A 57076-nucleotide genomic window follows, 5' to 3' on the forward strand; every position below is an offset into this window, starting at 1 on the left:
TCCGCCCTGGTTGCCGTTGTGGCCGCCGTCGTGGCCACGCCCGTCCTGGCGGTGGTCTTCGACGGCCTGGGCAGCCTGGGCAGCACGGCGCCCCCGCGCGGGCTTGCCGGCATGGTGGCCACCACCCTGCTCCTGATGGGCGGCGTGGCTGCGGGATCGCTGCTGGTGGGCGGCGGCCTGGCCTGGCTGGTGACCGCCTACCGTTTCCCGCTGCGGAATGTCTTTGTCTGGCTGCTGGTCCTGCCGCTGGCCGTGCCCGCCTACATCCTGGGCTTCGTGTTCCTCTCCGTCTTCGACGTGTCCGGGCCGGTGCAGTCGGCCCTGCGCGGTTTCCTGGGCGCGGACATCTGGGTGCCCGAAGTCCGCTCCCTTCCGGGCGCGGTGCTGGTGATGTCCCTGTCCCTCTACCCCTACGTCTACCTGCTGGCCCGCACGGCGCTCCTCGAGCACTCCCCCGGCACCTATGATGCGGCCCGCACCCTCGGCGCCGGACAGGGCCGGACCCTGCGCAAGGTCCTGCTCCCGCTGGCCCGGCCGTCGCTGGCCGCCGGCATGTCCCTGGTGATGATGGAGACGCTGACGGACTTCGCCACAGTGCAGTACTTCAACGTCCAGACCGTCTCCGTGGGCGTCTACCTGGTCTGGAAGGGCACCTTCAACTTCCATGCCGCCACGCAGCTGGCGGTCCTGGTCCTGCTGTTCGCCGTCGCGGTCCTGGCGGCCGAGCGGGCGCTGCGCGGCCGGGCGCGCTACCACCGGCAGGGCGGCCGCGGGCAGGGCCTGCAGCCCAGGCGGCTCCAGGGCGGACGCGGCTGGGCAGCCACTGCCGTCTGCACGGTGGCAGTTAGCACCGGTTTCCTGATCCCCGTCATCCAGCTCCTGGCCTGGGCCGTGGGCGGAGCGGCCAAAAACCCGGGCTTCCTGGCCGATCCCCGTTTTGGCGAATACATCATCAACACGCTCCTGGTCGCCGCGGTCACAGCCGCAGCCTGCGTTCTCCTGGCCATGACCGTGGGACACGGGGTGCGCCTGAACGGCGGACGCTTCGCCTCCGCCGCGGCACAGGTAACCACGTTCGGGTACGCCGTCCCCGGTGCCGTGGTCGGCATTGGCGTGCTGATCTCCTTCGCCACGCTGGACACGGCTCTGGAGAGCGCCGGTGTTCCCGGCGGCACCGGCCTGCTCGTCACCGGCTCGGTCCTCGGAATCCTCTACGCCTACGTGATCCGTTTCCTCGCCCCCGCCTACCAGGCCGTGGACGCCAGCTTCACGAAGATCCCGGCAACCATCACCGCCTCCGCGCTCAGCCTCGGCGCCGGCCCCCGCCGCATCCTTGCGCGCGTGCACTTCCCGCTGGCCCGGTCAGGAATCGCCGTGGCCCTGATGCTGGTGGCGATCGACGCCGTCAAAGAACTTCCCATCGTGCTGCTCCTGCGTCCCTTCGGCTTCACTACGGCCTCCGTCTGGGTCTACGAGCTGGCGCGGGAAAACTTCTGGGAGAAGGCCTCGCTGCCCGCGCTGGTCATTGTCGCGGCCGCCGTCCTCCCCGTCCTCGTCCTAGTCAGGCAGGCCCGCCGGGCTGAGACCGACCGAAAGGCCCGTCCATGACCATCCGTGCGAGTATCAGGGCGCACCGGGCACCGCGTCCGGACCACGACGGCGGTGCTCCCGCCGCCCTGGTGTTTGAAGGCGTCACCAAGCACTACGGCTCGGCTGTGGGCGTGGAGTCCCTGGACCTGGCAATCCCGGCCGGCGAACTGGTGACCCTGATCGGCCCGTCCGGCTGCGGCAAGTCCACCACGCTCCGCCTCGCCGCCGGACTCGAGCGCCCGAACGCGGGCACCATCCGGGTTGCCGGTGACGTGGTGGCGGACCGCCGCCGGTTTGTCTACCCCGAGCAGCGCCGGGTGGGCCTGGTGTTCCAGGACTACGCCCTGTTCCCGCACATGACGGTGGCCGGGAACGTCGAGTTCGGCCTGGACCGGCTGGGCCGTGGCGAGCGCCGGGCCCGGACGGGTGAAGTACTGGACCTGGTCCGCCTCTCCCACCTGGCGGACCGCTACCCGCACGAACTTTCCGGCGGCGAGCAGCAGCGTGTGGCGCTGGCCCGCGCCCTGGCCCCGCGGCCCGCCGTCGTACTCCTCGACGAACCCTTCTCCAGCCTGGACGAATCCCTCCGCGCGCAGGTGCGGCGGGACACCGTGGCAACGCTGAAGGAGGCCGGCACCACCGGCGTCCTGGTGACCCACGACCAGACCGAGGCCCTGTCCGTGGGGACCCGGGTGGTGGTCATGCGCGGCGGCGTCATCGAGCAGGCGGACACGCCGGAGAAAGTCTTCGAGCAGCCGGCCACCCGCTTCGTCGCCTCGTTCATGGGCGACGCCGACTTCCTCCCGGCCAAGGTGCACCGGCCCTGCTGACCTGCGAGATCGGCGTCGTCTCAACCGTCCCCGGCTGGGCCGACGCCGACGTCGACGTTGACGTGGTGCTGCGGCCGCACGAGGTGGCGCTGCTCCCGGACCCGGCGTCCTCCGCCCGGGTGTCCGCCGTCGAATACCACGGCGCGTTCGTGCTGCACTACGTCACGCTGGCCTCCGGGCGGACCTTGCGGTCCTGGCAGCCGCACAGCGTCCGCCATCCCGTGGGTACACCCGTCGCCGTGACGGTGGCACCGGGCACCACGCCCACGCTGCTGCTCGGTGACAAAGCCATCACCTCCCCGCCTCCCGGCAGTTCCCTCAAGCAGCGCTCCTCCGAGCCTGCAGCTTAGTTAGGCCCTTTCCATGTCCCTTCACCCCAGCCGGGCTGCGCGATGACCACGCAGCCCGAACTCGCCCGGGTCGCGTTCACCGACCTCGCCCGGCACGGCGACCGCCCGGCGGTCCTCACCGCTGACGGCACCGTCACGTACCGCGAGCTCGCGGCCCTGGTGGACCGGACTGCCGCCAGGCTGGGAACCGAGCGCCGGCTGGTGGTGCTGGCAGCCGGCAACAGCCTGGACTCACTGGTGGGCTACCTTGCCGCGCTCTCCGGCGGACATCCGCTCCTGCTCGCCCCGGCGGACAAACCCGAGGCCCTGGCCTCCCTGGTCAGCGCCTATGACCCCGACGCGCTGCTGTGGCCCGGCGGCGGCGACGGCACCCCCATGCTGCAGGAGCGGCGGCCAGGCACCCGGCATGACCTGCACCCGGATCTGGCGCTGCTGCTCAGCACCTCGGGGTCGACGGGCTCGCCGAAACTCGTCCGGCTCTCGCACACCAACCTGTCGGCGAACGCGGAGGCGATCGCCGAGTACCTGCAAATCGGCCCGGACGACCGTGCCGCCACCACGCTCCCCCTGCACTACTGCTACGGCCTGTCCGTGGTCAACAGCCACCTTGTCCGCGGGGCCGGGCTGGTCCTCACAGACCTTTCCGTGGTGGATCCCTGTTTCTGGGACCTCTTCCGGGACCAGGGCGCCACCTCCTTCGCGGCGGTCCCCTACACCTTCGACCTGCTGGAGCGGGTGAGGTTCGCGGACAAGGACCTGCCGCGGCTGCGGTACGTTACCCAGGCCGGCGGCCGGCTGGCGCCCGAGAAGGTCCGGACCTGGGCCGAGACCGGGCAGCGCCGCGGCTGGGACCTGTTCGTCATGTACGGTGCCACCGAGGCCACCGCCCGGATGGCGTACCTGCCACCGGACCTGGCAGCGGACCATGCGGAAACCATCGGCGTCCCGGTGCCGGGCGGCACGTTCCGAATCGACCCCGTGGAGGACCTGGCGGACGGGGAACTGGTGTACACCGGCCCCAACGTCATGCTCGGCTACGCCGAAACCCCCGCGGACCTGGCTTTGGGCAGGGAAATCACCGAGCTGCGGACCGGCGACCTTGCCCGCCAGCAGGAGAACGGCCTCTACCAGGTGGTGGGCCGGCGCAGCCGGTTCGTGAAGATCGTGGGCCTGCGCGTGGACCTGGGGCAGGTGGAGCGGATCCTCGCCGGCATGGGCATCACCGCGGCCGCGGCCGGCACCGATGACCTGCTCGTCGCCGCCGTCGAAGGCGGGCACGACGGCGGAATGCTCGCCAAAGTCCTGGCAGGCAACCTGGGGCTGCCGCGCGCCGCCGTCGTCGTCCACGCCGTGGAGCAGCTCCCGCGCCTGGCAACCGGCAAGATCGACTACCCGGCGGTCCGCTCCCTGGCCGCCCCGGAGGTTACCCCTGTCCCGGACAGCGACTCCGGCGCCGCGGCTGTTCCCGGCGCGGCTGTTCCCGGGACTGCGCCCGGGGGCCAGGCTGGCATCCGGCAGATTTTCATGGACGCACTGGAGTGCGGCAGCGTGGCGGATGACGACACGTTCGTTTCCCTCGACGGCGACTCCCTCTCCTACGTGGCGGTCTCCGTCCGGCTGGAAGGCGTGCTGGGGAAGCTGCCCTCCGACTGGCACCTGCTGCCCGTCAAGGAGCTGGAACGCCGGCGCCCGGCCCGGAAGAAGCGCTTCGTCTCGTTCCTGGAGACCTCCCTGGTGGTGCGCGCGGCGGCGATCGTGTGCGTGGTGGCCACGCATGTGGAGCTGTTCACCTTCCAGACCGCGCACCTGCTGTTCGCTGTGGCCGGGTACAACTTTGCCCGGTTCCAGCTGGCCGAGGAGCGCGTTCCGCGGCTGCGGCGCCAGTTCCGCGGGCTGGCCCGGATCGTGGTGCCGTCCGTGCTGTTCATCGCCGTCGCGTACCTGCTGACGGACCACTACACCGTGGCGAACATCTTCCTGCTGAACGCATGGTGGGCCCGGAGCAGGTGACCACCCAGTGGCACTTCTGGTTCGTGGAACTGCTGGTGTACATCCTGCTGGCGGTGGGAGCTCTCATGGCCATCCCCTGGGTGGACCGGTGGGAGCGCCGGGCGCCGTTCCTCTTCGCCCTGGGCCTGGTGGGCGTTGCGCTGCTGAGCCGGTACGACCTGGTGGATCCCGGCCTGCCCAAGCCCCCGCCCGTGTTCTGGATCTTCGCGCTGGGCTGGGCCCTGGCGCGGGCCCGCACCAACCTCCACCGGCTGACGGTTTCCCTGATCACCGTGCTGACCCTGCCCGGGTTCTTCAACAGCACGGTGCGGGAGGTCACCGTCGCCGCAGGGATCCTGCTGCTCGCGTGGGTTCCGGCGCTGCCGGTGCCTGCCCTGCTCCGCCGGGTGACCGGGTGGCTGGCCGCGGCGTCGCTCTACATCTACCTCACCCACTGGCTGGTCTACCCGGTGCTGCTTCCGGTCAGCCAGGTGCTGGCGGTGGCCGGTTCCCTGGTGTTCGGGGTGGGCTACTGGGCGCTGTGCCGGTGGGCCCCCGGGGCCTGGACCGCGGTGAAGACCCGGCGGAAGCGGGCCAGACCAGCCCTCGCCCGGACCGGCCCCTGACGCCCGCTCACATCTTGCGGGTTCCGCGCCATCCCGCTCTCACTTTGCCGGCGGTTCGTGCAGGCCAAAGGCCGACCCCTGATCGTCCCGGCAGAGCTTGAACCTGCCGTACTCGGCGACGGTGCTCTCGCTCTCGCCCAGGTCCGTCTCGTCTACGGAGCCGCCAAGGTCCCGCACCCGTGCCAGCGCCTCCTCCAGGTTGTCCACCCTGAAGAACAGGTAGGGCGAGGCGCCCCGGTCACCGCCATGGATGCCCCCTGGGATTCCGGCCGTTCCGATGGAGAAGCCGGCGCCGGACGGTCCCGGGCTCAGGGTCCAGCCAAAGAGTTCACCGTAGAAGCGCTTCCCCCGTTCGGCGTCCTCCACGCCGAGTTCAAAAAACACAGGTTCACCGGACATGCTGCCTCCTCTGTTGACGTGCTGGAGCAAGAACCCTAGTCCTTTTCCTGGTGGCCGGACAGCGGCGGGAGAAGCTCCGGGCGAACGCGGGGCACAATGACATGGACACGCCGGAGCTGAAGCGGCCCAACACCGCGGCAGGCCGCCAATGTGCCCCACGATGGCGAACCAGGAGACTGGCGACGGCGGAGAGCCAGGAAGTACGACGGCGGCCGGCGCCTCGGCGTCGTAACCTCGCCGGAAAGATGGAGCCTCAGCCCTCGGCGGCTTCGCTGGACGACTTGGCCTCCGCGGCCGCCTCTGCATACTCAGCCGAGACCCGACGGTAGACCGGGGTGAGGAACGCCAGCACCGCCGCGATGACCATGATGATCCCGGCCACCAGGAACACCAGGGCGATGCCGCGGGACGTGCCCTCACCCAGCAGCGGCGCCAGCTGGGCGGCGCCTTCCGTGGAGCGGGCATACGGGATGATCCAGAACTGGGCGATCGGCGCGATCAGGAACGCCGTGATGGGCGCGGCCGCCGACTCAAACGCCATGGCAAAGCCGAACACCCGCCCCTGCTTGGGCAGCGGCACCACCTGCTGGATGACCGTCTGCTCGGCGGCCTCCACCACGGGCACGAGGGTCAGGTACAGCCAGATGCCCACAACGTAGAGCCAGGCCCACTCGCGCAGCGTGAACACCGCGCCGAGGAACCCCATGGCCACGACGGCGAGGAGCAGGGTCCGCAGCGGGTTGGTGCCGAGCCCGAACTTCCCGATCAGGCCCCGCCGATCAGGAACCCGCTGGAACCCACCGCCAGGAAGATGCCCCACAGTTCCACCGGGAACATTTCCAGGCCGTACGGGTCCATCAGGCCATGTACACGCCGCCGATGAAGTTGTTGAACGTGGAGAACAGGATCAGCGCGAACAGCCCGCCGATGGCCAGGACGGCGGCGAGCGCGCCCCGGATGTCGAAGCCGCCCTGGGCATCCGTGGCGGCCGCCCGCACTTCCTCGGGCATGTGCAGGGTAAGCAGGTGCCCGAAGGCCAGGGCGGTGAGGACGATGGCGACGGCGATGGTCCAGCCCATGCCCAGCAGCCCCACGGACAGCCCGGAGAGCACCGAGGTGACCAGGAACATCAGCCCCTGCACCATGCCCACCAGCCCGTTCGCGTTGGCCCGCCGGTCCGGTTCGATGAGGATGGTGACGGTTGTGGACAGGGCGATGTTCCGCAGGTTCTCCACCACCGCGCCCACCAGGATGATCATGGTGAAGAGCCAGAACCACGGCTGTGCCAGGTCCAGCAGCTGGGCTTCGGGTGTCAGCAGGAACATCACGCCGGACAGCATGAACATCAGCAGCGTGAAGACGGCGGCAAAGCGCATCACGGCCAGCTTGCGGTACCGGTCCACGAACGTGCCGAAGCTGATGCTGGAGAGCGCGATCAGCAGCATGTAGGCGCCGCCCACAACACCGGTGGCGATCACGTTGCGGGTCTCCAGGTACACCCAGAACGTCAGGGCGAACCACAGGTAGCTGGTGGTGATGTTCGCGACCCCGGTGTTGATCAGGACTCCTGCGAACGTGCGGGACCGTTGCTTCGGGGTCCGCAGGGAAGTGTCGACGACGCCGGGATCGGCGAGGTCCGCGGCCCCGCCGTCCTCGTCCACCGCCTGGGCCATGGCCGGGTCGTCCGAAAAGCCTGCCCCGCCGCCGGGATTAACTGCAGCACGACCCCCGGCAGGCTCCTGCTCAGTCATGCGTTCCAGTGTAGTGAGAAGCGTCCGGCGGCACACGGGTCAGAGATCCCATTTATGAACACATCCGGATTTGCTGGGAGTCCAGGAGGACTTTGGACTCTGTCCCGTCGGTCAGCGGCAGGCGATCCTTGCTCCAGGACCCACATGCCAACAACGCTCCCCGGCGCGGGAGCTGGGAGCGAGATCGCATGGAACAGCTCATTCCATGGCTCATATTCTGCATCGCCGTTTTGGCGCTTTGTCTTTTGAGGCCCAACGCAGCCCGGATCTTTACCGGGGTTTTCTTCATCATCATGGCCATAGCCGTCAACGTCGTGCTGAGTTTTGCCGCCCCAGACCAATTCGTGAGGCTCGGGACGGACTCTCCACTGATTCCCCTTTATAGCTGGTTTTTTCAGATGGTTGTTGCCCCGGCGCCCCAGGTTGTGGGGATCGTGGCTGCAGCGGGCGAGACGGTAATCGGACTGCTGATACTCAGCGGGGGCAGACGGGCAAAAGTGGGCCTGATCGCCGCCATCGTCTTCCTGGTCGCCATCACGCCTTTGGGAATCTGGACCCTGCCAAACCTGGTTTTTGCCGCCGGCCTGGTACTGCTGTTGAGGAAAAACCACCCGCGGAATGTGCTGCATGCCCTCCGTCCGTCCCGCGGCCGCCCGCCAGCGGAAACCCGGTCCGCTGAACCCCGGTGAAATGCCGCCTCGTCATTCTTCATCAGCGCGCTGAAAGGATGGAATGGTGACTGCAAGACGACGGGTGGCTATCGGCTTGCTGGGCCTTGCCACCGCTGTTCTCTACGGAAGGGTCTGGCGCCCCTGGCAGCTGACTTGGGGCGCAACCCGCGAGGAGGTGGCCCGGGACTTGCCCGGGGATGACCTCGTTCAATCCCCGACGTTCAATGCCACACGGGCAATCTCGATCGGCGCGCCGCCTGAACAGGTGTGGCCTTGGCTCGTCCAGGTTGGAGCAGGGCGGGCCGGCTGGTACAGCTATGACCTGCTGGACAACCTTGGACGCCATAGCGCGGACCGGATCCTCCCCGAGTGGCAGGATCTCGCGCCGGGCGACATCGTGCCGATGAGCCCCGACGGCAAACACGGCATCGAGGTCTACTCTGTCGACCGCCCCCGCTCCATGGTGTGGGGAACGCCCGGCGACACCACCTGGGCCTGGCAACTCAATCTCCAGCCCGACGGCACCACGAGGCTGCTCACGCGGATCCGTTCCCGTCTCCGGTTGACACCCATGTCCATTGCCTTCTCTGCACTGTTGGAGGTTGGCGACTTCTGGATGATCCGCAAGATGCTCGTCGGCCTGCGCGGGCGGGCAGAGAACGCCGCATCACCCGCCACCATTAAGGCGGACGTGAAGGTACCTATCCACAGGGAGCTCGCATAGGAGTATTGGGACCCGGCCGGCCGGAAAACTCGAGTACCTACTACTCGTGTCCTGCGTACCGCGGGCCCGTAGCGTCCTTCCTAGGCCTGGGGGCAGTCAGCGGTTCTTCTTCGTGACGGGGAGGAGGGCCACTCGCTCCTGGCGAAGGGACAACTGCCAATGCAGGACGACAACCTCCCCCGGCCCCTCCTTGATCCGTCCGTGCTCGAACGGCTGCGCGCCGAACTGGACGACGACGAGAGCATCTGGCGGGTCTTTGTGGAGAACTACATCAAGGAACTGCCCGTCAGGACCGAGCGCTTGCGCCTGACGCTGACCACCGGTGACCTTCGGGGGGCGGTGGATGCGGTGCTCAGCCTGAAGACGTCCAGCCAGATGGTGGGCGCCGAACGCCTGGCCGGCCTGGCGCTGAACCTGGAAGGGGAGCTGCGGCAGGACTCCTCCCGCGCCGATCCCGGTGTTGAGCTCCCCCACCTGGCGGCAGCCACCTGCGCCGGATCATGCAGTGCAGCAAACAGACGCGGTATGCCCTCCGTGCGCAGTTGTGACATGGACGGCAGGAGGCACCGGGCGGGCATAGGATTTTCCCTATGAGGATTGCCGTTGCAGGGGGAACCGGTACCGTTGGGCACCACGTGGTGGAGCTCGCCAGGGAGCGAGGCCATGACGTGGCCAGCCTGAGCCGCGCGGAGGGTGTGGACCTGGTCAGCGGCCGGGGGCTGGATGAAGCCCTTCAGGGCGTGGACACGGTGATCGACGTGTCCGGGATCAACAGCACGGCCACCAAGAAGGCCGTGGACTTTTTCACCAACGCATCGCAGAACCTGCTGGCCGCCGAGAAGAAGGCTGGCGTGCAACACCAGGTAGTGCTCTCGATCGTGGGCATCGACAAGGCCACGTCGGGCCTGTACGCGGGCAAGCTGGTGCAGGAGGACATCGTCCGGCACGGCGGCGTGCCGTGGACCCTGCTGCGGTCCACCCAGTTCCACGAATTCGTGCCGCTCGTGGTGAAGACGGCGTCCGCCGGTCCTGTGGTGCTGGTGCCCAAGATGTTCACCCAGCCGGTGGCCGCCCGCGAGGTGGCCGAGGCACTTGTCTCGGCGGCGGAGGCCGGGCCGCAGGGACGCATCACGGACCTGGGCGGCCCGCGGCTGGAGGAGCTCGACGGACTGGTCCGCGCCTACCTGGACAGGACGGGGCAGCGGAAAAAGGTGGTGGAGGTCCCGCTTCCCGGCCTCATGGGAAAGGCCATGCGCAGCGGTGCGCTGATCCCGGCGCCGGGTGCCGCCGTCGGACGCCAGACCTTCATGGAATGGCTGGAAGCAAGTAGCGGCACGTACCGGCAGGAAAAGTAGAGTACCCACTACTCGTGCCCCCTCCATGGGCGTCCCCCTAGATTCGACTAAAGCCTGCTGCGGCGGGCGTGACCTGACGTCGATGGGGGAAGAAGAATGGCCGTACAGCCGGTATCCGGAGGCAAACGGACGGGACACGCCGGCCTGCTGTTGGACCTGGTGACCGGCGCCGAGACGGACCTTGACTCAGTACAGCGGCTGGTCGAGTCCGCGGCGGCGGCGCTCGGCGGTCCGGCCGGCATGGCCTGCGCGGCCACCTTGCACCGGGCGGGGACCCCACCGGTGACGGCCGGGAGCACGGCCCCGGCGGAGTGCCTGGCATCCTCCGAGGAGCGGTACGGTGACGGACCCATGATGCAGGCCGACGCGGGGCCGGTGCAGGTGGCGGCGGACGGTTCCTCCCAGCGCTGGGACGCATACCGACGGCGGCTGGTGGCGTCCGGCTACGGCGCGGCACTGGCGGTGCCGCTTGATATGGGGACGCGTATTTCCTGCACCCTGGTGTTCCTGGGGCCGGAAGGTTTTGATTTCACGCCGGAGCTGGTCAGCGAGGCCACCTGGTTTGCCGGGGTGGCCTCGCAGAGCATGCAGCTGGCCCTGGAAGTGCGCAGCATCCGGTCAGCCGGGGACAACCTGAAAACGGTGCTGGAAAGCCGCACCTCTATCGACGTGGCGTGTGGGGTTGTCATGGCGCAGACGCGCTGCTCCTACACGGAGGCATTCAGCAAGCTCGCGGGAGTGTCCCGGCAGCGGAACCTGAAGGTCCGGACCGTCGCCGAGAACATCCTCAAAGCCCTGGCCGGCGGCACCCCGGCAGCCCGGTTCGAGCCCCCGGCGCTGGCCTAGGTGGTGCCCAGGACTAGCGGGTCAGCACGAAAATGGCGATGGCCAGGCCGACCACCAAAACAGCGTTCACCACGACGTAGGGTTGGACGCCGCGCTTGGCCTCTGTGGCCATCCTGCGGCGCCCGTGCTTGCGATTGATTACTTCAGCCATGCCCCGAATCTATGCAAGCCCCCGGCGCCGGCACCCGCGTAATCCCTACTCGTTTTACTAAACCCCACTACGTGCTTCCCGCGCCCTGCAGGGTTTTCCTCTGCTACATACCGATCGTCGGGGTGGCCCGAAAGGCGTTCACGGCCTTGTCCAGGACAACCTGGGTGTCGCTTCCGGAATCAAGGACCGTGTTCCGGGCTGATGCGGAGTCGACCATGACGGTGGTGACGGCGAGGCCTTCCGTGGCCTCGGTGGTGAGCAGGGCGTCAACCTGGGCCGCGAAGCAGGAATCGCTCGACTTGGCGGAGACGTCCAATGCCACTACATGGTTGTTGGAGACAAAGTTGCCCGCCCCCGCAGCCAGCCGGATGATGACAGGCGTGCCGCCCGCCGGCCGGATGCTCTCCGAGTCGATGACCTCTGAGAAGTGGTTGCCCACCACGGAGTTGTTGCTGCCGCTGATGCTGAGGAGCCCGGTCAGGTCGTCCAGCCCGTTGTCCACTCCCAGGAAGGGCGTCCAGGGCTCATGGTCGCGGAGGAAGTGGTTGGTGGCCACCAGGTTTTCGGAGCTGTTGTCCTCGAGGAGCACCATCCCCGGGTAGAACGAATGCAGCCGGTTGTTGGTGACGCTGGACCGGGTGACGCCTTTGAAGTGGACGCTGCTCGCGCCCCGGGGGAAGACGTTGTTCGCGGTGACCAGGAGCCCGCCGTGGTTCTCGGCGTAGATCGAGTGGCCCTTGAAGCCGGCGCCCACCAGGTTGTCGGTGATCTTGGAGGCCTGTCCCCAGCCCCGCAGTTCGATGCAGCTTCCGCACTCGGCAATGAAGTTGTCGTGGATGGACAGCGCGTCCGCGTGATAGATGGTGAGGGCGTGCTCCAGGTAGACGAATCCCATGCCGGTGACGCGGAACGAGTCGTTGGCAGTCGCGGCGTAGATGCCGGTCTTGCCGTTGACGTACGTGTTTTCCGCCCGCAGTCCGGAGCCGTCCGGAACGAAGTGCAGCCCGTCGATGCAGAAGTTGGAGAACTCCACGGAACTGATCCGCGGGCTTCCGTTCCGCTCGACATAGAAGGCGGCGCCCTTGGCTTCCTCCCCGTCCCCGGCAGCGGGAAGGTCCACGATGACCCGGCTTCCGCCCGGCCACAGCTCGTGCAGGTCCGGCCATTCGTCTTCGGGCACGTTGAAGCGGATGCTCGACGACGTGAAGCCGTGCCCGGAGCCCTCGATCCGGAGGAAGCTGACGTCGATCAGTACCTGGGTGCGAAGGTGGTAATCCCCCGGCGGAAGGTAGATCACCGCGCCGGGCTTGCCGCCGTCGTTCACATCTGTGGCAGCCTGCCGTTCCTTGATGTCGGCGATGATGCTGTTGATCACTTCGCCCACGTCCTTGGCCGGATTGCCGACCGGCCACATGGTCACGTCGTAATAGTTGTTGCTTGGCATGGGCTCTTCCCTTTGTGTCCTGGTTCTCATGGTGCCACTGTTTGCTGCTCCGGGAGCTCGGCCTGCAGCTCCTCCGCCGTCGGCGGGTTGGCGCCGGGCCGGCTGACCGTGATGGCCGCTGCCCGGGAGGCCATCCGGCCCAGCGACTCCAGCACGGAGGGCGCCAAGCCGTCGGCCCCGCGCATGAGGAGTCCGTAGACCAGGGCGGACATGTAGGAGTCGCCGGCGCCGATGGTGTCCGCCACTTCGGCCGTGACCGGGGGGACCTCCACCTGCGCGCCCGCCGTGGTGAGCAACGATCCTTCCGCTCCCCTGGTGACGGCGACGAGCCCGGCCCCGAGGTCCAGGATGCGCTGTGAGATGTCCGCCAGGGACAGCTTCGGGTACAGCCACAGGGCATCCTCGTCGCTGAGTTTGACCACCTCGGTGAAGGGGACGAGTTCCTCGAAGATGGTCTTCGCCTCGAAGTGGCTGCCGAGCAGGGCAGGGCGGATGTTGGGGTCGTAGGTGACCATGCACCGCCGGTGCGACTGCTCCAGAAGCTCCCTTACCGCAGCTGCCCCCGGCGCCAGGAAAGTGGCGATGGAGCCGGTGTGCAGGACTTTGGGCAGCGTGGCCGGGGCGATCCGCGGCAGATCCCAGCGGATGTCGAAGTCATAGTGCGCGGACCCGTCGGACGCCAGGGTCGCCGTCGCCGTGGCGGTCCGGCCAGGCCCTTTGGAACCGGGCAGGAGTTCGACGCCGGCGCTGCGCAGGTGCTGCTCGATGGCCGCGCCGCGCGGGTCGTCGCCGATCGAGGTCAGCAACGCGGTGGCCGCGCCCAGCCGCCCGAGCCCGTAGGCCACGTTGGCCGGTGACCCGCCGGGGTGCTCCACAGTGCCCGCGGACGTGACAACGATGTCCACGAGGGCTTCACCGACTACTACGACGTCAGGGCCGGCTGGGGGTCATCGTTCGTGTGCATTTTTCGGGACCTTTCTTGACTTGCCCAACCTGCGGTCAGGTGAGGGTTGAGACCGTGAGTTTCTGGATTGTTGCCGGGCCTCCCGCGGCCGCCAGCCAGTTCGCCTGGCTTTCCGCGCCGGGGAAGACGAGGTCTGTCAGGACCACCGCGCCGCCCTGCGCGAAGACCTCCACCGAGCAATGGTCGACGACGATCTGCAGCTTGAGCACGCCGTCCTCAAGGACCAGCGGGGCTGACTCCGCGGAGGAAAACTTTTCGTGGAAACCCGTGTCCCCTGACCTGCTGCGGTCAAGGACGAGCCGGCCGGTGGCGGCGTTGTAGCCCAGCACCGTGCCCGTGCTTCCGTCCTCGCTGGCGAAGAGGTGGAAGGCCACGTGTTCGGCGCTCCCGGGCAGGATCTCCGCCTCGATGACCTGCGCGCTGCCCGGTGCCGCAGCCGGCAGCAGGAGGACCGAGTCCTGCAGGTCGGACGGTTCCGTGATGATCTGCTCCACGGGAGCAAGGGCAGGCGGCTCCTGTCCGGAAGGGTGGCCGGGCAGGACGGGCTGCTGGACCAGGCGCGCCGAGCCGTTGGCTGCGGTGAGGCGCACTTCGCGGGCGAGGGTCATGGAGGACCGCCAGGGGGCGGTGGGCAGCTGGTTGGCGTAGTCCCAGTTGTTCATCCAGCCGATGATGATCCGCCGCCCACCGGGGACGTTGCTGAAGGAGACGGAGGCGTAGCAGTCGCGTCCCCAGTCCAGCCACAGGCATTGCTGCAGGGCGGCAGCGGCCGCCACGGGGTCACCCAGGGTGCTCACCCCGGCCGGCGCTGCAACTGAAGAGGCGTCCGGGACGAACCGCGCGCCGTCGAACTGGCCCACGAAGTACTGGCCGCCGGAACCTCCGGCCACCGCGCCCGGATTGACGTTGACGATCAGGACCCATTTGACGTTGTCCGGGTCCCCGTCAACGGCCAGGGGGAAGAGATCGGGGCACTCCCATTCGCCCTGGTCTGCGTTCACGGGGCCGAACTCGCTGAGGAAGTCCCAGGTCTTGAGGTCGTCCGACCGGTAGAAGACCACCTTCTGGTGCTGCGCTTCGACGGCCACCATAATCCAGCAGGTGCCCCGCCCGCCCTCGTAGCGGAAGACTTTGGGGTCGCGGAAGTGCGCAGAGTTCCGGGCTAGGACAGGGTTGTTGCGGTACTTGTGCCAGGTCATTCCCGCGTCGGTGCTGTAGGCCAGGGACTGCGCCTGCGTGCCGTGGTGCTCGGACGCTGCCTTGTAGGCGCTGGTGTAGATGGCCACGAGGGCCGGTGCGTCCGCGGTACCGAAGCCGGACGTGTTTCCGTGGTCCACCACCACGGAACCGGAGAAGATGTCCTCGGTTTCGTCGCAGGCAATGGCGACGGGGTGTTCGGTCCAGTGGAGCAGGTCCCGGGAGGTGGCGTGGCCCCAGGACATGTTGCCCCACACGTTGCCGTAGGGGTTGTTCTGGAAGAAGAGGTGGTAGAGCCCGTCGTGGAAGACCAGGCCGTTGGGGTCGTTCAGCCAGGTGTCCCGGGCCGTGAAGTGGACGGCGGGACGGAACCTGGCGGTACCGGCCGGAGGCGTTTCCGGGCGTGCGGCATCAAGGAAGGTGGACATGTTTGGTGCGGTCCTCTGGGAAAGTGGAAGGGGCTGGCTGCTAGGGCCGGGGAGCCGCGATGGAATCGCGGCGCACCAGCGGGCAGCCCAGGATGGTCGGGTGGAGTGCCATGAGGGTCAGGTCTGTCTTCCCTTCGACGGCGTCAATCAGGTGCTCTGTGGCCCAGGCACCCATCTCGTAGTGGGGCAGGGCCACGGTGGTGAGGCCCGGGTGGAGATTGGCGGCAATCAGTTCCTGGTCATCGAAGCCGACCACTGACAGGTCGCCGGGAATGCTGAGGCCCAGCTCGGCGGCGGCGCGGTAGGCTCCCATCGCCATCCGGTCGTTGTAGCAGAACAGGCCGGTGGGCCGGTCCTCGCGTGCCAGGATCCGCCGGGCCGCCTCGTAGCCGCCATGCACTTCGGAGACCTCGGACTCGACAGGTGCCGCGTCGCCGTCGAGCCCTGCTTCGGTCAGCATGGTTCGGAAGGCTTGGAGCCGCTCGCGGGTGGCCGGGACGTCGTCGGTGTTGTTGATGAAGCCCACCCGGGTGTGGCCCGCTTCGAGGAGCGCGCCGACGGCGGCCCGTGCACCGCCGTCTTCGTCCGGGATCACGGCGGTGATGTTTCCGCCTTTGGCCACCGAGTCCACCAGCACGGAGGGCACACTGCCCAGGTTGGCCGGCAGCTCCACGTTGCGGTGGTACATGGTGGCGTAGAGGATGCCGTCCACCCGGCGTTCCAGGAGGGCGTCGACGTCGGCCCGCCGGGATTCGAGGCTGGCCGAGCCGGAGGTGTTGATGATCATAAGGCCGTACCCCCGGGCCTTTGCGGCCTCGTCGGCGCCCAGGATAATGCGGCCGGCGTGGGGCGTGGTGGCGATATCCTCGCTCACCAGGCCCAGCATGCCGGTCCGCTGCGTGCGCAGCGCCTGGGCCAGGCGGTTGGGACCGTAGCCGAGCTGCTCGGCGGCGGACTTGACCTTGTCCCTGGTCTCGGGGCTGATCCGGGCGTAGGAAACCTCGTTGAGCACGTGGGAGACAGTTGTCACGGAAACGCCGGCGGCGACGGCCACGTCCTTGATGCCGATGTTCTTGTTGGTCATCTGTGTCCCACGTCCTTATGGATTGTCCGGTATGAGTAGGCTACCGACGAATGCCGGCGGCCCTGGCTAGCCCTTGACCGCGCCGAGCGTCATGCCCGCCACGATCTTGCGCTGCAGGAGAAGGTCAGCAGGATGACCGGGATGGAGTAGACCGCGGCCAGCGCCGTCATGGATCCCCAGTCCAGGCCGAACTGGGTCTGGAAGTTCGCGATCACCACGGGCGTTGTCTGCGAGCGGATGGCGGTCATCAGGAGGGCGAAGAGGAACTCGTTCCAGGACGCCAGGAAGGCGAAGATCGCCGTGACGGCGATGCCGCCGGAGACCACCGGGATAACAACCCGCCAGAGGGCGCCGAGCCTGCTGCACCCGTCCACGGTTGCCGCCTCCTCCAGGTCTTTCGGGACCGCTTCGAAGAAGCTGGACATCAGCCAGATGGAGAGCGGCAGGGAGATGGTGGTGTGCGCGATGGAGAGTGCGATGGGGGTATCGGCCAGGCCCACGGACCCCATCATGGAGGCCAGCGGAATGCCGATCGCCACCGGCGGGACCATACGCGTCACCAGGGCGGCCATGATGAAGATCCGGCCGCTCAGCGTCTTGTACCGGGTGATGCCGTAGGCGGCGGGCACCGCCAGGACCAGGGAGAGCACGGTGCTGATGATCGCCGTCTGGATGCTATTGATGAACGACGCCGGCACACCGCTGCGGCCCAGCGCGTTGACGTAGTTCTCCAGCGTCCACTCCCGCGGAAGGATGGTGGGCGGCACGGCGATGGTGTCGATCGGGGTCTTGAAGGACGTGAACAGCAGGTACAGGAACGGGAATCCGTAGAGCACCATGGCTGCCGCGAGGAGGATCCACAGCAGCGTGCGGGTGCTCCGCCGGCCGGCCTCCAGCCCTTCCCGGTTGACGCTGCGGCGCTTGCGGGGAGGGACGACGGCGGCTGCCGCGGAAGGTGCCGCGGATGCCGTTGCCGGGGTCCCGCCGTCGTGCTTTGTTCGTTCAGCGAGGCGCATCAGGTGTCCTTTCCTGGCCGCCAGATGGTGGACACCGCGACGAACGCGACGGCCAGCATCGCCAGCAGGTAGATGGTGCCCATGGCGCTGGCCAGGCCGGGATCGCCGAAGCGGATCATGGTCCGGTAAATCAGCAGGCTCATGGTTTCCGAGGCGGACTGCGGGCCGCCGTTGGTCTGGATGAGGATGGTGTCAAAGGCCCTGGCCGCGTCGATGCCGCGCACCACCAGCGCGACGGCGATGACGGGGCGGAGCAGCGGAAGGATGATCCGGAACAGCAGGGCCGGGGCGCGGGCACCGTCCAGCCGCGCGGCTTCGATGAGGTCGCCGGGGATGTTCTGCAGTCCGGCGAAAAGCACCAGGCACATGAACGAGGTGGTCAGCCAGATGTCGGGGATGGCCACCGAGTACAGCACGATGCCGGGGTCTGACAGCCAGCCGATCTGGTTGGGGTTGCCCAGGATGCCGGCCTGGTGCAGGAGGGTTCCGATGAGGCCGAAGTTGTCGATCATCAGGAACTTCCAGAGCAGGCCTGCAACGATCGGGGCGATCATAAGCGGGTACATGAACACGGTCCGCCAGATCTGGGAGCTGCGGCCCAGCATGGTGAACAGCAGTGCCATGCCCAGGCCGAGGGCGAACTCGAGGGTCACCACCACCAGGGTGTAGGCCAGGGTCCGCCAGCCCGCTCCCGTAAAGGCCTCTGATGCGAAGGCGCGGAAGTAGTTGTCCAGGCCCACGAAGTCGCGGGGGCCGCCGGCGATCGGGGAGATTTTGTAGAAGCTGTCCGCCACCAGGCGGAACAGCGGGAAGGCCACGAATATTGCCAGGAACAGCGCCGCTGGTGTCATCAGGAACAATGCGAAGCGGCGGTCGGAGATGCGCACGGTTTTCTCTTCCGCTGGTTGGGGCCGCGGCCGGCACCGGTACACAGGTGCCGGCCGCGGTGGTCTTACTTGAGGAGGTCCTCGATCTGCTTCTTGCGTCGGCGAGGAGGGTGGCGGAGTCACCGCCGGCAACGGCCTTCTGCAGCATGGGCACCAGGACGGTGTCCACAATCTGCTGCCACTTCTCGGTGGCAGGGCGGGTGGCGGTGGCTTCCCCGTTGAGGGTTTCGATCAGCGGCTTGAAGCTCTCGTAGCCTTCCTTGTCCTGGTACTTCTCGAACGCGGAGATGCGGGAGGCCAGGCCCAGGCTGGATTCGATGCCCTTGTCGTTGTAGTCGTAGGCGCACTTCACGAACTTCTTGGCCGCCTCGGTGTTCTTGGTGGCCTTCGGCACCGTGAGGTACCAGGGGCCGGGAACGCCGCCGACGCCGGCGGATCCGGCGATCATGGGGGCTGTGCCCACCTTGCCCGCCACCGGGGAGTCCTTGGGGATCTGCCGGTAGGCGTGGGCCCAGAACCGGGTCATGGCGTCTGGCCCTGGTTGAACAGGTTCTGCGCTGCGGCCCAGTCCACCTGGGCTGCGCCGGAGGGAGCGTACTTGGCCAGGCCCACGTAGAAGTCCAGGGCTTCCTTGTGCGCGGCGTTGTCGATGACCACCTTGTCGCCGTCCAGGACCATGGGCGAGCCGGCCTGCAGGACGTGGGCCAGCCATTCGGTTTCCACGCCGCCCTTGACGTCCGTGCCGTACATGCCGTCCTTGGTGAAGAACTCGGAGATGTCCTGGTACTGCTCCCAGGTGGTGGGGGCAGCCAGTTCATAGCCGTACTTGGCCTGGAAGTCGGCCTTGTTCTTGGCGTCCTCGAACAGGTCCTTGCGGTACAGGATGATTTCGGCGTTGGTCCAGGCGGGCAGGCCCACGAAGTGCCCGTCCACGTTGGCTTCCTTGACCAGGGCCGGGAAGATGTCCTTCTTGGCCTCGTCCGTGAAGATCTCGTCAATGGGCTGGAGGGCGTCCTTGAAGCTGGGCAGCCACACGGAGTCCAGGGCGGCCACGTCGAAGGAGACATTGCCGGAGGAGAATTCGCTGGAAAGGCGGTTGAACATGCCGTCGTAGGGCAGTTCGACGAAGTTGGCGCTGACGCCTGTTTCGGTCTTGCACTGTTCGGCAACGCCGGTCAGCTCGGCGTGGCCGCCGGCTTCGACCAGGACGTTGACGGTGTTGGTGCCGGCGCTTCCGGTAGACGTGGCCGGGCCTCCTGCGCCGCACGCCGAGGCGGACAGTGCGACGGCGGTGCAGATGCCGCCGACGGCGAGCCTGCTGATGAATGTACGAGTGGACATCGCTGTCGACTCACTTTCTCTTGAACGGAATGGTGAGAGTGACTCGGTCTGAAAAATCGTTTTGCCAAAACGACTTGGCATTCACCATAGGCCTGCTTGCGATCGAGTGTCAAGGGTCACCGCTGTGCCAAAAAGCGAAAGAAATTTTGGCGTTGACAGCCGCAGCCCCGCCCTCCTAGCCTCGAGGCATCCGGCCAACCAAATCGTTTTGGCTTGCGTCTGAAGATTTCCGCTCTATGGGGAGCAGGGACCTCTTCTACGTATCGGCGCATACTTGGCGGCCCCCAAGATCCCGCAGCCCTGTGCTGTAAAGAGCCATGCCTTGCGGTGCCGGATAGACCACACGTTCCACTGTGCATTGAGGAGAAAAGCGTTGACTGACAAAAATTCGGCAGTGGTGGATCCAAGCCGGCGCAGGCTGTTGGGCGCTGGCGCTGTTGCCACCCTTACCGGAGCGCTGGCCTTCGGCGCTACAGCACCGGCACACGCCGCGGACAGCCCGGAAGAAACGAATATCTACGACGTCACGTCCTGGAAGATCAAGGGCCGGCCCGGGGTGACGGCGAAGGTGGACATCGGTGCGGTGATCAATGACATCATCGCGGACATCAAGAGGCGCCAGACCACCGCCGACACCAGGCCGGGTGCCGTCATCACCATTCCCCCGGGCGACTACGATCTTCGGACGCAGGTGGTGGTGGACATCAGCTACCTGACCATTGCCGGCTTTGGGCACGGGTTTTTCTCCCGCAGCATCAAGGACAATGCGGACACGTCCGGCTGGCTCGAGCTGCAGCCCGGCGGCAGCCACATCCGTGTGCTCACCCCGCCAACGGCACCGCAGGCGTTCCTGGTCCGCCGGGCGGGGAGTCCGCGCCTGTCAGGAGTTGTTTTCCGCGACTTCTGCCTTGATGGCGTGGGGTTCCCGCCGGACGGCAACAGCTACCGGAACGGCAGGACCGGCATTGAAGTCGCCTCGGACAACGACTCCTTCCACATCACTGGCATGGGCTTTGTTTACCTTGAGCACGCACTCATAGTCCGTGGGGCCGACGCCCTGCGTGTCCACGACAACATGATTGCCGAATGCGGCAACTGCGTTGAACTTACCGGCGCCGGGCAGGCGACGATCGTCAGCGACAACCTCATGGGGGCCGGTCCGGAGGGGGCCACCCTGCTGGCGGAGAACCACGAGGGCCTGCTCATCACCGGCAACAACCTGTTCCCCCGGGGCAGGAGCCTGGTCGAGCTGACCGGCTGCAACAGGTGCTCGGTGACCGCGAACAGGTTTCAGGGCTTCTTCCCCGGAATGATGCGGCTCACCAACAACTGCAAGGAAAACCTGGTCACAGGCAACCACTTCCGGCGCGGGATGGAAGGCTTCCCGCCGTTCCTTGGAGTATCCAACGGCCTGGACGATCTGTACGGCGTGGTTCACATCGCGGGAGACAACAACCTCTTCTCCAACAACCTCATCGCCTACGACGTCGCGCCGGACAGGATCGTACCGCCGAACGCCCAGCCCACGATGGTCCTCATCGCCGGGGGCGACAGCAACGTGGTGGCCACGAACCATGTTGTGAGCAACGTCGAGGCGCAGCACGTCGTTTTGGACACTTCCACGGTCCGCTCGAAGGTACTCGACAGCGGCCCCGCGTCCAGGGTCACGTCCTACAGCGCGGATACCGCCATCCGGCCTACGCCCTAGGAGGGAAACACCTTGCCAGAAGGCCGCATGCCGGGCAAGGGGAAAGCCCCTCCTAGGAGGGGCTTTCAACGTAGTGGTCAATTGTCATTCGGTAATCATCAGCGGTGATGCACTCCCCCTTCCCGGACGCCCCCGGCGCCCATCCGGACTATGACACGAACGATGTTAATGACACCGGACCGGGCGCGTAAAGGGGTTTGGGAGAGAAACTTCACCGGAAGTTCGCCCTCGCGATTTCTTCCGTTACCCGGCGGGCGCGCGGGGTCCCGTGAAGGAACCGGTCAGTGGCGGGCCTTTGCACGGATCACTCCGGCTGCCAGGAGACCGGCAGCCCCGAGTGAGGCCAGCATGCTGCCAAGGGCTACAACGTATTCAGTAAGCGTCATTGCTTCCACTCCCCTTCGAACCCGAACTGCCTGATGGGCCCAAGCTACGCCGGGCACGTCAAGGAAGCCCGAAGGATCGCCGAGGCTTGGGTCAAGATCTCTGCAACGGAAGAGGACCGAGGAGGGATCAGCCCAACTGTAAACTGGCGAAGGCTGCGCGAAACGTTCGCGTAAACGATTCCCTGAGGACGGCGACGATGACGACGATGGTAAAAGTGGCCAAGCTTGCCGGCGTTTCCATCTCCACCGTTTCACACGTCCTCAACGGCACCCGCCACGTCAACGACGAGACACGGCAGAAGGTCCTCAAGGCCATCGAGGAGACCTCCTACCGCCAGGACGCGCTCGCCCGCGCCATGCGCCGCAACCGCACAGACAGCATCGGACTGATAGTGTCCGACGGCGGCGAGCCGGCTTTCGCGGAAATGATCCGCGGGGTTGAGGAGACAGCCGCCAAGCAGGGCGTCACGCTGCTTCTCGCCAACTCGGCAGAGGATCCACGGCGTGAGGCCCGCGCCGTTCAGGCCCTCCTGGAACGCCGGGTGGACGGAATCATCCTGGCACGCGCCGCCGGGTCAGGCCCAGAAGCCCTTGCCGACTTCGCGGGACAGGGCACTCCCCTGGTGCTCATGGACCGGCTTTCCGAGGATCCGTTCGACCAGGTGGGCGTCGAAAACCGGGCGCCCGTCAAGGAACTGGTGCAGCATCTGACCGGGCAGGGGCACGAACGGATCCTGCTGGTGGCCGGCGACACCCGCGTGGCCACCCTGCGGGAACGGCACGAGGCGTTCACCGACGCCATGGAGTCGGCAGGCGTCCCGGCGGCCAAGCAGCTGGTAGTCATCGCCGAAAGCGCCAAGAAGACTGACGCCGGCATCCGGGCAGCGCTGTCCAGGTCCACGCCGCCCACCGCCGTCATTGCCTGCAGCACGGTCCTCGCGGCCGCAGCCCTCCGGCAGATCCAGCAGCGCGGGCTCCGGCTGCCGGACGACCTCGCCTTCGCCGCCTTCGACGGCTTCGCTTATGCGGACCTGTTCGAGCCCCAGCTCACCACCGTCCGCCAGCCGGCGTTCCAGGTCGGTGCCACGGCGGCGGAGCTGTTAGCCAAGCGGATCGCGGACAAGGGTGCCGAACCTTCCGTGGTTCGCCTCGCGCCGACCATCGAATACCGCGCTTCCACCGGGACAACACCAACCGCCTGACCGAGAACGCAACCATTTCCTGACGCGCGCTCACTTGTGGTTGCTCTCAAGGCGACCCCAGCTCACCTGTGGCGGCCTCTCCCTCAACACTGGCTCGGCGAGGAAAACATGCGCCGGGATTACAGCCGTAACCAGTGAACGGGCGGCGGGGAAAAGACCGTAATAAGTGACCGGGCGTCGCAGGTGGAAAAAGAATCTTACGTGACCCATTGCACATCGAAACGTTTGTCTCTACTATCGAAACGTTCGCGCAAACGTTTTGCTGAAGGAGTCGCAGTGGCCACCATCGTCGATGTCGCAACGCTGGCAGGCGTCTCGACGTCCACTGTGTCGCACGTCCTCAACGAAACCCGGCACGTCGAACCCGAGACCAAGGCCCGCGTCATGCAGGCCGTGCAGGCCACGGGTTATCGGCGGGACGTTCTGGCCCGTTCCATGCGCCGGGCCCGGACCGATTCCATCGGCCTGGTGGTCTCAGACGCCGGTGAGCCGGCCTTCGCGGACATGGTCCACGGCGTGGAAGAGGCTGCCGCGCAGAACGGGGTGTCCCTGCTGCTGGCCAACTCGGCGGAAGATCCCGCCCGGGAAACCTCGGCAGTCGAAGCGCTGCTGGACCGCAGGGTGGACGGTCTGATCATCGCCCGGGCCGCCGGGTCAGACGGGAAACTGCTGGACCGCATCAGGGAGGAACAGAAGCCCCTGGTCCTGCTGGACCGGCTGGAGGAACTGGGCGGGGAACACGGCAACGTGGACCAGGTGGGGGTCAACAACCACGCCGCCATGGAGGCCCTCGTCGGCCACCTGGCAGGCCGCGGCCATGAACGGATCCTGCTGGTCTCCGGCGACCTTCGGGTCTCCTCCCTCCGGGAGCGCCAGGACGGCTTCCGGAAGGCGATGGCCAACCGCGGCCTGGACGTCCCGCCGTCGCTGCTCTGCGAGGGCACGGTCACGGCGGCAGAGACCTTCCAGAAGGTCCGGCCCCTGATCAAGGGTTCCGCGGAACGTCCGACGGCGGTCCTCGCCTGCAGCACGCTGCTGGCGGCGGGTGCGCTGCGGGCAGTCCAGAAGGAAGGGCTGCGGGTTCCTGATGACATGGCCTTCGCCGCGTTCGACGGCTTCACCTACTCGGACCTGTTCCACCCGCAGATCACCACCGTCCGCCAGCCCGCCTTCCGGCTGGGCGAAAGCGCCGTCGGACTCCTGCTGAAAAGGATCGAGCACCCAGGCGCACCCACCACCATCATCCGGCTCGATTCCGAGCTCGAGTTCCGAAGATCCACCGGCTAGAACGCCACCCAACCCGGCATCACCCGTTTTCGCATCCCACACCATGCCCCTCCCCAGGGCGACGCCATGCAAAGGAGCATCACATGAGAAAAACAGTCCGCACCACCCTCGCCTCGGCAGCCGCCGCGGCCCTGCTGGCCATCACCGGCTGCGCGGGCGGCGCCGAATCGACAGCCCCCGCCGCCGACGGCCCCTACACCGCCCCGGCCAAGGACGTCACCGCCACCATCTCGGTGTCCAACTGGGGCGATCCCGGAGACAAGGCCGTGTACGACAGCGTGGCCGAACGCTTCAAGGAGAAGTACCCGAACGTCACGGTGAACAACAACTTCACCCCCATCACCACCTGGACCGAGTACGTCAACAAGCTCGCCACCCAGGCCGCGGCAGGCCAGGCACCGGACGTCATCAACATCGCCACCGAGGGTGTGGAACTGGGCCTGGCCAACGAGCTCTTCACCCCGCTGGACGGTTTCCTGAAGAACGATCCCGAGGCAAAGGAGCTCCGCGAGGATATCGACCCCAAACTGCTTGAAGGCTTCAGCAAGGACGGCTCCACGTACCTGATGCCGAACACCTTCAACACCATGGTGATCTACTACAACACCAAGATGTTCGAAGCCGCCGGCATTGAACGGCCCAGCGACGACTGGACCTGGGACGAGTTCCTGGAGGTCTCCAAGAAACTCACCACCGGCGAGGGGGCGGACAAGGTGTACGGGTTCGCCATGCCGTACTACTCCTTCGGCATTACCCCGTGGCTGTACTCCAACGGAACGTCCGTGATGAGCGAGGACCTGAAGACGGCGCAGCTCACCGACGAAAAGGTCAAGGAAACCGTGGGCTGGGTCCGCGACCTGGTCACCGAGCACGGCGTCTCCCCGCAGCCCAAGGGAGCGGACCCGTACCAGCTCTTCCCCGCCGGGAAGGCGGCCATGACCGGCGCCGGCCACTTCGTCACCGGCGGCTTCGAAAAAGCCGGCTTCAGCGACTACGACATCCTGCCCTGGCCGCAGCAGTCCACCAAGTCCACCGTGTTCGGCGCCGGCGCATTCGCTGTGTCAAAGGCCTCCAAGAACCCGGAACTGTCCTGGGAGTTCATCAAGATGCTCACGGACCAGCAGACCCAGAAGCAGTGGGCCGATGCAGGTGCGGCCGTCCCGTCCACCAAGACCGCCGCCTCCGCTCCGGAGTTCCTGAAGCACCCCGAGCACGCCGAAGAGTTCTACAACTCGCTGTCCTACGCCAAGCCGGTGGCCGCACCGGGCGTGTACAACGTGCTGGACCCGGCCTTCATGCGGGCCATGGACGAGATCATGTCCGGCCAGGACATCGGCGCGTCGCTGGAGAAGGCGCAAAAGGATGTTGAGGAGGCGTTGCAGCAGTGACCCTCACAGCCCCCGCAGTAAAGCAGCCGCCCGCGCCCCTGAAGGGGCGCGGGGGCCGCCCCGGGCACCAGGGCGCGGCCCGCCGTCGGGAAGCCCTCACGGGTTACCTGTTCACGGCGCCCACCGTGATCGGCTTCCTGGTCTTCGTCCTCGGCCCGCTCATCGCCGCCCTGTACCTCAGCCTCACCAAGTACAACATCCTCACCGCACCCAAGTTCGTTGGCCTGGACAACTACGCCCGGATGTTCCGGGACGAACGCCTGGCCACGACGTACGGCAACACCGTCCTCTACGTCGCGGCCGCCGTCGTCCTCATCAACGGCTTCGCCCTCCTGTTCGCCGTCCTGATCAACCAGCGGCTCCCCCGGGCACTGACCTACGTGTTCCGCTCCGCCTACTTCTTCCCCTACCTGGTGGCGCTGGTATACGTGTCCATCATCTGGCAGGCGCTGTTCCAGAAGGACACGGGCATCCTGAACTACTACCTGACGGCCATGGGCGGCGAGCGCATCGACTGGCTCAACAGCTCCGAGTTCTCCAAGGTCTCCGTGATCATCGTGGACACCTGGCGGAACGTCGGGTTCGCCATGCTGATCTTCGTCGCCGCCCTGCAGGAAGTGCCCAAGGACATGGTGGAGGCCGCCCGGATGGACGGCGCCAACGAGTGGCAGGTCTTCCGCCGGATCGTGCTGCCGATGATCAGCCAGGCCACGTTCTTCAACATCACCATCACCATCATCGGCGCGTTCCAGATCTACGAATCCATCATCGTCCTCACCCGCGGCGGCCCCGGCGACGCCAGCCGCAGCGTGGTGATGTACATCGCCGAGGTGGCGTTCAACAAGTTCGACATGGGATACGCCTCAGCCATCGCGGTCACCCTGTTCCTGATCATCATGCTGGTGACGATCGTCCAGTTCCGCCTCCGAAAGTCATGGGTCAACAATGAGTAACCTAAACGTCCCGGTCCTGCCGCCCCGCCAGCGCCGGAAAAGGCGTACGACGGCGGCCCGGCGTCGGGAAGTCCGTGTCCGTTGCGCTGCTGGTCATCGGAGCCGTGGGCATGATTGCGCCGTTCCTGTGGATGTTCACCACGTCCCTGCGGGACGCCAGCCACGCGTACGACCTGCCCCCGCAGTGGCTGCCCACCGAATGGGACTGGTCCAACTACGCCGGCGCGGTCAGCGGGCCCGTCCCCATTTTGCGGAACATGCTCAACAGCGCCGTCATCGCTATCGCCGTGAGCGTGGGCATGATCATCACCGCGCCGATGGCCGGCTACGCGTTCGCCAAACTGCAGTTTCCCGGCCGCAACTCCATCTTCGTGGGGCTGCTGTCCTCCCTGATGGTGCCGGCGCAGGTGACCATCATCCCGCTGTTCCTGCTGATGCGGACGTTCGGCCTGCTGGACAACCCGCTGAGCCTGATCCTGCCCGGCATCACCGGCGCGCTGGGTGTCTTCCTGCTCCGCCAGTTCTTCCTGGGCCTGCCCCAGGAGATCATCGACGCCGCCCGGATGGACGGCGCCACGGCATGGCAGACCTACCGGCTGATCGCGCTGCCGCTGGCCAAGAACGCCGTCAGCACCCTGGGCGTCATCACGTTCCTGGGCAGCTGGAACGCCTACTTCGCCCCGTCCATCTTCCTCAACAGCACGGACACCGCCACCCTCCCGCTGGGCCTGGTGCTCATGCTCGGCCCCTACGGCGCCGGGAACGTGGCCCAGGTGATGGCGGCAACCACCATCGCCATCGCCCCCGCACTGATCGTCTTCCTTGTGGCCCAGCGCTGGATCATCGCCAGCCTCACCCAGTCGGCCGTCAAGGGCTAACCACCAACCTCCTGAAAGGCACCACCATGGCACCATCGCCGCGCTCCGGCCTGCTCTCCAGCCTCACCAAGCTCTCCACCGCCCGCACCGCCCGCGCGTCCAGCTGGGACCAGACCGGCCGCAACCGGGACAACTGGATCATCATGCCCGGCGAGGAACGCGTCCTCGCTGACCTCGAAGGCCCCGGCGCCATCACCCACATCTGGATGACACAGTCCTGCCGGATCCAGCCCGGCCCCGGCCAGATCTCCCCCGAACTGGTGGGCGTGCCCATGCTGGAGATCCACAACGCCCTGGGCGTCAGCTGGGAGGTGGTGGACCCGGACTATTACCGCAAGATCGTCCTGAAAATGTACTGGGATGACCAGGACACGCCCAGCGTCGTCGCCCCGCTGGGCGACTTCTTCGGCCTGCTGAACTCGCTGTCCGGCTCCTACGATTCCCTGCCGCTGTCCGTCTCCGCCAAGGAGCCGGAGCTGAACACCTTCGGCGGCAGCGCGGCGTTCAACAGCTACTTCGAGATGCCGTTCAACTCCCGCGCCCGGATCGTCGTCGAAAACCAGAACGACATCCCCTACCTGCAGTACTTCTACATCGACTACGAGCTCTACACCGAGCCGCTGCCGGAGGACACGGCCTACTTCCACGCGCACTGGCGGCGGCAGAAGCCCAACGCCGGCTGGGGACCGGACCTGCAGACCAACAGCATCGAGGTGGCCATCCCCAACCTCACCGGCGAGGACAACTACGTGGTCCTGGAAACAGAGGGGCAGGGCCACTACGTGGGCTGCAACCTGGCGGTCCGGCACTTCCAGGGCTCCTGGTGGGGTGAGGGTGACGACATGATCTTCATCGACGACGACACCTGGCCGCCCAGCCTGCACGGCACCGGCATGGAGGACTACTTCGGCCACGCCTGGGGCATGCAGCACAACGCCTTCCTGATGAACGGCACCATGGTCCACGAGGAGAACGTGCCCGGGTTCCACCACAGCTACCGGTTCCACATGACGGACCCCATCCGGTTCCAGAAGCGGATCAAGGTCACCTTCGAGCACGGCCACGCCAACCACCTCTCGGACGACTGGTCCTCCACCGCCTACTGGTACCAGACGCTGCCCTCCCCCGTCCTGGACATCGACCCCGTGGAGGAGCGGCTGCCGCTGCGTCCCCGCGACCAGGTGGAGGAGCTTCCGCTGCCGGAGCTCAGTCCTGCCCAGCAGGCCGCCCGGGCTGCCTCCGCCGAGCGGATGAAGAAGTTCACCGAGGCCCGGGATGCCGTCCGCAACGAGCGCCGCGCCGAAATCGACGCATGGGAAAAGGCCAACGCAGAGCAGGCCCGGGACGTGCGGCAGCGGTTCCTCGCCGCCAGCAGCGTCCCGGTCGGAGGTGGAGTCCGGTGATCGAGCCTGTCGAAACTGAGCCTGTAGGAACCCCGCGGCCCGCCCTCCACTTCACTGCCGCCGAAGGCTGGATCAACGATCCGCTCGGCGTCACATGGAGGGACGGCCAGTACCACCTCTTCTACCAGTACGTCCCCGGCCGCACCACGTGGGGGCCCAACTGCCACTGGGGCCACGCCACCTCCCCGGACATGATTGCCTGGACCGAGCAGGGCGTCGCGGTCGCACCCGGTGACGGGGACGACGGCGTGTGGTCGGGGTCCATCGTCACGGACGCCGGCGGCGCGGCCACCATGTTCTACACCTCGGTTACACAGCCGGACATCGGCATCGGGACCGTCCGCACCGCTACCCCGGACGACTCCTCTTGGAACACCTGGACCAAGGGCGGCAAGCTGATGACCGCGCCGGACGCGGGCGTTGTGGCCTACCGCGACCCGTTCGTGTTCCGCGACGGCGGGCGGTGGCGGATGTTTGTCGGCGCCGGTTTGGAGGGCGGCACGGCTGCCGCCGTGTCCTACAGTTCCCCGGACCTCGCGGAGTGGACGCTGGACGGGATCGCCGCGCAGCGTTCCGGCACCGAAACCGGTCCCGTGTGGACGGGCACCATGTGGGAATGCCCCCAGCTGTTCGAGATTGATGGCTCGCACGTACTGGTCACCTCCATCTGGGAGGACGACGTGCTCCACTACGTGGCCTACGGGGTGGGCAGCTACGCCGACGGAAAGTTCACGGCCCGCTCCTGGGGGCAGCTCAGCCACGGCAAGAGCTACTACGCACCGTCCTTCTTCCGGGACAAGGACGGGACGCCGTCGCTGGTCTTCTGGGTCCGCGGCGTGCTGGACCCCGACGGGTCGTGGGCCAGCGCGCTCAGTATCCCGCATACGCTCACGCTGGACGGTGACACCCTTGTGGCCACGCCGCACGCCGACCTGGACGCCTACGCGCGGCCCGGGCTGCTTGAGCAGACCGGCGCGGGCACCTTTGAGGCAGTGCTCGACGGCGGCGCGGACCTGCGCCTGTCCGCCGCCTCCGGGACGGTTATCACGGTGGCAACCCTGGACGGCACCCTGGCCACGCTCCGCCACGGCGGGGACGGACTCCTTGCGAGCGCCCCCGGGAACAGGGACTTTCCGGACGCGTTGCTGCCTGCGGCGCAGGGCTCGGAACTGCGGCTGGTCATCGACGCCGGCGTGCTGGAAATTTCCGGTCGCCAGGGCATCATGGCCGTCCCGCTTCCAGTCACCGGTGCCCCGGTTACGGTCACTGTTACCGGCGCAACCGAAGCCCCTGCCCTCCGGTGGCTGGGCCCGTCGGCAGCCGTGGCGGCGGAAGCTGCCGGGATTGGCCACGCCCTGCCGTGACATCCCGGTCCGAGTGAAAGGGGGCTCCCCATCCCATCCGGAACGGGGTGTGTCCACGAATCCCTTCGGAGCACCGGTTCCAGGGGTGCCGCTCCCAGCAGCTGTGAAAGGACACCGTGATGCCTGACCTGCAAGCCCTCGCCCTCGTCTGCACCCTCACCCCATCGCCGGAGCCGTCCAGCAGTGAAGTGATGGCCCGGCACATCCTGGACGAATTCGAGCACCAGGCGTCCAGGTGTCCTCGGTCCGGGTGGTGGACCACAACGTGAAGCGCGGGGTCCAGGTGGACATGGGCGAGGGCGACGAGTGGCCGCAGCTGCGGGAGCGGATCCTCGCCTCGGACATCATCCTGCTGGCCACACCGATCTGGATGGGCCATCCGGCCAGCGTGGCGCAGCAGGTCCTGGAACGGCTGGACGCGGACCTGTCCGAAATGGATGACCAGGGCCGCCCGGTCATGTACGGGAAGGTGGCGACGGTCGCCGTCGTTGGAAACGAGGACGGCGCGCATAAGAGCGTGGCGGACATGATGCAGGGCCTGAACGACGTCGGCTTCAGCATCCCGGCGCAGGGCGGCACCTACTGGGTGGGCGAAGCCATGCAGACGGTGGACTTCAAGGACCTGGACGAGGTGCCGGACGCCGTCGCCACCGCCAATGCAGCCCTCGCCCGCAACGCCGCGCACCTTGCCTGGCTGCTGCGGCGGCAGGAGTATCCGGCCAAATAGGGGTCCGGACGCGGGGACCGGGTGTTTCTTCGGCCAAAGCTGCGCAGATCCTGCGCCGATTTGGTCCGGAGAGCCCCCGGGGATCCGGACACTTAACAAGGGGGTCTTTCCGTCCGGCCCTTGTCCTCTGCAGCGGCCGCATTTTCCCTTCCCCCGGGCCGGCCGCTGCCGGATCCCGTTGGAGGGTTTATGAAGCTACTCAGAACACTGGTCTCCGTGCTGGCCCTGCTGGCGGGCGGCACGGCGTGGATTGCCACGCCGGTCCACGCCGCCACCGCCATCGTCACCCTGAGCCCGGACGCCGGCCCCGCCGGCACGTCCGTCACCGTGACCGGCACGGGCTTCCCGAAGAAGAGTTCGGGAACCATCAGCGCAGGCACGGCCACGGCCGCGTTCAAAACCAGCGCGTCCGGCTACTTCACCGCGGAGCTGGTCATGCCGCCGGCGGACGGACCTGCGCTTGCGGTCCGCGCCACCTCGGGCACGGCGAGCGCCGCCGCCACGTTCACCTACACCTACAGCTCCCCCTCCGTCACCGAGGAGGACCCGAACCTGGCGCCGGCCCCCGCCCCGGCTCCCGCGGCCCCGGCGCCGGCCGTCCTGCGGTTCGGCGTGGGCACCCCGGGAGGCCCGCTCGCCTCCGCGGATCTCGACGCCGTGACAGCCTGGCGGGCGAGGCGCCGTCGATCATCCTGTCCTACAAGGACTTCAACCAGGCCGCGCCGATCAGCGAGCTCGAGGCCGTCCGCGGCCGCGGCGCGCAGACGCTGCTCACCTGGGAACCGTGGACGTGGGGCGGCGGCACCGAGCAGCCCGCCTACTCGCTGGACCGGATTGCCGCCGGCGACTTCGACCCCTACCTCCGGCAGTGGGGCCAGGCCCTGGCCGGCTGGGGGCATCCGGTGATGCTCCGGTTCGGGCATGAAATGAACGGCAACTGGTACCCGTGGTCTGAGCAGATCAACGGCAACGGCAGCGGCGACTATGTTGCGGCCTGGCGCCATGTCCACGACGTGGTCGCGTCCACGGGCGCCACCAACATCACCTGGGTGTGGAACCCCAACGTCCCCTACTGGGGCTCCATCCCGCTGTCCGGCCTCTACCCGGGGAATGCGTACGTGGATGCGGTGGCCCTGGACGGCTACAACTGGGGCACCTCCGCGTCCTGGAGCAACTGGCAGTCGCCGTCCCAGCTCTTCGGCGACGGCCTCGCCCAGCTGCGGACCCTGGCCCCCGGCAAGCAGATCCTGATCGCCGAGACTGCCTCCGCCGAGCAGGGCGGCTCCAAGGCCGACTGGAACACCGCGCTCATCAGCTACCTCGCGGCCCAGCCGGACATCACCGCCATCACCTGGTTCCACTTCAACAAGGAAACCGACTGGCGGATCAACAGCAGCACGGCGTCCGCGCAGGCCTTCGCCGCGGCCCTCGCCGCCCGGCCCAGGTAGCATGCGCGGTGACCTACGACGCGGGACGCGCCCGCCGTCGTACGTCACCTTCCCCGTCGGCCGGCTTGTGAAAACCTGATCAAGCCTTGACCGTTTCTTGATGGCAAGTGCGCCGCTCCTTGAGGATGACGGTCCAAAGTAATCCTTGAAAGGCGGCGGCGCATGGGGGTGCAGCTGGAGCTGGGTCCAGTCGTACCGCAGCCTTGAGTCGGGAAACCGACGGTTTCAGCGCTTGGCGGTGTTGAGTAACCAGCACCGCCAAGCGAATTCCCGCCGGAGGCTCCCGCAAATAAGTGAGTGTTGACTCCCCCTGCCGGACAGGTTGAAGCTTTGGGGATGCCGCGAGAACCCGAAGCGCTCCTGGCCCTGACAGACCGGCTCGCCGAGCGCTTTCCTGAACACCAGCGCTCAATTATCGAGCAGGTGGTTGCCGAGGAGCATGCGCGGTTCGACGACGGCCCCATCCGTGACTACGTGCCCGTCCTGGTGGAACGGGCCGCCAAGCTGCGCCTCAGCCATGCTGGGCCTCCCTTGGGAAGCCGCGAAAACCAGAATGCGTGACTTTTAGGCCAGCACTTCCCGTCACGCCCCCGAACTTCGGGCAGCCGCCGCCACCCCGCCGCCTGTAAGTGACGCATTTCGGTCACCGTTGTCCGGTGGGAAGCCAAGCGATAGCATGCTCGCGGGGAGAGGGCCTGGTCTCACGACGAGTTAGGGGCCCACCATGACCGACTTTTTTACCATGCAGCCCGGCGAGACCGCCGCTCCCCTTCCCCCGGGGCCGGTCCTGTGCGGCGGGTCAGCGGCGATGCGGCGGATCCACCGGTTCTTCCTGTGGGCGTACAGCGAGGCGCCGGGCCTGGTCCGCTCCGTCAACGCCGGAGACACCGCCCGTGCAGCGTATGTGGGCGAGGTCCTGGGCAACTTCGACAAGGTGCTGCACATCCACCACGAGGGCGAGGACCTGCTGATGTATCCGCAGCTGGAGCAACGGGCCCCGGCGTGCGTGCTGCATGTGGCGCAGATGCTCGAGCAGCACCGGCAGGTCACCCAGCGGCTAGAGGCCATCGAGCCGCTGCGCCTGCGCTGGATGGAGACGGCGGACGCTGCAGCGGGCAACGAGCTCGCTTCGCTCTATGAGGACCTAGCCGCCGTCCTGAATGTGCACCTGCGACGCGAGGTCACCGAGGTGATGCCCGTTGCCGACCGGGTGATGACCGAGGAAGAGAGCAAGGCCATCGGGCAGCACGGGGTCAAGCAGTTCGACAAGAAGTTCATGGTTGCCTATTTGGGAATGGTGCTGGCCACAAATCCGCCCGCGGACCGCAAGGAACTGTTCAACGAAATCCCCGCACCGGTCCGCCTCGCGTACAAACTCGTGGGGCGCCGAATGTACCGGAAGCAGTACGCAACGCTCTTCCCGGGACGGCCGATCCCCGAGACGCTTTAGCCGCACAGGCTCCTGGCCGTCTGAAGGATGGCGTCCTCCATTTCGGGGACAAGCGGAGGCGCATCTGCGACTTTCAGTTCCCGGGGCGGGAGCACCGTGGCCATCGTTACCTGCTGCCGGCCGTCCTCGGAGACAATGGACTGGACACTGTACGGTCCGCCCCCGCCGGACATGATGACGTGGCGGCTGCCGGGGCAGATGTCATCGCTCGGCCGGATGCCGCCCAAGGAGGACGGCTCAGCCTCTATCATGCTGGTCCACGTCGCCTCGCTGAGGAGTTGCCCGGTGGTGAGGGCCGCCAGGAACTTGGCGAGGTCCTCCACTGTTGAGATGACTCCGGAATCGGCTGACCCCGCAACGGCGTCAACCCGGGTGAAGTCGCGCCTGTTTCCATCCTCCTCCAGCACATACCCGTGAAGCATCGGCTCCGGAGGTTGTCCCGGGGAGGCAAGCCTAGTGCTGCCCATTCCTGCAGGTTCAAAGACGTCCCCGGCGAGGATCTCCGCAAGCGGCCGATTGTGTTTGCGTTCCAGCAGCCAGCCCAGCACCTCCCAGTCCGTGGCGGACCACACGAAGTAGGACACCGGCCCGGGCGGCAGGTCGACCCCCGCGGCAATGCGGAGCCTTTCCTCGAAGGTCAAGGCACGCGTCTGGAGGTCATCGAGAGTCCTTGCCTCAATCAGGGGCGGAAAGTAGTCGGGCAGCCCGGAGGTGCTGCCCAGCAGGTCCCGCACCGTGACACGGTCCCAGGCCGGGAAAATGGTGGTGAACTCAGGCAGGTGGGTGGAAACGGGGTCGTCCAGGCGCACCGTGCCGGCCCCCACCAGCTTCATCATGGACACGGCCACCATTGGTGTCCCGGCGCCGATGATCCATATCTTGTCCGTTGCGACGGCTTTCCTGTTGGTCTCCAGGTCGTTGACGCCGGTTGCCCTCAGCTCCTCACGGTCGCCGTCCCGCACATGGAAGACCACGGCAGGCGCTCCATTGGCGAGGGCATCCTCGGTAAAGGCCTCCAGCTGCGGGGCAAGCTTCATTGCTGGCGTGGTGGCGTTTTCATCCGGGGTACCGAAGGTGCATCCGGCTAGCGTGAGTGACAGGGCCTGGATCGCAGCACGGCTTTTCATTCGGGTGCGGTGCCGTAGGGGTTGCCCGGACGGTCGCGTGCGTCGAGATGCCCGGACCAGTCTTGGCTGCGGCGATCGTACTTGCCGCACCTGGTGCAGCGCCGGCGGTAGCCGCCGTCGGGCTGCCTCTCAGCCAGCCAGTGGTGACCTACATTCAACCTGCACAACAAGGCCTGGATCACCGCTGCTCCTCTCCGAGAACGCGCCGTCCAACCACTTTCAATCATGTTCTCCCGCCACTCCTCCAACCCAGGGCTTTGAATCTTGATGAATTCTTGACGGTTTCTGGGCCGGTTCTTGAGTTGTGGAGTGCACAGTGATGCGTGAAGGGCTGCCTGCGGGGCCAACAGCCCTTTCGATGACTGAAACAGACTCGGGGCCGGTGACGGAGGCGGCGGATCAGCGTGGATCCGCAAAAAAGTCACCGGTCCCCTCATCTTTAGACCACTCGGTCCGGACACGTGCTATTCGAGCAAAGCACAGATGTCCGTCACTTCTCCCGTCCCGCTGAATACCCTTTCTTCGGTTCCATCAGCCTTAAGGGCAAAGTTAAAGTTGCCCTCCAGCAGGAAGATGCCCGGCTCGTCAGATTGTGATTCGCGCGGATTGAGGACGATATTCAATCCGGTGACGGTGACTTCGGTTGTACCATCATCCTCAACCTGGGCATGGGTGGAACCAGTAATGAGGAACGTTTCCGATTCCCCGGTCCTCAGGTTTGTGATGGTTACTTCCTGCCCCGGTGAGGCGATGAAGATCCGGTCCCCGGGAAGTTCAATCAATTTGGACTTGCCCGTCACCACCAATTGGACCGGGTAGCTGCAAAGCTGGTTGGGTTTATAGGTGAGTTCCAGGAGGACATCATCAACTGGTGCAGCGGCCACGGGACCCGCACCGGCGATTACCGCAAAAAAGAAGGCACAGAAAACTAACAGTTTCTTCATCAGAAACTCCATTCAATAAATCAGTTGGGCGCACGGCGCATAGCCGCGGAGATGCGCACAACGGAGAACGCTGGATGCTCGGCATTGAATGTTCAGCATCGGCGGGATCACCGCAATCGGTGAGTCCGCCGACGTATTGCGGAAAAGGCGCAGACCGTCCTTTTGCCCGCATTATTTCTTACCAGTGAGTAAGTGCGGCTGCTGTATCGCTGTTCGCGATTAGTGGTGGCAGGATATTAACTCCCTGGTTCCAGGGTTGTGAAGCAAGAACTGGCAAATAGGGGAGGCAGGGAAAAAAGTAGGGGGCACCTAACCTCATTATCCGCCTCCAGCTTCATTCCCGCCGCTTTCCGCCAGTCCCGCGGTCCGCCAGCCGGGGCGCTGAGGCTGCGTCGTCCGCGAGCCGCAAGGATGCTGGCGGCGGTCATTCCCGGTCCGGCTGCCGGAGCAGCTGCCTGTCACCTGCTGACCACCGCGGGCGCGCGTTCTGTGCGGAGCGGGTACGGGGAAGGTACGACGGCGGGTTCCAGCTTCTCGTTGGCCCAGCGCCGGAGCGGGCGCTCCACCAGGCGGAAGGACGCCCAGGCGAACAGCACGGTCAGGGCCGCCGAGAGCGTGATGCGGAGCGGCAGGTCCTGGACCAGCGGCATCAGCAGCAGGTACACGGGAATGTGCCAGAGGTACATGCCGTAGGAGAGGTCCCGGCCGGGTCCGGCAAGCCAGGGGTGGCTGAGGAACCGGGACATGGACCCGGCGGGCTGCAGGACAAGGGCGCCGAGCAGCACAGCTGTCAGCAGGGAGAGCACCGTGGGGCCAAGGGTCCAGAAGGCGCTGAACCACAGGCCCGGCGTGTGCGGTTCCTCCAGCAGGAACAGGGCGGCCAGCAGGATGAGGGCGGCCGGCAGTGCGGCCCGGCGGGACACCGCCTGCAGGGAACCGTGGGCCCGCGAACCCGGCCTGATGCAGGTCAGCAGCAGGGCCAGCGCGCACCCGATCAGGAGTTCATCGGCCCGGGTGTCCGGCCCGTTGTACAGCCGGCCCAGCGGCGCACCGGCCATGACCAGGACGAACCGCTCCAGCAGGAAGGCCGCGGCCAGGCCGGCGGTGGCCCACGCAACGGTGCGGACCCGCCAGAACCGCAGCATCACCAGCAGGAGCAGCGGCCACACCAGGTAGAACTGTTCCTCCACCGCGAGGGTCCAGGTGGGGCCGAGGGTTTCACCGGTAATGGAGTTGCCGAACATGCCGAAGTGCGCCAGGTTCATGACGTAGCCGGCCGCCGGCAGGACGAACTCCGCCTGCCCGCCCCAGCCCGAGTCGGGAAAGACGAAGCCCACCGTGAGGATCACTGCGCACAGGGCCAGCAGCGCCGGCCAGAGCCGGGCCAGCCGCTTGGCGTAGAAGACACCCAGCCGCAGCCCGCCCGTTGCCTGCCACTCCTTCATGATCAGCAGGGTGATCACGAAGCCGCTCAGGGTGAAGAAGACGTCCACCCCGATGAATCCCCCGGGCATCTGTTCGGTCGCTGTATGAAAGAAGAAGACGCCCGCCACCGCGATGGTGCGGAGCCCGTCCAAGGCATGCTTGCGCCCCGAAATCAGCCCGCCTTCCGGGCTCGAGGGACGTTCCAAAACTGACGAATTTCCGCTGCTAGACCTAAAAACCACTAAGCAAGCATATATAACGTTTCGGTAACCGCGCTGAATGAAGTCTGGGCGCAGGCTGGGAATAGACCCCCGAACGCACGACGGCGGCGCGTCTGGCCGCCGTCGCTGCTCCGTGGGCCGGGGTGATTTCCGCGGCCGGTTCCCGTGCCTTAACGGTTGACGTAACCTGCCGCGCAGGCTGCGTCCGCGGCCGGGGTGCCGTAAACGTAGAGCGCAATGTTTTCGCCCGCCCGGCCCTGGTGCACCAGCACGTGGAGCGGATGCGTCCGGTTCGCCGCTTGCGCGATGTCCACATTCGGGTTGTGGTCGAAGACGGCGTCCGGGAGGTCGACTCTCTCCTCCCCTGCGCCTTCCGCCATCACCACGCATTCGCCGTTGCCGACTACCTTGGCGTGGGTGTGGTCCGCGACCGCGGCGCCGGAGGAAGCAAGAAGCAGCAGCGCTGCCGCAGCTGACGCCGCCCCTACCGTACCGAGTGTCCTGGTGGTTTTCATGGCCATTCCTTTCGACGTGACAGGCACCATCGTGGCCACAGGAGACCCGCCCGTCAATGGGCAACCGCCCGGCTGGTCAGGCGTCCGGCGGCAGGTTCCTGCATGAGCCTCCGAGCCCTGCTACCAGCCCGGCGTTCGTGGCCACCGACGCTGCTTTGGATGTCCACCCGAAACGCTTCATCACGATGGAAAGTTGAAGTTCCGTGCCGAGGCCCAGCAGTCCACCCAACAGGTTGACCGGAACATCAGTCACGTATCCGCCTGCTGCGGTCCCCGTGGTCTCCGCGGTAAGGGAGAAGCCTGTCAGGGGCGCCAGCGCAGAACCCAGGCCGCTCGTGGAAGCCTGCAGTTCGGCGTCGGCCACCGAGTATCCCTCAGGTGCTTTCCAGAGAATCCGGACATAGGCTCCCAGCCCGAGAAGGTTTGGTTCGTAGCTGCACTGCCCGTTCAGGGTGGGAGCCGGGATGGTCGTGGCGGCAAAGCTCCCCGATGACCGCTCGGCGTCCTGCCATGCGGCGTCGGTGACAGCAGGAGGAGTCGATGCCTGCAGCAGCAGTGCGGGCACCAGGGCGCCCAGCACCGCCAGCCGCATCGTCGAGAACTTTTTCATGCTGCAGCCCGGAGTCGGGACAGGCTAACGCCAACAGCCACAGCCAGGAGTCCCAGCAACGCATAACCGCCCAGCCTCGCCCCGGTGTCGGCAAGGCTGCCCGGCGGCGTCCCGCCCGGCTGCTGGTCGGGGTCGCCGGCGGGCCCGGTGCCGGCGTCGTCCCCCGAACCGTAGACACCAACCAGGATCCGGGTCCTGGTTCCCTGGACTTCCCGCGGCACGTCCTCTGCCAGCGTTGCTGTCAAGAGAACATGAGCCCCGTCAGACAGCGCATTGCCCGGCTCCATCAGGTCCGCCCGCAATCCCTCGGCAGCGTTCAACGCCGTGCGGGGCACCAGCACCCTGGGCCCGGATTCACAAACGTCCAGCACCCACGGCTGGGCGCAGGCCCGGAGTTCCACGGTCAGGAACCCCCGCAGCACGTCAGGAGCGCCGGGCTCCGGCTGCAACTCCACGTCCAGGGCGGTGGCCGGCTCGCCCCGGACGACGACGTCCACCGGCCAGTGCGCACTTCCGCCCGGCGTCAGGCGGTGGACGGAGCTGGCGGCGCCTGCGTTGAGTTCCAGCCACCCGGACGGCTCTGACGCAGACGCTGGCGCGCTCAAACCCAGCAATGCGGAAGCCAGGAGCAGCCCCGGCACTATGCCCCGGCTACGCCGCCACATGCCCGCCCGCTTTCTCCCGCGGCCACAGAACCCACGTCACCAAGGCGGATACGCCAAGCGTCGTGCCACCCAGGACCAACGGATTCGCGGCTGCCGCAACCGGATAGGCGAGCCCCGGCACGGACCACAAGACCAGCCGCACCCGGTCCACCTGATACGGCGCCGGGTCCGCGGCCAGGTTGGCGTCGCCCTTCATGGTGATCACCCGTGCAGTGCCCTCCCCCGGCTCCACTGACTGGACCCGGTGCGTGGTGGGCAGCCTGCCCGGCCGGTCCACCGTCACAACATCCCCGATCCTGATCTCCCCGGCCGGTATCTCCCGTACCACCGCCAGCGACCCCGCGGGGATGCCGGGAGCCATGGACCCCGTCTTGAACAGGACCAGGGAAATGTTGAAAAGCACGGCGCAGAGCACCACGATGATGCACACAGCGCCCCCGGCGGCGGCGACATTCAGCAGTGTTTCCCGGACGCGGCCCGCAAACGATTGCCGGGTCATGAGCTGGAGGTGGCAGTGAACTGCCAGGTCGCCGTCGCCGTCTGGCCCTGCAGGGCGTTACTTGCGCCTTCGGGCAGCGTGACCTCAAAGCAGAATTGGGTGGGCTCCCCCGGCAGCGCGGCTGACGCGGCCGCCAGGGGATTTACGACGCCGGCAGCCTGGCCCGCCGTGAACGGCTTGGCTCCGTCGCTGCCCACCACGAAAGCAGGTGCCCCCGTAAACGACGACGCCCCACATGTGGCAGCACGGACCACCCGGTAGCGAAGGGCCGCCCCCAGGTCCGACTCCCCCGTTCCGCTGCTGCTGACAGATGGAGCACCCAGGACCACCTCACCCGCCACAGAGCCCGGCTTGGTCCTGATGGCGAACGGCGCGTACACCACCGCTCCCGGACTCATGGAAGCCGCTTCAAACACCAGCGTGCCGGGTGACTGCTCGTTGCTGCTCCACGGACCCGAGGCGTCGTAAGGCTTGGTGACGTTGGATTCGGTCTGGAAGGAACTTGCCCCGAACGAGCCGGCTGCGTACTCGGTGTCCGTCCATGACGCCAGCGTTACCGAACTGCCCAGCCCCAGGACCAGCGCCCCTGCCAGCAGGGCCCGGACGCGCAGTAGTGCCGTCCGGCGCTCCGTCATGGCCTCTCGTTCATGCATTGTTTTACGACTGGGCGGAGAATTCCCACAGTGCCGTATTTGTCGCCCCTTGCACCAGGTCCGTGTCCGCCGTCACCTGGAAGCAGAGGTAGAAAGGGGTGCCAGCATCGGTCCCGGTTCCCTGCGTCAACGGGAAGGTGATGCCAGCAGGTGTCGTCCCCACGTCCTGCCCAGGAAGCACAAGGGTGTCGAGGACAGTTCCACCGCATCCGAAGGTGTTGGTCCTGGTCACCGAGTAGGTCAGGCCGGCAACGGGAGCGGGCGTTGGGGTGGAAAGTGTGACGGTGGTGTCATAGCTGGTCGCTGCGTTCAACCGGACAGCAAAAGGCGTTGAAACAACATTCCCCGGGGACATGTTGTCGGTGCTGGGAATGAAGGCGAGCTGCTTGGGCGAAGCAGGATCGTTGTTACTTGAGTACGCAGTTCCGTCTGTGCTGCCTTCCAGGTTGAAGGCGCCGGCGGTGAATGTTCCCTGCGCGAATTCGGAGTCGTTCCAGGCGGCCAGCGTGACGGCGGCGCCGATTCCGAGAACCAAGCCACCTGCCAGGACAGCGCGGATCTTCGGTGCTTTGCGCGGATGCTGTTCTGATTTCTGTGGCGATTCGGCGACTGCGGTCATGACTTCCCCCAAAGTAGTTGTGATTGCCGGTCCGAGATGACCGGCGCAGAAGAAACAGGGGGAAGCATGATGCTTTCCCCCAAAAGCATCAGTACTTACTAATCCATCATTTGACCTGCGGAAATGTCAATTCGGTGGGGTTATTGGGTGAGGGCGGCCCAGGACTCGAGGAACTTTTCGGCAATGTGGGCATGGCCGGCGGAGTTCGGGTGGGCGCCGTCGAAGTCGAACCCCGGGCTGTTGGCAGGAGTGAACCAGCCGGCGTCGATGGCGTCCACAAACGGGGCGCCGGCGGCCTCGGCTCCGGCGCGGACTGCGGTGTTCGTGGCGCGGAGCTCCTCCCCCAGCGGCTGGGGTGCCGACGGTCCCAGCACCACCACCTGGACCCCGGGCCAGAACCGGCGCGCCGCCAAAACGGTCTGGGTGGTGGCGGCCTTGACCTCCTCGGCGTTGGGGAGCTGCGCGTCGTTCTGGCCGCCCTGCAGGATAAGGACGTTGGGGACGAAGGACGGGGTGGCGGCGATCTGCTGCAGCCGGAGTTCGTACTCGCCGCCCAGTTCATCCTGCGCGCCGCCGCCCCAGGCGAACCCGGTGCCGCCCACGCCGTCGATGTTGGTGGGGTACCCCAGCGCATTGGCAACCAGGTAGGCCCACCCCTGGTCCGGCGAATCGGCGCCGTCACCGGCCGTGTAGGAGTCGCCCAGGATCAGGACCACAGGTTCGGCCGGCAGCTCGATTCCAGCTGGCGGGGCGGTTGCAGTTGCCGTGGAAGCGGGGGTGGCGGTGGCGGTGGGAACCGCCGGAGCGCTCGGGGAAGCAGTGGCTGCGGGTGTGGCCACCTGGACGCTGGCAGGAAGGGGCTCCGCGGCCCCGCCCAGTCCACCCGGGTTCATCAGCGCGAGCGCCGCCACCCCGAAGGCAAGGACCGCCAGCACCGCGAGTGCAGCGTACTTCATCCAGTCCTGCATGCGCCCGCCGTTTCTCATCACGCGGCACATCCTACCGGTCCGGCGCCGCCGCCCCCGTGAGGGCGGCGCCGGGACAGTAACGGAGCAGTAACGGTGGAGTAACGCCCGTCTGATCGACTGGTTCCTGTGTTCCCTCGCGTGTGAGGACGGTGATTGATGGGGCAGCCGTGGAGTTCCCTCCGGGTGGCAGGCGTGGCACTGGACGTCCCGGAACAGCTGGCCCCCTCCCAGGAACGCGCCATCGAGGGCGGCGCCGCCGTGCTCGAAGGCGCGGGCATCAGGCTGACCGTCGACGCGAGCCCCTTCGCTGACCCTCTCACCCGCTACACGGCCAAGCCCGGTTACGAGCACTGGCAGGAAAACGTGGGCAGCGCCACCGCGGACTTCGTCTCGTTCGAGGAGGAGGGAATCCGCACCCTTGCCGCCAACTTCCCCGGCCGCGCCACCGCCGTCGTCCATCTGTCCCCCGGCGCGGAACGGGACACCGCACTGCAGATCCTGCGAAGTATTCGAACAGATCAAGGAGAGTCCAATGACTGAAGAGCAGTACCGCGCGGCCCCGTACCTGGCCGCCGTCGAAAACACCGCCCCGGGGGAACGCAGTCCGGGATTCAGCAAGGTGCAAAGCTACCTTGAGCGGTTCGGCTACCTGGGCGAAGCAACGCCCCGGGAGCTCGGCGTCCTGGACGACCCCACCGAAGGGGCCCTCAAGAAATTCCAGGAGTTCTTCCACCTGCCCGTCACCGGCGTTTTCGACGACGCCACCCGCGACGTCATGATGCAGGCCCGCTGCGGCCTTCCGGACATGCGCGGCGGCGAACTCGCCTTCGCCACCCAGTGCGCGTGGAACGACCGGACCCTGACCTACGCTTTCGACACCGGGACCGACGACGTTGCGGGCACCGCCGATTTCGACGCCATCCGGCGCGCCATCCAGACCTGGCAGAACGTGGGCGGCCTGACCTTCACCGAGGTGGCCCTCGGCTCCAGCCCGGACATCCGCATCGGCTGGCGGCCTGCGGCGGACCCGGACCACTCGATGGTGGGCGGGGTCCTGGCGCACGCCGACTTCCCGCCCGGCTGCAGCGTGGTCACCAACACCCTGCCCAAACCGGTCCACTTCGATGACAGCGAGCACGTCTGGAGCGTGGGTGCCGCGGCGAGCGCCTTCGACATCGAGACGGTGGCGCTGCACGAGTTCGGCCACATCGTGGGGCTGGCGCACTCCAGCGTGGCGAACGCCGTGATGGCCCCCACCGTGTCCTCCAACTTCACCAAACGGGCCCTCACCCAGGACGACATCGACGGGTTCCGGGCCCTTTACCCGGCAGCCCCGCAGGCGTGGTCCGGCTGGGACTCCCTGGGCGGCGTGATCACCTCGGACATCTCGGTGGGCAACAACAAGGACGGCCGGCTGGAGGCCTTCGCCCGCGGGACCGACGGCGCCGTCTGGCACCGGTGGCAGGTCGCGCCCAACGGCAACTGGGCCGGATGGAACTCCCTGGGCGGGGTCATCACCACCGAGATCGCCGTGGGCAGCAACCAGGACGGCCGGCTGGAAATCTTCGCCCGCGGCACGGACAACGCCCTCTGGCACCGCTGGCAGACAACCCCCAACGGCAACTGGGCGGGCTGGAATTCCCTTGGCGGCGTCATCACCGGGCCGCCGGCCACCGGACGCAACGCGGACGGCCGGCTGGAGGTCTTCGCCCGCGGGACCGACGGCGCCGTCTGGCACCGCTGGCAGACCGCCCCGAACGGCAACTGGTCCGGCTGGAACTCCCTGGGCGGCGTCATCACCTCGGAGATCGCGGTGGGCAAGAACAAGGATGGCCGGCTCGAGGTCTTCGCCCGGGGCACGGACAACGCCCTGTGGCACCGCTGGCAGACCGCACCCAACGGCAACTGGTCCGGCTGGCATTCGCTCGGCGGCATCCTCACGTCCAACATCACCATCGGCAGCAACAAGGACGGCCGGCTGGAGGCGTTTGTCCGCGGCACGGACAACGCGCTCTGGCACATGTGGCAGACGGCGCCGAACAGCGGCTGGTCCGGCTGGCAGTCCCTGGGCGGCATCCTGACCTCCGATATCGCGGTGGGCAAGAACGCGAGCGGCCGGCTGGAGGCCTTCGTCCGCGGCACCGACAACGCGCTCTGGCACATGTGGCAGACCGCGCCCAACAGCGGCTGGTCCGGCTGGCATTCCCTGGGCGGCATCCTCACCTCGAACATCACTGTGGGCAGCAACGCCGACGGCCGCCTGGAGGTCTTTGTCCGCGGCACGGACAACGCCATGTGGCACAGGTGCAGAACATGCCGTTCCTCACGGAAGAGACCACCGCGGCCGCGGCGATGGCAGGCGGCACGGACATATCGTCCGACGGTGGCGCTCCCCAGAGCATCGAGATGCCGCTTGGCGCCATGGCCGGCAGCGTGACAACCAACGGCCACAAGGGTGGTGCGGCGCAGGAGATGCCCGCGGGGACGATGGACGGCGCGGAGAAGGAGCCCGCGACTGCCGAGGATTCCGGAGGCGGCCAGGAGACCGCAGGCGAGGGCCATGCGGATCAGGGCCCGTCGAATCAGGACAAGCCGGATCAGGGCAAGCCGGATCAGGAGAAGTCAGATCAGGAGGCCTCGTCCGGGAAGATGCCGGCTGGAGGCATGCCGGCAGGCGTCTGACCTGGCACCAAGGCGGGAGGTACGACGGCGGCGCGCGGCCGCGTCGTACGTTATTCCGGGTCTCCGGCCGCGTCCGTAATGACGGCAGGTCGCCGGGACCCGGCCACCATCGGGACCTTTTCGAGGGCGTAGACCATCTTCAGGTGGTAGGCGTAGCGGACAAAGAAGGACGCGCACAGCGTCCCCGCCTGTGCCACCGGGCTGGGCATGTGGACGTACTCCACCAGCATCCATAGGAGAGGAATCCGCGCCACGGCCTCGAACGTGTTGAAGGTGAACGAATGGAGGAACCGGTGCAGAAACGGCCTCCGGCGTTTGCCCAGGTCCGCGAAGGCGATCTTCTCCTGGAGCAGGAAATTGGTGACGATGGTGGTTTCCCCCGCGACGATGGCGGCAAGGATGTAGTCAACGCCCGCAGCCACCAGGGCCATCATGATGAGGATGTTCAGTACGGTGCCGAATGCCCCGATCATGGCAAAGCGGAAAACCCTCATCCCCAGGACGAGCCCGGCCAGGCGGATCATGATCCCTCCCCGGTAGCGGACGGAGTCCCGCCCGGCAGGACTTTTCGTACCTTCCAGTCGCCGAATGCTGCCACCACGCTGGAGTTCTCCAAGGCCTGACCGGCGTTTTCCAGGCCCAGGTTGGTGACGTTGCGCCTGGTGGGCGGGCCTTCGACAATCCAGTCAACGCTGCGCCAGCCGTCCGGGTGACGCTCCGCAAAGTCGGAGTCCAGGTCCATCTTCTCGATGGCGATCACTTTCCAGGGATCGTGCCGGCCGTCTGCGTTGAGGTCCTGCCACATGGAGTAAGGGACAAGCGCAACATCGTCCTTGGGCAGGTTTTCTTTGGACCATTCCAGGGCCTTGTTCCAGTCGGCGTTTTCGTTGCCGGCCATCAGCCGCTGGTTCGTCGCGGACCATGGTGGGACCACCACCAGTGCCAGGCTCAAGATCAAGACCGCGTTTGCGGCCACCAGGGCGGCCGGACCTTGCCCCGGTGCGGCCAGCGGGGACTGCTGCCGGCCCGGCAAACGGACCAGCCCGAAGATCTTCGACAAGATGCGGCTGGCAAAATCCGCGGCAACGGAGGTGGCCAGGGCCAGGAACGGGATGGCCGCAATGATGTACATGCCAGGTAGATAGCCGTGGCCAATCAGAACGGGAGCCGCGAATAGGAGCAAGGCGGCAGGAATCCAGCGGGCCTCCCGCTGTGCCAGGCACACCGCCGCTGCGGCCGCACCGAGGAGAAGCAGGAGGTTGTCGTAATACATCCAGCCCAGAACAAGTTCCTGCCTGCCTGAGCCGGCGTCAAGGATGCTGCCCGATCCCGGCCGTGAAACAAACTGGTAAGCCAGCGCGTCCTGCAACGAGACGTGGCCCGGGCCCGAAACAAGCTCTCCCTGCAGGATTGCCAGGAGCGGGAAGAAGCCGAGTATCAGGCCTCCCACGGAGAGGAACCCGATGAGCGAGAAGGATCGGGTCTCCCACTTGGGGCGGTGCAGCAGGGCCACCAGCAGGGCCGGGCCAAAAATGGCCAGTGTCTCCTTGGACAGTACGGCGACGGCAAAACAGGCGGCCGCGCCCACGTGATCCCACAGCTTCAGCTGCGGCGACAGCACCAGGTAGAACGCCAGCAGCAGCCAAGGCAGGCCCACGTTATCGATGAACACCTGCCTACCCAGCACCAGAGACAGCGGCGATATGCAGTAGAGCAGTGCGGCCAGTACCGCGAACGGCAGGCGGAGATTCAGGCGCCGTGCGATCAGGAAGACCAGGACCGTACTCGCCACGAAGTACAAGGCCACAACATAGCGCATTTGCCCGACGGCCACTTCGCCGCCCAGGCCAAGGATCCCGGGGAGCCATGCCAGGGCTGCCAGTTGCACCCATCCCAGCGGCGGGTGGTCATACCAGTAGGTATAGGGGGCCAGGCTGCCGTGGAGCGTGGACAGGGCCTGAGCCGTATAGGTGCCCTCATCATCCTGGTAGCCGGGCGCGTCCAGGATGTTCCACCAGGAAAGACTGAGCGCGGCCACGGCAATCAGGAACGCGGCCATCTGGTCAGGGCTCCGGTACCGGAAGAAGTGCAGGACTGTGGCAAGAAAACGGCTGGCTTCGACGGCAGGAACGGGAGATGACCACCTCTTGGGGACCGGTTGCAGCAGGGCATTCATGGCCGCGCCGCCAGGTACCCGAGGTGTGAACCGGCGTGCATGGTCTTCTCCCAGGCGAAGTCGCTTTGCCGGAATTTGACCAAGGCCCGAAGAGCCGAATACGCAAGCAGGACCTGGTAGAACGGGGTTCCCAGGACCAGCCGCAGATGGTCGTAGAAACGGATTCTGTAGCCGTGGTCCCGCCCGAATTCCCGAAGCATGCACACGTCGAAGGCCACCGCGGCAACGGCCGGAACCAGCGGGACGAACGTCAGCAAAGTGATAGGGATGGGAAATTTTCCAAAGATTGCGGTAAGGATGGACAACGGGATGCACAGCCCGGCGAAGGCCATAAAGTGCTGCTGCATGAGCGTCCACCAGGCGACGCAGCGCTGCCTCAGGGTGGGTAATGCCCGCCAGTCCCGTTTGGCGATGACCTGCATGAAGCCCAGCGACCACCGCGTCCGCTGTTTCACCAGTGCGCGGATCGAATCCGGGGTTTCCTCCTTGGTCACCAAATGCGGAGCGTAGGCAATGACGATCCTTCGGTTCAGGACTGACAGGCGCACGCCCAAGTCACAGTCCTCGGCCAGACAGTTGCCATCCCATCCGTTGATGGAGCTGAGGACCTCCCTCCGGACAAAAACCGTGTTGCCGCCCAGGGGGATGAACCCCTGGCCGGCGTAGGCGTGGAGGCGGGAGCGGAACCACATGAAGTACTCCAGGCAGTTACGCAGGGCGTACCAGGAGTCCCGGTAGTTGACCAGCTGGACTGCCCCTTGGACAACGTCGGCGTTCCGGGCAACGAAGCAGGTGTCTACATGCAGGAGCAGGTCCGGGGCCGCAATGGATTCCGCATCGAAGATCCCCACAACGTCCTTCCGGCACATTGCCAACGCCGTGTTGAGCTGCCGGGGCTTGTTCTTGACCGCCCCTTTGTCAACACTGACCCGAACGAGTTCCGGACGCTCTGAGGCCAGCATGCGGGCCACCGCCACTGTGTGCGGATCGTCGTGGCCCACGGAGATGATCACCTCGATATCCGGATGGTTCTGGCCGCAGAGGTGGTCCAGGGTGCTGCGCATGACCGTTTCGCTTTCGTGCCTGCACGGCATGATGAGGGAGAACGAGACGCCGGGGACGGGCAACAATGGCGTGTACGACGTCGCCGCCTGGGTTTGCGGGTCCCACCAGGCGTGTGTAGAGACGTAGAGGGTAGACAGGGCAATCACGAACAGCACAGCCGATATACCCGTGATGACGGCTCCGAGAATGAGGACAGGGACTTCTGGGGACATGGTGGGCCTGTTCGGTAGCGGGGACTGGCTCCCCTCGGGGCGCCGGTTTTGGGCGGGCTGAAGCAGAGCCGCGGGACGGCGGCCTCAATTGGGTGGGTGAGCAGGATCCTGGGTTGCCCTTAGGGCTTACCGGTCACCAGCGGCGCAGGCCTTCCCATCGCTGTTGGTATCCAGGCCTTGGGGATCGATCCCCGGCTGGCGCACCGCCAGGCCGTCACGGAAGTACTTACGGACCTCGCTGCAGGACCAGCGGTGGTCCATAGCGGATGGGTCCTGGCCTGCTGCCCGCATCTCGCTAACGTGCCGGGCCAAGCTTGGTGGTACGGCCGGGAGGCACTGGCCGTCCTCGCCGTACTCGGGCAGGCACCCTCCGGTGCCCGGGGCAGCTCCACCGAATACTTGGGACGGTGTGACTTTCTCCCGCAGCTGAGGAGGTGGTCCCTGGGTTTCCGGGGCGGACCCTGTGGGGTGTTCCCGTCCCGCTGCTGCTTCCAGCGAGGTCTGCTGTCTGTTGGCCGGATCAGCCGTATCTGCCGGGCCCGGCTGTATTCTGCCGCCGGCGGCTGTGGGCGACGGGTTGGTGTGGTTGCTGGCGTGGGCCGGAAGAGCGCTTGGGCTTGAGCTGCCTGCCGAATAGTAGGAGAGTGCCAGCAAGGCCGCCAGGCCCAGCGTGATGATGCTGTTGCGCACCCACCTTCCTGCCGTGCGGAGGGGTCCGTTTTTCCGGGGGTCGGTCATGATATCCACACCCATTTCGCGATGCTTGGAAGGTTATTGGTGTCAAGGACGGTGAGCATGTAAGGGCCGGGCGGCAGCAGGTTCGGGTTTCCCGGGACAGTGGCGCTGACAGTGCCGCCGCTGGTGGTCATTGGCAGGTCGACCAGGCGGGCGTTGGTGTCTGTCTGGTGTGTGGCAGACATCGGGGACATGAGCTGGGCCGCTTTGATGGTGCCGGTGGTCTGCAACGTCATCTGCTGCCCGTATTTTGCACTGCCGGGTGCTGCCGTGATGGTGGGCCGCGTTCCGTTGAACATGTACCTGGGTGAGTAGACGGAGATCCGTGTGTCGTAGGAGTTGTCCAGCGGGTTCGATCCCAGGACCGCCACCCTGCCGTCCGGGAGGAGGATGGCCGAGGAATGGTAGTTCCGGCCCACCGGGTCTGCACCGATGCTCGTCCACGAGTTGGTGGCGGGCTGGTAAATCGCCGCCGTCATGACGTTGTCCGAGCGGTTGTATCGGGCGCCGTTGGCGGCGAGTACGGTCCTGTCCGGAAGGTTCAGGAGGTTGACGTAAGTCTTTCCGGGCCCTGGAAGGTCTGGGCCGGGCACATACCCCGGGTTGGGCTGCTTGAGATCGATGATGTCCACCAGGTTGATGGCGGCCACGTTTCCGTCGGTATTTCCGCCGCCCACGATCATGACCTTTTGGTCCTGTGCGGGGCCCAGCAGCACGGAGCCCGCTTGGTCCCGCATGTCCTTTTGCCGCAGGCCAGGCACATCCCAGATTTGCGCTGTCTGCCAGTTGTATAGGGAGGCTCCGGTACCGGGCAGGCCGTTGCCGAAGGTGTGGCCGCCCGAATAGAACATCCGGCCGTCCTGCATCAAATACATATGCGGTAGGTGCCCCAGAAACTCCAGGTCTGCGGGACGCTGCCGGACGGAAGCCAACTCATTGTGGAGGTCTTGAACATCTCCGTCAGTACTGTTCCCTCAGCCTTTTCGTTCAGGCCGCCGGCCGCCCACACGTCACCGTTACCCAGTTTGGTCAACGTGGGGTACCAGTGCCCGCCCGCCATGTCGTTGAGCGGGTGAAAGGTGTTGTCCGCCGGGTCGAAGTAGTAGCTCTTCTTGGACCCTTGGAAGGTTGTGGGCCCGTCCCCCGCTGTGGGGAAAGCCAGTGTCCCGCCGCCGATCAGGACTTTTCCATCTGGCAGCGTCACGTGTCCAGCGCAGAACATGTCATACGGGACGGGGACGTCCGTGAATGCTCCCGTGGTCGGATTCCATACGGATGCTTTGAAGGACCCGGCGTCAAAGGCGGCTCCATCATTTCCGGATCCGGCGATCAGCAGCACCCTGCCGTCGCTGAGCAGCGTGGAGTGTATGGAACGGAGGGGCAACGGGGACTCGTGTACCTGCCAGGACCCACCGGTCGCGGGGCCGGGGTCTGCAGTCGGAGGCGTTACCACCACTTCTTTCAGGGAGTAGTTGGTGGTCGTCAGCGTGCCGTTGGCCGAGATGGACAGCCCGAACGAGATGGCGTCCACGCCGGCCGGAATGGCCGGGGTTGTGGCCGCGGCGGTGGCCCAGCTGGCGGTGGCGGCGGGCTGTTTGAGGTCTGTCCAGTAGCCCCATCCCGCCGCCGTGTGGGTGAAGACTGTGATCGAGTTGCGGGCTGACGTGGAGGTGTAATCGATGGACACGTTGTATTTGCTGCCAACTTTTACGGAGGGCGCGCAGGCGGGCGTTTCGGCCTGCAAGAGCTTGACGTCACCGCTTGCATAATTGCTGACCGTGATGGACCAGGAACGCGAACCGGCGGCCGCCGTGGCGGGGACATCTGACGAGATACCCTGCGACACGGTCCGCGTACCCCACCCGGTTGCAGTGAAGCAGGCTGGCACGGGATTGCCGGTGGCGAGGGTGCCGTTGACCACCAGTTCGCTGCCCGCAGCCGGTGGTGCGGGCGTTGACGTGCTGGTGGCGAACATCGAGTAGTCGTCAGTGGTAAGTGTCCCGTCGGCGCTGATGGAAAGGCCAAAGGCGATCTGGTCGGTTCCGGCCGGAACGGTCGGGGTGGCAACCTGGGCTTGCGTCCATGCTGCTGACGCGGCTGCTTGGCCCAAGTCGCCCCAGTATGACCAGCCACTGGCGGTGTGCCGGAACGTGGTGATAGAGACCTTGACCGTTGACTGGTACCAGATGCCCAGGTTGTAGGTTTCGCCGGCCGTGACTTTGGGTGCGCACGCCGCGGATTCCTTCTGGATGGCCTTTCTGTCACCGCTCGAATAGCCGGCAATCGTCACGCTCAACGCGCGTCCGCCAGTCCGTCCCGGCGAAAAGCTCCAGGTTCCAGGGGTTCCCCAGCCTGATGCCTGGAAGCAGTCCGGAAACGTTGTACCTGACTCCAGGGAGGGGTTCACTACCAAGTTAGGTCCCACGCTTTCAGCGGCGGCGGAGATGCTGGCGGAGGACAACCCCGCCACGGTCAGCCCAGCTACCAGGAGTCCGGCTGTAACCCGGCGCAGGCCGGGGCGGGAGACTTTCCTGCTTCTATGGCGCCCAGAACCAGGAATGGTCAATACGTAGGGGGTGCGTGGAAGATGGAACAGCTGCACGTGGCACCGGTCCTTTGAAGGGTTGCCGCTGTCAGCGACCACAGAAAGGCGGGTTCGATTCCCGGAATTCCAGCCGCACGGCTTGCTTTGCCAGCGTCGTCATGCGCCGGATTACTGTGGTGAAAAGGTTGCTGCAGGTCCCGTCATTCAGCAGGACCCCGTGTCACCAGCAGGTTCTTGGCCGTAACCGCACCTGCTACATCGACTATAGAAACTGGCCGGTACGTCGTCCTGAGTACCGGGTACTCGATGTAGTTTTTGGGGTTACTTCCCTAATGGGATCCCCCAGAGCCGGAACGGTGGCTAGGGGACGGGAGGGTAGCTATGCGAGGCTCCCAAAGCACTAGGGTGACCTCGTACGACGACGGCGCGCGGCCGCCGTCGTACGCTTGCCTTGCGGGTTTCCGCAGACTTCGTCTGGAGGCCCTTTTCCCGGCGCCGCCCGTCCGTATCATTCAAGGATGCAGCCCGGCTCAGCATCGCACAGGTTGTCGTTGGCTCTCCCCCGAGGGGAGGACTGGTAATGCTCAAAAGGACCGAAGCCCAGGCCATCGCGGCCGCGGTGGACCGGCTCGCCGAGCGGTTCCCCGATGAGCCCCGCTCCGTCGTCGAGGACGTGGTGGCCGAGGAATACAGCCTCCTGGACGGCTGCCGGGTGCGGGACTACGTCGCGATCCTGGTGGAACGCGGCGCCAGGCGCCGGCTGGTCCGCCGGCAGCTCAGCGCAGACTTCGCTAGTGTTCCCGGCGGGTCTCCTGGAGCCGCTTGATGAACCAGCGCGACTGCTCCGGGCCGTAAGGCAGGACGGGGATCGCCTTGGTGGCGTCGCTGGGGGTGTCGCGGATGGACTGGCGCGCCTGGCGGACGGCGGTGGTCATGGTATCCGCCATGGTCTTCACGAACTGGTCGCTGCACGGCTTCCCGTGCCCGGGAATCAGGAACTCGTAGCGGTGGCGCAGCGCTGAAATGTGCCGCAGCGCGTCCGCCCACTCCTCCGGATAGGAGTCCTCGAAGGACGGGTGCGCGCCCTGCTCCACCAGGTCGCCCACGAACAGGGTGGTGGGGGTGCCCACCAGGAGGTCGCCGTCGGTGTGGCCGCGGCCCAGGTAGAAGAGCGTGGCGGTGAGGCCGCCCAGGTCCACCAGCACGGGCTGGTCCTTCACGATGGCGTTGGGGACCACCAGTTCCACGTTCTCGCCCTCACCGGTGGACATCTCCGGTTCCAGGTCCCCACGAAGCGGCGCTGCACGTCCCCGCGCTCATCGATCTCGGCTGCGCAGTTCTGGTGCGCCCAGAACTCAGTGACACCGGCCTCGGCGAACACCGCGTTGCCGAAGAAATGGTCGTAATGCGCGTGGGTATTGACGACGACGAGCGGCAGCTGGGTCTTTTCCCGCACCGCGTCCAGGATCTCCCTGCCCTGCCGGGGGCCGCAGCCGGTGTCGATCACCATGGCCCGTTCGGATCCCACGATCAGTCCGGTGTTCAGCAGCGATCCTTCGGTGACCAGCACATAGTTGTCCGCGCCGACTTCGAGCCATTCCGACATTGTTTCTCCGTACCTCCGGCAAAGCAGTGTTCGTTCGTCTGGCTCCCGATTGTACCCAGCACTTCTTGGAGATCCCGGGAAGCGGCACCTACCGGAAGGTGAGGACAAGCTTGGGTGCGGTTGTGCTGCCCGCCTCCTTCGAGTTCACTGCCAGGCCGTCGGTGCTGCCGGTGTCAACACCAAGTGTGAGCTGCTGGCCGAGCTCGCCGGCCAGGTCTGCGGCCGTCAACGAAATGCTGTAGCCGGTGTTCGCCGCCGTGGGGCCGAGGGTGCCAAGCTGCCGGCGCCGAGCGCGGGGCGGTTGGTGTAGGTGACCCCGGTTTCGGTCCAGCTGTCGTCCGCCACCAGCTTGACGTTCTGCTTGCCGCCCGATGCATTGTCACCAACGCTCAGCTGCAGCGCCGCGCTCTCCAGCGTCCTGCCCGCGTAGGCTGACAGGTCGAACTTCAGGTACACAACCTCCACGGGGCTGTTGTCCACCCACATGACGGATTTCTTGCCATAGTTCGTCCCCGTGCCGCGGCTGGACACGTAGCTGTCGGCGGTGGCGGTAAGCGTGACGGTGTCCGGGCCGGGGCCGGCCGCAGGGGCCGTGGTGAAGGTCCAGGTGTGGTCCGACGCCAGCGCGTTGCCGGCGGCATCCTTCACCCCGTCGGAGCCGCCCCTGATGGTTGCCGTGTAGGCCGTGTCCGGCGCCAGGTCCGAGTCCGGGTCCAGCGTGGCAACGCTGCCGGTGCCGCTGTACGTCACGGACGCGGGCACCGCCGTCGTCCCCGCTGTCAACGTGAATGTGTCCTCGCTGACCGTGGACGCATCCAGCGTTTCCGAGAACTGTCCGGTCACGTTCGCCGTCACTGCCACATCGGCAGCGCCGGCGGCAGGGGACGTCGCCGTCACGGCCGGGGCGGTGGTATCGCCGGTGCCACCGCCGCCGCCCGTGCCGGCGGGTGGATCGTAGAAGTGCCAGTACCGGCTGGTGGCGTTGACGCCGGCGAGCACCAGCAGGCCGCTGTTGGCCGTGCCCCGCGCCTCGCTGTTGAGGTTCTGCTTGGTGGAGGTCACGTCGTGGGCATACTGGTCGGCATCCATGATGCGGTTGGTCTTCGTGGTGGTGAAGCTGATGTTGTTCAGCGGTGTGGACTTCTCGTAGATGGCGCCGCCCGAGCTGGTGCAGGTGCCGGCGTTCGTGGTGCCGGACGGCTTCGGATAGGTGGCGAACGTCCGCAGCAGCTGGGCGCTCTCATCGATCAGGACCATCACCCGGTTGGGGCACTCGGCCACGGTGGCGATCGTGTGGGCTGTCCAGTTGATGCCGTTCAGCGCCAGCAGCTGGATCAGCGGCTGCGTGGATGACGTGAACGAGGTCTTGATGGCGGCGAACACGCGGCCGCCGGAGGAGTCCAGCCACTTCAGGTTCATGTGGTCGTCACCGCTGCGCAGGCCCGAGACCGCCGCTTGAGGAGCCGACCAGTCAGTTTCCGGCGCGCGTCCACGTGGAAGCTCCAGTACATGCCGTCGGTAGCGTCGTCCTTCTGCCGGCTCCACATGACACCGATCTTCCCGTCGAACGCGATCAGGCCGAGTTGTCATCGACAGACACGTCGCCCAGCGTCGAAGGATGCGCGAACGGGGTGCCCCAGGTGGCGCCGTCCGTTGCGGTGGCGTTCAGGTAGATCCGGTTCCCCTGCTGCCAGGTGGCCCAGACCCGGCCGGTGGAGTCCTTGTCGATGGTCAACGTCTCCACGCGCTGGTTGTTGATCTGCGTGGCACCCAGAAGGGTGTACTTCTTGGCGCCTGCGTCATAGCTGTAGCGCCGCATGGTGGTGGGATAGTTCGGTTCGGCCGGGACGCCGTCGTTGACGAACCGGTAGCTCGCCACGTAGAGCGTGGTCCCGTCCCACAGCACGTCATGGTGCGTGTTCGACCGCGGATCGGTGGCCACACCCGTGTCCACCCAGGTGCTCGTGGCGGAATCGAACCGGAAGATGTGGAAATCGGACGTGGCGGTGTCCCAGAGGTTTCCCCACCAGGTGCCGTCGTTGAACCACAGTGAGCTCGTGGCCCTCTTGGTGCCCGTGGGCGTCCCCGTCCCAAGGTGCGACGGGCCCTCAACCCCAATGTCGCCGTCGGCCGCGGAGGCCCCCACCGGCACCGCGAGGACACCGGTGATGGCAAGCAGCAGCGCTGCCAAGAGTGCATGGATCCGCAGGTACCGGCGGCCGTCCAGGTTCACATCAAACACAATCCACCCTCTTCAGCTAGAGCGTGCCCCCTGCCCACAGCGATGCCCCACGGTACCAACGGGGCTTCCGGCCGATCACCAGTAGCGCCTACTCGCTTACAGGACAGCGGCTACCTGCCAGGCAGGGTCTGATACCCGGGTGGACCGCTGCTAGTTCCTGGCCCAGATGGCCACCCAGTCAACGTAGACGTGGCCGGCGGTTTCGGGTGCCGGGCAGCCGGTCAGGCAGGACTCGGTCTGCAGGATGTAGCGCATGGGCGTGTCCGGGACCATGGACGTTGCTACGCCGATGGATTTGCCGTCCAGGAAGAATTCGATGCGGCCGGGAGTCCACTCGGTGGTTGCCACATGCCAGTCGGTGAACGGAACGCTGGGACGGAAGACGTCGAACGTGTGGTTGCCGTCCGGGCCGATGCCGTGCAGGGCGGCGTAGATGACCTTGGACAGGTCCCCTTCCGGGAAGTCGACTTCGCCGTCCTGCGGCCACTGCTTGCTGACCGGCCAGAGCAGCCAGGCCACCTTGAAACCGGGGAGGGAATCGGCCTTGAAGCGCACGGAGTAGCGCCCGTACAGCTGGCTGTTGTAGGGCGGCTGGGTGGCTCCGCCAACTACCGGCGAGGGGGCCGCGCCCATGGAAACACCGTTTTCGGAGTGCAGGAACATGTCCAGGACGCCGTCGTGGACACTCAGGACCTTCGACGGGTAATACCCGGACGTCCGCGCATCCTTGGGCTGCGTTTTGCCATGCGTGTCCGGTGTGCCGTCTTTGTAGGTCTCGTGCCATCTCGAGCCGTAGATGCCGGGAAAACCGCCAAGGGGCACATCCCCGTCCGTGAAATCCTCCACGAAGACCTGCCGCCACCCATCCAGGTCTCCCACCGGGACGGACTGGTAGAAGGCCGGAAATTCGGGCTTCGGAGCCGGCTCGGAGCCGCTGCCGTTGCTGGCGCCGGAGAGTTGGTTTCGATCGTGGCCGCCGGGGTGCTTGCCTCCACACTTGGCTCGGCACTTGGCTGCGGGGAACTTGGCTCGGACGTTGACTCCGGGGAAGGAGCATCCGTGGTGGGCTGGGCAGATTCAGTCACCAGGGTCACGGGCTCGCCGCCCTGCCCTTCCGCGGTCTGTGCCCGCGGGGCATTGGCCGCAACGCTGAGCGTGCCGATGGTCAGCGCCAGGGAAACGACCATGAGGACGACGCCGCCGGTCCGGGCACGGTTCTTGACCGGTTTCGCGGGCAGCGCTTCTTCCTCAGGCACGAGGTGCCGCGGTGTCCCCTGCCCGCCCATCCAGGCAAAGCGGGAGTTGCGCGGGCTGTCTGCCATGGTGTCCTCCCAGCATGGTCCGGCCGGGGACTGCGGGCAAGAACGGAGCGCCCCGGCCTTATCCCCTTTGGTTCAGCGTAAGAGGGGCACCGCAGCAGGTCACGAGTACCGAGTACTCATATTTGGGATTCACCTCTCGTGCAGGTACTTGGTCTTCCCGCGTGCAGGCAGCAACAGCCATGGCGAACCGGTTAAGGCGCAGTTAAGCGGTCAGCAGGACGCTTAGAACGCAAAGGAAAAGCCAGCCGGAAGTCACTCGGAAGCCGGCTTACGTCCAAGGAGAATGCCGCCCTCAACAGGCGGCACCGCACGAAAGGAGCAGTACGTTGTCCGCACTAATTGGAGATCATCGAGCAACCGGGCACGAGACCGGGCCACTGTCTGCGCACGACGTGCGGTTCGCCCGGA

Annotated in this window: 55 protein-coding genes and 4 pseudogenes; 28 read left to right on the top strand and 31 right to left on the bottom strand. The window is 66.5% G+C overall.

The genetic code is table 11. The features are described from left to right. The 5 genes from G205_RS01265 to G205_RS22345 form a co-directional block, all read left to right on the top strand. A partial coding sequence (locus G205_RS01265) for an ABC transporter permease (RefSeq protein WP_009356357.1) occupies positions 1-1608 on the top strand: 1608 nt, incomplete at its 5' end. Next, entirely contained in the window at positions 1605-2420 is an 816-nt protein-coding gene (locus G205_RS20830; protein ID WP_009356358.1) for an ABC transporter ATP-binding protein, read from the top strand. The genes G205_RS01265 and G205_RS20830, both read left to right, overlap by 4 nt. A gap of 65 nt (positions 2421-2485) precedes the next feature. Beyond that, a complete protein-coding gene (locus tag G205_RS20835; RefSeq protein WP_160166580.1) occupies positions 2486-2770 on the top strand; it encodes a TOBE domain-containing protein in 285 nt (94 codons plus the stop codon). A gap of 42 nt (positions 2771-2812) precedes the next feature. Continuing rightward, on the top strand, positions 2813-4780 hold the full coding sequence (locus tag G205_RS01275) for an AMP-binding protein (protein ID WP_235046736.1): 1968 nt from the start codon (positions 2813-2815) through the stop codon (positions 4778-4780). Then, a complete protein-coding gene (locus G205_RS22345) occupies positions 4777-5385 on the top strand; it encodes a hypothetical protein (protein WP_235046737.1) in 609 nt (202 codons plus the stop codon). The genes G205_RS01275 and G205_RS22345 overlap by 4 nt, the downstream gene beginning before the upstream one ends. 39 nt (positions 5386-5424) lie before the next feature. On the opposite strand, the gene G205_RS01280 is transcribed toward G205_RS22345, so the two are convergent. Both G205_RS01280 and G205_RS01285 read right to left on the bottom strand, forming a co-directional pair. Then, entirely contained in the window at positions 5425-5784 is a 360-nt protein-coding gene (locus G205_RS01280; protein WP_009356360.1) for a VOC family protein, read from the bottom strand. A 253-nt stretch (positions 5785-6037) separates the two neighbouring features. Next, positions 6038-7457: pseudogene (locus tag G205_RS01285) on the bottom strand (MFS transporter). A 266-nt stretch (positions 7458-7723) separates the two neighbouring features. On the opposite strand from G205_RS01285, the gene G205_RS20520 reads away from it, so the two are divergent. From G205_RS20520 to G205_RS01310, 5 genes are all read left to right on the top strand, one after another. Further along, positions 7724-8224: a hypothetical protein gene (locus G205_RS20520; RefSeq protein WP_009356361.1), complete on the top strand. Its 501-nt coding sequence runs from the start codon at positions 7724-7726 to the stop codon at positions 8222-8224. Between the two features lie 43 nt (positions 8225-8267). After that, positions 8268-8930: a hypothetical protein gene (locus G205_RS01295; protein WP_009356362.1), complete on the top strand. Its 663-nt coding sequence runs from the start codon at positions 8268-8270 to the stop codon at positions 8928-8930. A gap of 159 nt (positions 8931-9089) precedes the next feature. Next, on the top strand, positions 9090-9524 hold the full coding sequence (locus G205_RS01300; protein ID WP_009356363.1) for an Hpt domain-containing protein: 435 nt from the start codon (positions 9090-9092) through the stop codon (positions 9522-9524). Next, a complete protein-coding gene (locus G205_RS01305; protein WP_009356364.1) occupies positions 9521-10285 on the top strand; it encodes an SDR family oxidoreductase in 765 nt (254 codons plus the stop codon). Before G205_RS01300 ends, G205_RS01305 begins: the two co-directional genes overlap by 4 nt. A gap of 96 nt (positions 10286-10381) precedes the next feature. Then, on the top strand, positions 10382-11131 hold the full coding sequence (locus G205_RS01310; protein ID WP_009356365.1) for an ANTAR domain-containing protein: 750 nt from the start codon (positions 10382-10384) through the stop codon (positions 11129-11131). A gap of 13 nt (positions 11132-11144) precedes the next feature. On the opposite strand, the gene G205_RS22010 is transcribed toward G205_RS01310, so the two are convergent. From G205_RS22010 to G205_RS23895, 8 genes and pseudogenes are all read right to left on the bottom strand, one after another. Next, a complete protein-coding gene (locus G205_RS22010) occupies positions 11145-11282 on the bottom strand; it encodes a hypothetical protein (protein ID WP_009356366.1) in 138 nt (45 codons plus the stop codon). A gap of 103 nt (positions 11283-11385) precedes the next feature. Next, entirely contained in the window at positions 11386-12726 is a 1341-nt protein-coding gene (locus G205_RS01315) for a NosD domain-containing protein (protein ID WP_009356367.1), read from the bottom strand. A 26-nt stretch (positions 12727-12752) separates the two neighbouring features. Continuing rightward, complete coding sequence (locus tag G205_RS01320; protein WP_009356368.1) at positions 12753-13631, bottom strand: carbohydrate kinase family protein; 879 nt, start codon at positions 13629-13631, stop codon at positions 12753-12755. A 94-nt stretch (positions 13632-13725) separates the two neighbouring features. Further along, entirely contained in the window at positions 13726-15315 is a 1590-nt protein-coding gene (locus G205_RS01325; RefSeq protein WP_009356369.1) for a glycoside hydrolase family 32 protein, read from the bottom strand. 40 nt (positions 15316-15355) lie between these two features. Beyond that, positions 15356-16399: a LacI family DNA-binding transcriptional regulator gene (locus tag G205_RS01330; RefSeq protein WP_009356370.1), complete on the bottom strand. Its 1044-nt coding sequence runs from the start codon at positions 16397-16399 to the stop codon at positions 15356-15358. Positions 16400-16465: 66 nt separating this feature from the next. Continuing rightward, positions 16466-17415, bottom strand: a pseudogene (locus G205_RS01335) (carbohydrate ABC transporter permease). Further along, positions 17415-18302 carry a carbohydrate ABC transporter permease gene (locus tag G205_RS01340; RefSeq protein ID WP_009356372.1) on the bottom strand — a complete coding sequence of 296 codons (888 nt, stop codon included), beginning with the start codon at positions 18300-18302 and terminating at the stop codon, positions 17415-17417. Before G205_RS01340 ends, G205_RS01335 begins: the two are co-directional and overlap by 1 nt. A gap of 65 nt (positions 18303-18367) precedes the next feature. Beyond that, positions 18368-19643 (bottom strand): annotated as a pseudogene (locus tag G205_RS23895) (ABC transporter substrate-binding protein). Between the two features lie 373 nt (positions 19644-20016). Between G205_RS23895 and G205_RS01350 the strand changes: the two are divergent. From G205_RS01350 to G205_RS01405, 14 genes are all read left to right on the top strand, one after another. Next, entirely contained in the window at positions 20017-21351 is a 1335-nt protein-coding gene (locus G205_RS01350) for a NosD domain-containing protein (RefSeq protein ID WP_009356375.1), read from the top strand. 583 nt (positions 21352-21934) lie between these two features. Then, positions 21935-22939, top strand: coding sequence for a LacI family DNA-binding transcriptional regulator (locus G205_RS01355; protein ID WP_009356376.1), 1005 nt, complete (start codon positions 21935-21937; stop codon positions 22937-22939). A gap of 276 nt (positions 22940-23215) precedes the next feature. Next, positions 23216-24226: a LacI family DNA-binding transcriptional regulator gene (locus G205_RS01360; protein ID WP_009356377.1), complete on the top strand. Its 1011-nt coding sequence runs from the start codon at positions 23216-23218 to the stop codon at positions 24224-24226. A gap of 83 nt (positions 24227-24309) precedes the next feature. Next, entirely contained in the window at positions 24310-25614 is a 1305-nt protein-coding gene (locus tag G205_RS01365; RefSeq protein ID WP_009356378.1) for an ABC transporter substrate-binding protein, read from the top strand. Continuing rightward, positions 25611-26567 carry a carbohydrate ABC transporter permease gene (locus tag G205_RS01370; protein WP_009356379.1) on the top strand — a complete coding sequence of 319 codons (957 nt, stop codon included), beginning with the start codon at positions 25611-25613 and terminating at the stop codon, positions 26565-26567. The genes G205_RS01365 and G205_RS01370 overlap by 4 nt, the downstream gene beginning before the upstream one ends. Positions 26568-26641: 74 nt before the next feature. Then, positions 26642-27445 carry a carbohydrate ABC transporter permease gene (locus tag G205_RS01375; protein WP_009356380.1) on the top strand — a complete coding sequence of 268 codons (804 nt, stop codon included), beginning with the start codon at positions 26642-26644 and terminating at the stop codon, positions 27443-27445. A 26-nt stretch (positions 27446-27471) separates the two neighbouring features. Beyond that, on the top strand, positions 27472-28848 hold the full coding sequence (locus tag G205_RS01380; RefSeq protein ID WP_009356381.1) for a glycoside hydrolase family 172 protein: 1377 nt from the start codon (positions 27472-27474) through the stop codon (positions 28846-28848). Then, a complete protein-coding gene (locus tag G205_RS01385; RefSeq protein WP_009356382.1) occupies positions 28845-30212 on the top strand; it encodes a glycoside hydrolase family 32 protein in 1368 nt (455 codons plus the stop codon). Before G205_RS01380 ends, G205_RS01385 begins: the two co-directional genes overlap by 4 nt. A gap of 119 nt (positions 30213-30331) precedes the next feature. Further along, positions 30332-30481: a hypothetical protein gene (locus tag G205_RS23900; RefSeq protein ID WP_420874302.1), complete on the top strand. Its 150-nt coding sequence runs from the start codon at positions 30332-30334 to the stop codon at positions 30479-30481. Beyond that, positions 30448-30939 (top strand): flavodoxin family protein, encoded by a 492-nt coding sequence (locus G205_RS01390; protein ID WP_009356383.1) that lies wholly within the window; start codon positions 30448-30450, stop codon positions 30937-30939. The genes G205_RS23900 and G205_RS01390 overlap by 34 nt, the downstream gene beginning before the upstream one ends. A gap of 189 nt (positions 30940-31128) precedes the next feature. Continuing rightward, positions 31129-31845: an IPT/TIG domain-containing protein gene (locus tag G205_RS23620; protein WP_338058358.1), complete on the top strand. Its 717-nt coding sequence runs from the start codon at positions 31129-31131 to the stop codon at positions 31843-31845. After that, entirely contained in the window at positions 31845-32387 is a 543-nt protein-coding gene (locus G205_RS23625; protein WP_338058359.1) for a glycoside hydrolase family 26 protein, read from the top strand. The genes G205_RS23620 and G205_RS23625 overlap by 1 nt, the downstream gene beginning before the upstream one ends. A 336-nt stretch (positions 32388-32723) precedes the next feature. Further along, positions 32724-32948: a three-helix bundle dimerization domain-containing protein gene (locus G205_RS01400; RefSeq protein ID WP_009356384.1), complete on the top strand. Its 225-nt coding sequence runs from the start codon at positions 32724-32726 to the stop codon at positions 32946-32948. Between the two features lie 163 nt (positions 32949-33111). Next, the gene (locus tag G205_RS01405) at positions 33112-33837 is read left to right on the top strand and encodes a hemerythrin domain-containing protein (protein WP_009356385.1); all 726 of its coding nucleotides are present in this window, start codon (positions 33112-33114) and stop codon (positions 33835-33837) included. Here G205_RS01405 and G205_RS01410 read toward each other — a convergent pair. The 10 genes from G205_RS01410 to G205_RS01455 form a co-directional block, all read right to left on the bottom strand. Then, positions 33834-34874 carry a serine hydrolase domain-containing protein gene (locus G205_RS01410; protein WP_152419502.1) on the bottom strand — a complete coding sequence of 347 codons (1041 nt, stop codon included), beginning with the start codon at positions 34872-34874 and terminating at the stop codon, positions 33834-33836. The two genes, G205_RS01405 and G205_RS01410, sit on opposite strands and share 4 nt — an antisense overlap. Positions 34875-35428: 554 nt before the next feature. Beyond that, entirely contained in the window at positions 35429-35908 is a 480-nt protein-coding gene (locus tag G205_RS01415) for a hypothetical protein (protein ID WP_009356387.1), read from the bottom strand. A 458-nt stretch (positions 35909-36366) separates the two neighbouring features. Further along, a complete protein-coding gene (locus tag G205_RS01420; protein WP_052013984.1) occupies positions 36367-37539 on the bottom strand; it encodes an acyltransferase family protein in 1173 nt (390 codons plus the stop codon). Between the two features lie 185 nt (positions 37540-37724). Further along, positions 37725-38069 (bottom strand): hypothetical protein, encoded by a 345-nt coding sequence (locus G205_RS01425; protein WP_009356389.1) that lies wholly within the window; start codon positions 38067-38069, stop codon positions 37725-37727. A gap of 76 nt (positions 38070-38145) precedes the next feature. After that, the gene (locus G205_RS01430) at positions 38146-38679 is read right to left on the bottom strand and encodes a hypothetical protein (protein WP_152419488.1); all 534 of its coding nucleotides are present in this window, start codon (positions 38677-38679) and stop codon (positions 38146-38148) included. Next, positions 38676-39284, bottom strand: a complete 609-nt coding sequence (locus tag G205_RS01435) for a hypothetical protein (protein ID WP_152419489.1) — start codon at positions 39282-39284, stop codon at positions 38676-38678. The genes G205_RS01430 and G205_RS01435 overlap by 4 nt, the downstream gene beginning before the upstream one ends. Positions 39285-39330: 46 nt before the next feature. Continuing rightward, positions 39331-39843, bottom strand: a complete 513-nt coding sequence (locus G205_RS01440; protein WP_009356392.1) for a signal peptidase I — start codon at positions 39841-39843, stop codon at positions 39331-39333. After that, positions 39840-40496 (bottom strand): SipW-dependent-type signal peptide-containing protein, encoded by a 657-nt coding sequence (locus G205_RS01445; RefSeq protein ID WP_083874981.1) that lies wholly within the window; start codon positions 40494-40496, stop codon positions 39840-39842. Before G205_RS01445 ends, G205_RS01440 begins: the two co-directional genes overlap by 4 nt. A gap of 4 nt (positions 40497-40500) precedes the next feature. Next, on the bottom strand, positions 40501-41115 hold the full coding sequence (locus tag G205_RS01450) for a SipW-dependent-type signal peptide-containing protein (protein WP_009356394.1): 615 nt from the start codon (positions 41113-41115) through the stop codon (positions 40501-40503). Positions 41116-41255: 140 nt separating this feature from the next. Continuing rightward, positions 41256-42101 carry an SGNH/GDSL hydrolase family protein gene (locus tag G205_RS01455; protein WP_009356395.1) on the bottom strand — a complete coding sequence of 282 codons (846 nt, stop codon included), beginning with the start codon at positions 42099-42101 and terminating at the stop codon, positions 41256-41258. A 138-nt stretch (positions 42102-42239) separates the two neighbouring features. Between G205_RS01455 and G205_RS01460 the strand changes: the two genes are divergently transcribed. The 3 genes from G205_RS01460 to G205_RS01470 are packed head-to-tail and all read left to right on the top strand — an operon-like array spanning position 42240 to position 44765. Continuing rightward, entirely contained in the window at positions 42240-42623 is a 384-nt protein-coding gene (locus G205_RS01460) for a hypothetical protein (protein WP_009356396.1), read from the top strand. Next, positions 42616-44520 carry a DUF8189 domain-containing protein gene (locus G205_RS20525; protein ID WP_009356397.1) on the top strand — a complete coding sequence of 635 codons (1905 nt, stop codon included), beginning with the start codon at positions 42616-42618 and terminating at the stop codon, positions 44518-44520. The genes G205_RS01460 and G205_RS20525 overlap by 8 nt, the downstream gene beginning before the upstream one ends. After that, complete coding sequence (locus tag G205_RS01470; protein ID WP_160166581.1) at positions 44517-44765, top strand: hypothetical protein; 249 nt, start codon at positions 44517-44519, stop codon at positions 44763-44765. The genes G205_RS20525 and G205_RS01470 overlap by 4 nt, the downstream gene beginning before the upstream one ends. 50 nt (positions 44766-44815) lie before the next feature. On the opposite strand, the gene G205_RS01475 is transcribed toward G205_RS01470, so the two are convergent. The 6 genes from G205_RS01475 to G205_RS22355 all read right to left on the bottom strand — a co-directional run bounded on the left by G205_RS01475 (position 44816) and on the right by G205_RS22355 (position 51249). Beyond that, positions 44816-45289, bottom strand: a complete 474-nt coding sequence (locus G205_RS01475; RefSeq protein ID WP_009356399.1) for a GtrA family protein — start codon at positions 45287-45289, stop codon at positions 44816-44818. Beyond that, positions 45286-46941, bottom strand: a complete 1656-nt coding sequence (locus tag G205_RS01480; RefSeq protein ID WP_009356400.1) for an ArnT family glycosyltransferase — start codon at positions 46939-46941, stop codon at positions 45286-45288. The genes G205_RS01475 and G205_RS01480 overlap by 4 nt, the downstream gene beginning before the upstream one ends. Beyond that, on the bottom strand, positions 46938-48218 hold the full coding sequence (locus tag G205_RS01485) for a glycosyltransferase (RefSeq protein WP_052013986.1): 1281 nt from the start codon (positions 48216-48218) through the stop codon (positions 46938-46940). Before G205_RS01485 ends, G205_RS01480 begins: the two co-directional genes overlap by 4 nt. 126 nt (positions 48219-48344) lie before the next feature. Then, positions 48345-48908, bottom strand: a complete 564-nt coding sequence (locus tag G205_RS01490; RefSeq protein ID WP_035751693.1) for a hypothetical protein — start codon at positions 48906-48908, stop codon at positions 48345-48347. Between the two features lie 44 nt (positions 48909-48952). Continuing rightward, positions 48953-49828: a galactose oxidase early set domain-containing protein gene (locus tag G205_RS22350; RefSeq protein ID WP_235046738.1), complete on the bottom strand. Its 876-nt coding sequence runs from the start codon at positions 49826-49828 to the stop codon at positions 48953-48955. Then, positions 49819-51249: a Kelch repeat-containing protein gene (locus G205_RS22355; RefSeq protein WP_235046739.1), complete on the bottom strand. Its 1431-nt coding sequence runs from the start codon at positions 51247-51249 to the stop codon at positions 49819-49821. Before G205_RS22355 ends, G205_RS22350 begins: the two co-directional genes overlap by 10 nt. 829 nt (positions 51250-52078) lie before the next feature. On the opposite strand from G205_RS22355, the gene G205_RS01500 reads away from it, so the two are divergent. Then, complete coding sequence (locus G205_RS01500) at positions 52079-52324, top strand: three-helix bundle dimerization domain-containing protein (RefSeq protein ID WP_009356403.1); 246 nt, start codon at positions 52079-52081, stop codon at positions 52322-52324. Here the strand turns inward: G205_RS01500 and G205_RS01505 are convergent. The 5 genes and pseudogenes from G205_RS01505 to G205_RS01515 form a co-directional block, all read right to left on the bottom strand. Next, a pseudogene (locus G205_RS01505) lies at positions 52290-53104 on the bottom strand (MBL fold metallo-hydrolase). The gene G205_RS01500 and the pseudogene G205_RS01505 overlap by 35 nt on opposite strands. 88 nt (positions 53105-53192) lie before the next feature. After that, complete coding sequence (locus G205_RS22360) at positions 53193-53333, bottom strand: hypothetical protein (protein ID WP_160166582.1); 141 nt, start codon at positions 53331-53333, stop codon at positions 53193-53195. Further along, positions 53330-54523: an Ig-like domain-containing protein gene (locus G205_RS22365; protein WP_009356404.1), complete on the bottom strand. Its 1194-nt coding sequence runs from the start codon at positions 54521-54523 to the stop codon at positions 53330-53332. The genes G205_RS22360 and G205_RS22365 overlap by 4 nt, the downstream gene beginning before the upstream one ends. A gap of 154 nt (positions 54524-54677) precedes the next feature. Continuing rightward, complete coding sequence (locus G205_RS22370) at positions 54678-55346, bottom strand: hypothetical protein (RefSeq protein WP_009356405.1); 669 nt, start codon at positions 55344-55346, stop codon at positions 54678-54680. Positions 55347-55496: 150 nt separating this feature from the next. After that, the gene (locus G205_RS01515; protein WP_009356406.1) at positions 55497-56225 is read right to left on the bottom strand and encodes a glycoside hydrolase family 16 protein; all 729 of its coding nucleotides are present in this window, start codon (positions 56223-56225) and stop codon (positions 55497-55499) included. Between the last annotated feature and the right edge of the window lie 851 nt (positions 56226-57076).

The sequence above is a fragment of the Arthrobacter nitrophenolicus genome, from assembly GCF_000332815.1.
Taxonomy (GTDB): domain Bacteria; phylum Actinomycetota; class Actinomycetes; order Actinomycetales; family Micrococcaceae; genus Arthrobacter; species Arthrobacter nitrophenolicus.

Excerpts from the sequence above, each read along its gene's own strand:
- G205_RS20830 (WP_009356358.1), top strand. The coding sequence starts at position 1,605 with ATGACCATCCGTGCGAGTATCAGGGCGCACCGGGCACCGCGTCCGGAC.
- G205_RS01275 (WP_235046736.1), top strand. The coding sequence starts at position 2,813 with ATGACCACGCAGCCCGAACTCGCCCGGGTCGCGTTCACCGACCTCGCC.
- G205_RS01280 (WP_009356360.1), bottom strand. The coding sequence starts at position 5,784 with ATGTCCGGTGAACCTGTGTTTTTTGAACTCGGCGTGGAGGACGCCGAA.
- G205_RS20520 (WP_009356361.1), top strand. The coding sequence starts at position 7,724 with ATGGAACAGCTCATTCCATGGCTCATATTCTGCATCGCCGTTTTGGCG.
- G205_RS01295 (WP_009356362.1), top strand. The coding sequence starts at position 8,268 with ATGGTGACTGCAAGACGACGGGTGGCTATCGGCTTGCTGGGCCTTGCC.
- G205_RS01300 (WP_009356363.1), top strand. The coding sequence starts at position 9,090 with ATGCAGGACGACAACCTCCCCCGGCCCCTCCTTGATCCGTCCGTGCTC.
- G205_RS01305 (WP_009356364.1), top strand. The coding sequence starts at position 9,521 with ATGAGGATTGCCGTTGCAGGGGGAACCGGTACCGTTGGGCACCACGTG.
- G205_RS01310 (WP_009356365.1), top strand. The coding sequence starts at position 10,382 with ATGGCCGTACAGCCGGTATCCGGAGGCAAACGGACGGGACACGCCGGC.
- G205_RS22010 (WP_009356366.1), bottom strand. The coding sequence starts at position 11,282 with ATGGCTGAAGTAATCAATCGCAAGCACGGGCGCCGCAGGATGGCCACA.
- G205_RS01315 (WP_009356367.1), bottom strand. The coding sequence starts at position 12,726 with ATGCCAAGCAACAACTATTACGACGTGACCATGTGGCCGGTCGGCAAT.
- G205_RS01325 (WP_009356369.1), bottom strand. The coding sequence starts at position 15,315 with ATGTCCACCTTCCTTGATGCCGCACGCCCGGAAACGCCTCCGGCCGGT.
- G205_RS01330 (WP_009356370.1), bottom strand. The coding sequence starts at position 16,399 with ATGACCAACAAGAACATCGGCATCAAGGACGTGGCCGTCGCCGCCGGC.
- G205_RS01355 (WP_009356376.1), top strand. The coding sequence starts at position 21,935 with ATGACGACGATGGTAAAAGTGGCCAAGCTTGCCGGCGTTTCCATCTCC.
- G205_RS01365 (WP_009356378.1), top strand. The coding sequence starts at position 24,310 with ATGAGAAAAACAGTCCGCACCACCCTCGCCTCGGCAGCCGCCGCGGCC.
- G205_RS01380 (WP_009356381.1), top strand. The coding sequence starts at position 27,472 with ATGGCACCATCGCCGCGCTCCGGCCTGCTCTCCAGCCTCACCAAGCTC.
- G205_RS23900 (WP_420874302.1), top strand. The coding sequence starts at position 30,332 with ATGCCTGACCTGCAAGCCCTCGCCCTCGTCTGCACCCTCACCCCATCG.
- G205_RS23620 (WP_338058358.1), top strand. The coding sequence starts at position 31,129 with ATGAAGCTACTCAGAACACTGGTCTCCGTGCTGGCCCTGCTGGCGGGC.
- G205_RS23625 (WP_338058359.1), top strand. The coding sequence starts at position 31,845 with ATGCTCCGGTTCGGGCATGAAATGAACGGCAACTGGTACCCGTGGTCT.
- G205_RS01400 (WP_009356384.1), top strand. The coding sequence starts at position 32,724 with ATGCCGCGAGAACCCGAAGCGCTCCTGGCCCTGACAGACCGGCTCGCC.
- G205_RS01405 (WP_009356385.1), top strand. The coding sequence starts at position 33,112 with ATGACCGACTTTTTTACCATGCAGCCCGGCGAGACCGCCGCTCCCCTT.
- G205_RS01410 (WP_152419502.1), bottom strand. The coding sequence starts at position 34,874 with ATGAAGCTTGCCCCGCAGCTGGAGGCCTTTACCGAGGATGCCCTCGCC.
- G205_RS01415 (WP_009356387.1), bottom strand. The coding sequence starts at position 35,908 with ATGAAGAAACTGTTAGTTTTCTGTGCCTTCTTTTTTGCGGTAATCGCC.
- G205_RS01425 (WP_009356389.1), bottom strand. The coding sequence starts at position 38,069 with ATGAAAACCACCAGGACACTCGGTACGGTAGGGGCGGCGTCAGCTGCG.
- G205_RS01430 (WP_152419488.1), bottom strand. The coding sequence starts at position 38,679 with ATGAAAAAGTTCTCGACGATGCGGCTGGCGGTGCTGGGCGCCCTGGTG.
- G205_RS01440 (WP_009356392.1), bottom strand. The coding sequence starts at position 39,843 with ATGACCCGGCAATCGTTTGCGGGCCGCGTCCGGGAAACACTGCTGAAT.
- G205_RS01445 (WP_083874981.1), bottom strand. The coding sequence starts at position 40,496 with ATGCATGAACGAGAGGCCATGACGGAGCGCCGGACGGCACTACTGCGC.
- G205_RS01450 (WP_009356394.1), bottom strand. The coding sequence starts at position 41,115 with ATGACCGCAGTCGCCGAATCGCCACAGAAATCAGAACAGCATCCGCGC.
- G205_RS01455 (WP_009356395.1), bottom strand. The coding sequence starts at position 42,101 with ATGAGAAACGGCGGGCGCATGCAGGACTGGATGAAGTACGCTGCACTC.
- G205_RS01460 (WP_009356396.1), top strand. The coding sequence starts at position 42,240 with ATGGGGCAGCCGTGGAGTTCCCTCCGGGTGGCAGGCGTGGCACTGGAC.
- G205_RS20525 (WP_009356397.1), top strand. The coding sequence starts at position 42,616 with ATGACTGAAGAGCAGTACCGCGCGGCCCCGTACCTGGCCGCCGTCGAA.
- G205_RS01475 (WP_009356399.1), bottom strand. The coding sequence starts at position 45,289 with ATGATCCGCCTGGCCGGGCTCGTCCTGGGGATGAGGGTTTTCCGCTTT.
- G205_RS01480 (WP_009356400.1), bottom strand. The coding sequence starts at position 46,941 with ATGAATGCCCTGCTGCAACCGGTCCCCAAGAGGTGGTCATCTCCCGTT.
- G205_RS01485 (WP_052013986.1), bottom strand. The coding sequence starts at position 48,218 with ATGTCCCCAGAAGTCCCTGTCCTCATTCTCGGAGCCGTCATCACGGGT.
- G205_RS22350 (WP_235046738.1), bottom strand. The coding sequence starts at position 49,828 with ATGTATTTGATGCAGGACGGCCGGATGTTCTATTCGGGCGGCCACACC.
- G205_RS01500 (WP_009356403.1), top strand. The coding sequence starts at position 52,079 with ATGCTCAAAAGGACCGAAGCCCAGGCCATCGCGGCCGCGGTGGACCGG.
- G205_RS22365 (WP_009356404.1), bottom strand. The coding sequence starts at position 54,523 with ATGAACCTGAAGTGGCTGGACTCCTCCGGCGGCCGCGTGTTCGCCGCC.